Source organism: Pseudomonas sp. Leaf48 (assembly GCF_001421885.1).
Lineage (GTDB): Bacteria > Pseudomonadota > Gammaproteobacteria > Pseudomonadales > Pseudomonadaceae > Aquipseudomonas.
Window position 1 is genome coordinate 56,150 of sequence record NZ_LMLH01000003.1, and the last position, 57,671, is coordinate 113,820.

At 57.5% G+C, this 57,671-nt stretch carries 54 protein-coding genes and 2 pseudogenes (2 of these 56 running past the window's edge); 14 read left to right on the plus strand and 42 right to left on the minus strand.

From position 1 onward, the window contains the following. From ASE98_RS03180 to ASE98_RS03195, 4 genes are all read right to left on the minus strand, one after another. Positions 1–901, minus strand: the 5' portion of a protein-coding gene (locus ASE98_RS03180) for an ABC transporter ATP-binding protein (protein ID WP_060539954.1). The gene continues 182 nt to the left of window position 1, outside the view; 901 of the gene's 1,083 nt are visible here — the first part of the coding sequence; it begins with the start codon at positions 899–901; its stop codon lies off the left edge, out of view. Between the two features lie 97 nt (positions 902–998). After that, positions 999–2,033: an ABC transporter substrate-binding protein gene (locus tag ASE98_RS03185; RefSeq protein WP_060539955.1), complete on the minus strand. Its 1,035-nt coding sequence runs from the start codon at positions 2,031–2,033 to the stop codon at positions 999–1,001. A gap of 13 nt (positions 2,034–2,046) precedes the next feature. Then, on the minus strand, positions 2,047–3,078 hold the full coding sequence (locus ASE98_RS03190) for an ABC transporter substrate-binding protein (protein WP_060539956.1): 1,032 nt from the start codon (positions 3,076–3,078) through the stop codon (positions 2,047–2,049). A gap of 184 nt (positions 3,079–3,262) precedes the next feature. Continuing rightward, positions 3,263–4,600 carry an NAD(P)/FAD-dependent oxidoreductase gene (locus ASE98_RS03195; RefSeq protein WP_033866399.1) on the minus strand — a complete coding sequence of 446 codons (1,338 nt, stop codon included), beginning with the start codon at positions 4,598–4,600 and terminating at the stop codon, positions 3,263–3,265. A 162-nt stretch (positions 4,601–4,762) separates the two neighbouring features. Between ASE98_RS03195 and ASE98_RS25500 the strand changes: the two are divergent. The 3 genes and pseudogenes from ASE98_RS25500 to ASE98_RS03205 form a co-directional block, all read left to right on the plus strand. Beyond that, positions 4,763–5,300, plus strand: a pseudogene (locus ASE98_RS25500) (IS5/IS1182 family transposase); the annotation flags it as partial. 600 nt (positions 5,301–5,900) lie between these two features. After that, positions 5,901–6,689, plus strand: a complete 789-nt coding sequence (locus tag ASE98_RS03200) for an SDR family oxidoreductase (RefSeq protein ID WP_027620499.1) — start codon at positions 5,901–5,903, stop codon at positions 6,687–6,689. 198 nt (positions 6,690–6,887) lie between these two features. Beyond that, the gene (locus tag ASE98_RS03205; protein ID WP_224789372.1) at positions 6,888–7,580 is read left to right on the plus strand and encodes a GntR family transcriptional regulator; all 693 of its coding nucleotides are present in this window, start codon (positions 6,888–6,890) and stop codon (positions 7,578–7,580) included. 64 nt (positions 7,581–7,644) lie between these two features. Here ASE98_RS03205 and ASE98_RS03210 read toward each other — a convergent pair whose 3' ends face one another. The 6 genes from ASE98_RS03210 to ASE98_RS03235 form a co-directional block, all read right to left on the minus strand. Continuing rightward, entirely contained in the window at positions 7,645–9,171 is a 1,527-nt protein-coding gene (locus ASE98_RS03210) for a UxaA family hydrolase (RefSeq protein WP_060539957.1), read from the minus strand. Beyond that, complete coding sequence (locus tag ASE98_RS03215) at positions 9,168–10,538, minus strand: MFS transporter (protein WP_027620502.1); 1,371 nt, start codon at positions 10,536–10,538, stop codon at positions 9,168–9,170. The genes ASE98_RS03210 and ASE98_RS03215 overlap by 4 nt, the downstream gene beginning before the upstream one ends. 109 nt (positions 10,539–10,647) lie before the next feature. Beyond that, a complete protein-coding gene (locus tag ASE98_RS03220) occupies positions 10,648–11,574 on the minus strand; it encodes a 3-keto-5-aminohexanoate cleavage protein (protein WP_007913166.1) in 927 nt (308 codons plus the stop codon). Between the two features lie 50 nt (positions 11,575–11,624). After that, a complete protein-coding gene (locus ASE98_RS03225) occupies positions 11,625–12,587 on the minus strand; it encodes a 3-hydroxyacyl-CoA dehydrogenase (protein WP_027620503.1) in 963 nt (320 codons plus the stop codon). A 402-nt stretch (positions 12,588–12,989) separates the two neighbouring features. Continuing rightward, entirely contained in the window at positions 12,990–14,210 is a 1,221-nt protein-coding gene (locus ASE98_RS03230; RefSeq protein ID WP_027620504.1) for an alpha/beta fold hydrolase, read from the minus strand. 65 nt (positions 14,211–14,275) lie between these two features. Further along, positions 14,276–15,664, minus strand: coding sequence for an MFS transporter (locus tag ASE98_RS03235; protein ID WP_027620505.1), 1,389 nt, complete (start codon positions 15,662–15,664; stop codon positions 14,276–14,278). Between the two features lie 369 nt (positions 15,665–16,033). Between ASE98_RS03235 and ASE98_RS03240 the strand changes: the two genes are divergently transcribed. Continuing rightward, entirely contained in the window at positions 16,034–16,810 is a 777-nt protein-coding gene (locus ASE98_RS03240) for a DeoR/GlpR family DNA-binding transcription regulator (protein WP_027620506.1), read from the plus strand. A gap of 61 nt (positions 16,811–16,871) precedes the next feature. Here ASE98_RS03240 and ASE98_RS03245 read toward each other — a convergent pair whose 3' ends face one another. Both ASE98_RS03245 and ASE98_RS03250 read right to left on the minus strand, forming a co-directional pair. Further along, entirely contained in the window at positions 16,872–17,783 is a 912-nt protein-coding gene (locus tag ASE98_RS03245; protein ID WP_027620507.1) for a LysR family transcriptional regulator, read from the minus strand. Between the two features lie 84 nt (positions 17,784–17,867). Next, positions 17,868–18,404 (minus strand): 2,4'-dihydroxyacetophenone dioxygenase family protein, encoded by a 537-nt coding sequence (locus ASE98_RS03250; RefSeq protein WP_007913179.1) that lies wholly within the window; start codon positions 18,402–18,404, stop codon positions 17,868–17,870. Between the two features lie 351 nt (positions 18,405–18,755). Here ASE98_RS03250 and ASE98_RS03255 point away from each other — a divergent pair, with 351 nt between their 5' ends. Further along, positions 18,756–19,760 (plus strand): LLM class oxidoreductase, encoded by a 1,005-nt coding sequence (locus tag ASE98_RS03255; protein WP_027620508.1) that lies wholly within the window; start codon positions 18,756–18,758, stop codon positions 19,758–19,760. Next, the gene (locus ASE98_RS03260; protein ID WP_027620509.1) at positions 19,757–20,704 is read left to right on the plus strand and encodes a nuclear transport factor 2 family protein; all 948 of its coding nucleotides are present in this window, start codon (positions 19,757–19,759) and stop codon (positions 20,702–20,704) included. The genes ASE98_RS03255 and ASE98_RS03260 overlap by 4 nt, the downstream gene beginning before the upstream one ends. A gap of 18 nt (positions 20,705–20,722) precedes the next feature. On the opposite strand, the gene ASE98_RS03265 is transcribed toward ASE98_RS03260, so the two are convergent. From ASE98_RS03265 to ASE98_RS03285, 5 genes are all read right to left on the minus strand, one after another. Beyond that, positions 20,723–21,739, minus strand: coding sequence for a LacI family DNA-binding transcriptional regulator (locus ASE98_RS03265; protein ID WP_007913182.1), 1,017 nt, complete (start codon positions 21,737–21,739; stop codon positions 20,723–20,725). A 161-nt stretch (positions 21,740–21,900) separates the two neighbouring features. Continuing rightward, positions 21,901–22,863: a cyclase family protein gene (locus ASE98_RS03270; RefSeq protein ID WP_027620510.1), complete on the minus strand. Its 963-nt coding sequence runs from the start codon at positions 22,861–22,863 to the stop codon at positions 21,901–21,903. Positions 22,864–22,910: 47 nt separating this feature from the next. Next, positions 22,911–24,014 (minus strand): glycerol dehydrogenase, encoded by a 1,104-nt coding sequence (locus ASE98_RS03275; protein WP_060539958.1) that lies wholly within the window; start codon positions 24,012–24,014, stop codon positions 22,911–22,913. A gap of 63 nt (positions 24,015–24,077) precedes the next feature. Continuing rightward, entirely contained in the window at positions 24,078–24,848 is a 771-nt protein-coding gene (locus ASE98_RS03280; protein ID WP_060540165.1) for an SDR family oxidoreductase, read from the minus strand. 654 nt (positions 24,849–25,502) lie between these two features. Then, positions 25,503–26,441: a LysR family transcriptional regulator gene (locus ASE98_RS03285; RefSeq protein ID WP_060539959.1), complete on the minus strand. Its 939-nt coding sequence runs from the start codon at positions 26,439–26,441 to the stop codon at positions 25,503–25,505. A 121-nt stretch (positions 26,442–26,562) separates the two neighbouring features. Here ASE98_RS03285 and ASE98_RS03290 point away from each other — a divergent pair, with 121 nt between their 5' ends. From ASE98_RS03290 to ASE98_RS03315, 6 genes are all read left to right on the plus strand, one after another. Beyond that, on the plus strand, positions 26,563–27,489 hold the full coding sequence (locus tag ASE98_RS03290) for an alpha/beta hydrolase (RefSeq protein WP_027620514.1): 927 nt from the start codon (positions 26,563–26,565) through the stop codon (positions 27,487–27,489). 270 nt (positions 27,490–27,759) lie between these two features. Beyond that, complete coding sequence (locus tag ASE98_RS26885) at positions 27,760–28,302, plus strand: hypothetical protein (RefSeq protein ID WP_177327283.1); 543 nt, start codon at positions 27,760–27,762, stop codon at positions 28,300–28,302. Positions 28,303–29,175: 873 nt separating this feature from the next. Then, a complete protein-coding gene (locus ASE98_RS03300) occupies positions 29,176–29,385 on the plus strand; it encodes a hypothetical protein (RefSeq protein WP_060539960.1) in 210 nt (69 codons plus the stop codon). 780 nt (positions 29,386–30,165) lie between these two features. Next, positions 30,166–31,038 (plus strand): TauD/TfdA dioxygenase family protein, encoded by an 873-nt coding sequence (locus ASE98_RS03305; protein ID WP_201782589.1) that lies wholly within the window; start codon positions 30,166–30,168, stop codon positions 31,036–31,038. A 106-nt stretch (positions 31,039–31,144) separates the two neighbouring features. Then, complete coding sequence (locus ASE98_RS03310; RefSeq protein ID WP_060539962.1) at positions 31,145–31,624, plus strand: 2,4'-dihydroxyacetophenone dioxygenase family protein; 480 nt, start codon at positions 31,145–31,147, stop codon at positions 31,622–31,624. Positions 31,625–31,806: 182 nt separating this feature from the next. Continuing rightward, positions 31,807–33,456 (plus strand): 3-(methylthio)propionyl-CoA ligase, encoded by a 1,650-nt coding sequence (locus ASE98_RS03315; protein WP_060539963.1) that lies wholly within the window; start codon positions 31,807–31,809, stop codon positions 33,454–33,456. A 106-nt stretch (positions 33,457–33,562) separates the two neighbouring features. Here ASE98_RS03315 and ASE98_RS03320 read toward each other — a convergent pair whose 3' ends face one another. Beyond that, positions 33,563–34,636, minus strand: a complete 1,074-nt coding sequence (locus tag ASE98_RS03320; protein ID WP_201782587.1) for an alpha/beta hydrolase — start codon at positions 34,634–34,636, stop codon at positions 33,563–33,565. A 360-nt stretch (positions 34,637–34,996) separates the two neighbouring features. Here ASE98_RS03320 and ASE98_RS03325 point away from each other — a divergent pair, with 360 nt between their 5' ends. Further along, positions 34,997–36,040: an AraC family transcriptional regulator gene (locus ASE98_RS03325; protein ID WP_060539964.1), complete on the plus strand. Its 1,044-nt coding sequence runs from the start codon at positions 34,997–34,999 to the stop codon at positions 36,038–36,040. Positions 36,041–36,348: 308 nt separating this feature from the next. Here the strand turns inward: ASE98_RS03325 and ASE98_RS03330 are convergent, their stop codons facing one another. The 3 genes and pseudogenes from ASE98_RS03330 to ASE98_RS03340 form a co-directional block, all read right to left on the minus strand. Continuing rightward, entirely contained in the window at positions 36,349–37,359 is a 1,011-nt protein-coding gene (locus ASE98_RS03330) for a YeiH family protein (RefSeq protein WP_060539965.1), read from the minus strand. Between the two features lie 294 nt (positions 37,360–37,653). Then, positions 37,654–37,737, minus strand: a pseudogene (locus ASE98_RS27070) (DsbA family oxidoreductase); the annotation flags it as partial. Next, entirely contained in the window at positions 37,734–39,065 is a 1,332-nt protein-coding gene (locus ASE98_RS03340; protein WP_060539967.1) for an MFS transporter, read from the minus strand. The gene ASE98_RS03340 and the pseudogene ASE98_RS27070, both read right to left, overlap by 4 nt. Positions 39,066–39,320: 255 nt before the next feature. On the opposite strand from ASE98_RS03340, the gene ASE98_RS03345 reads away from it, so the two are divergent. Further along, positions 39,321–40,361: an AraC family transcriptional regulator gene (locus ASE98_RS03345; RefSeq protein WP_060539968.1), complete on the plus strand. Its 1,041-nt coding sequence runs from the start codon at positions 39,321–39,323 to the stop codon at positions 40,359–40,361. Between the two features lie 346 nt (positions 40,362–40,707). On the opposite strand, the gene ASE98_RS03350 is transcribed toward ASE98_RS03345, so the two are convergent. The 21 genes from ASE98_RS03350 to ASE98_RS03450 all read right to left on the minus strand — a co-directional run. Continuing rightward, complete coding sequence (locus ASE98_RS03350) at positions 40,708–41,502, minus strand: DNA adenine methylase (protein WP_060539969.1); 795 nt, start codon at positions 41,500–41,502, stop codon at positions 40,708–40,710. Positions 41,503–41,703: 201 nt separating this feature from the next. Next, the gene (locus ASE98_RS03355) at positions 41,704–42,738 is read right to left on the minus strand and encodes a phage late control D family protein (RefSeq protein WP_060539970.1); all 1,035 of its coding nucleotides are present in this window, start codon (positions 42,736–42,738) and stop codon (positions 41,704–41,706) included. 52 nt (positions 42,739–42,790) lie between these two features. After that, on the minus strand, positions 42,791–42,997 hold the full coding sequence (locus tag ASE98_RS03360; RefSeq protein WP_060539971.1) for a tail protein X: 207 nt from the start codon (positions 42,995–42,997) through the stop codon (positions 42,791–42,793). Continuing rightward, positions 42,972–43,829 (minus strand): phage tail protein, encoded by an 858-nt coding sequence (locus ASE98_RS03365; RefSeq protein WP_060539972.1) that lies wholly within the window; start codon positions 43,827–43,829, stop codon positions 42,972–42,974. Before ASE98_RS03365 ends, ASE98_RS03360 begins: the two co-directional genes overlap by 26 nt. Before the next feature lie 9 nt (positions 43,830–43,838). Then, positions 43,839–46,181, minus strand: coding sequence for a phage tail tape measure protein (locus tag ASE98_RS03370; RefSeq protein ID WP_060539973.1), 2,343 nt, complete (start codon positions 46,179–46,181; stop codon positions 43,839–43,841). 142 nt (positions 46,182–46,323) lie between these two features. Next, entirely contained in the window at positions 46,324–46,632 is a 309-nt protein-coding gene (locus ASE98_RS03375) for a phage tail assembly protein (RefSeq protein ID WP_060539974.1), read from the minus strand. 11 nt (positions 46,633–46,643) lie between these two features. After that, entirely contained in the window at positions 46,644–47,147 is a 504-nt protein-coding gene (locus ASE98_RS03380; protein ID WP_060539975.1) for a phage major tail tube protein, read from the minus strand. A 12-nt stretch (positions 47,148–47,159) separates the two neighbouring features. After that, a complete protein-coding gene (locus ASE98_RS03385) occupies positions 47,160–48,323 on the minus strand; it encodes a phage tail sheath subtilisin-like domain-containing protein (RefSeq protein ID WP_060539976.1) in 1,164 nt (387 codons plus the stop codon). Positions 48,324–48,425: 102 nt separating this feature from the next. Next, on the minus strand, positions 48,426–49,013 hold the full coding sequence (locus ASE98_RS03390) for a hypothetical protein (RefSeq protein WP_060539977.1): 588 nt from the start codon (positions 49,011–49,013) through the stop codon (positions 48,426–48,428). Further along, a complete protein-coding gene (locus tag ASE98_RS27645) occupies positions 49,013–51,373 on the minus strand; it encodes a phage tail protein (protein WP_162237377.1) in 2,361 nt (786 codons plus the stop codon). The genes ASE98_RS03390 and ASE98_RS27645 overlap by 1 nt, the downstream gene beginning before the upstream one ends. Continuing rightward, positions 51,315–51,926, minus strand: coding sequence for a phage tail protein I (locus ASE98_RS03400; protein WP_060539979.1), 612 nt, complete (start codon positions 51,924–51,926; stop codon positions 51,315–51,317). Before ASE98_RS03400 ends, ASE98_RS27645 begins: the two co-directional genes overlap by 59 nt. 1 nt (position 51,927) lies before the next feature. After that, positions 51,928–52,806, minus strand: a complete 879-nt coding sequence (locus ASE98_RS03405) for a baseplate assembly protein (protein ID WP_060539980.1) — start codon at positions 52,804–52,806, stop codon at positions 51,928–51,930. After that, positions 52,803–53,129 carry a GPW/gp25 family protein gene (locus ASE98_RS03410; RefSeq protein WP_043302559.1) on the minus strand — a complete coding sequence of 109 codons (327 nt, stop codon included), beginning with the start codon at positions 53,127–53,129 and terminating at the stop codon, positions 52,803–52,805. The genes ASE98_RS03405 and ASE98_RS03410 overlap by 4 nt, the downstream gene beginning before the upstream one ends. Positions 53,130–53,142: 13 nt before the next feature. Next, on the minus strand, positions 53,143–53,373 hold the full coding sequence (locus ASE98_RS03415; protein ID WP_236707771.1) for a hypothetical protein: 231 nt from the start codon (positions 53,371–53,373) through the stop codon (positions 53,143–53,145). 57 nt (positions 53,374–53,430) lie between these two features. Beyond that, positions 53,431–53,991, minus strand: coding sequence for a phage baseplate assembly protein V (locus tag ASE98_RS03420; protein WP_060539981.1), 561 nt, complete (start codon positions 53,989–53,991; stop codon positions 53,431–53,433). Then, positions 53,958–54,521 carry a hypothetical protein gene (locus ASE98_RS03425; protein ID WP_060539982.1) on the minus strand — a complete coding sequence of 188 codons (564 nt, stop codon included), beginning with the start codon at positions 54,519–54,521 and terminating at the stop codon, positions 53,958–53,960. The genes ASE98_RS03420 and ASE98_RS03425 overlap by 34 nt, the downstream gene beginning before the upstream one ends. Then, positions 54,514–55,149: a hypothetical protein gene (locus ASE98_RS03430; protein WP_060539983.1), complete on the minus strand. Its 636-nt coding sequence runs from the start codon at positions 55,147–55,149 to the stop codon at positions 54,514–54,516. Before ASE98_RS03430 ends, ASE98_RS03425 begins: the two co-directional genes overlap by 8 nt. Continuing rightward, entirely contained in the window at positions 55,146–55,460 is a 315-nt protein-coding gene (locus tag ASE98_RS03435; RefSeq protein ID WP_060539984.1) for a head-tail joining protein, read from the minus strand. Before ASE98_RS03435 ends, ASE98_RS03430 begins: the two co-directional genes overlap by 4 nt. Before the next feature lie 2 nt (positions 55,461–55,462). Further along, positions 55,463–56,458, minus strand: coding sequence for a major capsid protein (locus ASE98_RS03440; protein WP_060539985.1), 996 nt, complete (start codon positions 56,456–56,458; stop codon positions 55,463–55,465). Between the two features lie 63 nt (positions 56,459–56,521). After that, on the minus strand, positions 56,522–56,866 hold the full coding sequence (locus ASE98_RS03445) for a head decoration protein (RefSeq protein ID WP_060539986.1): 345 nt from the start codon (positions 56,864–56,866) through the stop codon (positions 56,522–56,524). Beyond that, positions 56,863–57,671, minus strand: partial view of a head maturation protease, ClpP-related gene (locus tag ASE98_RS03450; protein WP_060539987.1) — the 3' portion only. 340 nt of this gene lie beyond the right edge of the window; only the last 809 of its 1,149 coding nucleotides appear in the window; its start codon lies beyond the right edge, outside the window; its stop codon occupies positions 56,863–56,865. Before ASE98_RS03450 ends, ASE98_RS03445 begins: the two co-directional genes overlap by 4 nt.

A 57,671-nucleotide genomic window follows, 5' to 3' on the forward strand; every position in this document is an offset into this window, starting at 1 on the left:
CATGACCGTGCAACAGGTTGCAATCGCTGGCATCGGCCGTCACGAACTGCAGTTTTTCCGGACGCACCACCAGGCTCGGGTTTTTCAACCCGGCGGTGGCGCTGGAAGCGCGCAACGGGCGCCCCTGAAACTGCACCTGGCCATCCTGCAGCGTGACAGGCAGGCACGAAGACTCGCCGACGAACTCGGCGACAAACCGGTTCGACGGGCGCTCGTAAAGATTGATCGGCGTGTCGACCTGGCGAATCCGCCCCTTGCTCATCACCGCGATGCGGTCCGACATGGTCAGGGCTTCACGCTGATCATGGGTCACGTAGACCACGGTCATCCCCAGGCGCTCGTGCAGGCGGCGCAGTTCCAGCTGCATGGTTTCGCGCAAGCGCTTGTCGAGGGCCGACAGTGGCTCATCCATCAGCAGGATCTTGGGTTCGAACACGATGGCGCGAGCCAGGGCGATACGTTGACGCTGGCCACCGGACATTTCGGTGATGCCGCGCTCGATCAGGTGATCCAGCTCCACGGTGGCCAGCGCCTGTTCGACCCGCTGGCGAATGTCGGCACGGCTGTAGCCGCGCAGCTTCAGCGGATAGGCCACGTTCTGGAACACGTTCATGTGGGGGAACAGCGCATAGCTCTGGAACATCATGCCGACGTCGCGCTTGTGCGGAGGCTCGAAGATCATCTCGCGGCCGCCAAAGCGAATACTGCCGGCATCGGGGCGAACGAACCCGGCCAACGCCATCAACAGCGTGGTCTTGCCAGAGCCGGAGGAGCCGAGCAAGGACAGGAACTCGCCGCTCTTGATCGACAGCGAGACATCATCCAGCGCAGCAAAGTTATCGTAGGTCTTGGTCAGGTTTTCGATGTCGATGGACATCGAAAGTTTAGGGTCTTCGGACATGCTCACACTCGGCACAAATCGGACGCTTCGCGTCCTTTTTATCGTAGATCGGGCGCCATGGGCGCCCCACCCCACTTCACAACTTGCTCGCAACGGATCAGTTGGCCAGGAACAAGGCGAATCGCTGGCGAACGGCTTCCTGATTCTTGACCCACCATTCAGGCGACACCGCGACCACCTTGTCGATGTTCTGCGGTGACGTCGGCAGGCGCGCAGCCAGTTGCTCGGTAATGATCGGCAGCTCGTAGGCTTTGGCGTTCACTGGCGAGTACGGAATCAGCGTGGCCAGTGCCGCCTGGCTTTCAGGCTTCATGATCTGGGCAATCAACTTCATCGCCAGCGCCTTGTTCGGCGCCCCCTTGGGAACGATCAAGCAATCGTGGCTCAACAGCGCTCCGTCGAAGCTGTAGTCGACTGGCTCGCCACTGGCCTTGACCTCACTGACCCGGCCGTTCCAGATCGCCAGGAAGTCCACTTCACGACTGCGCAGCAACTGGGCCGAGTCGGCACCGGCGCTCCACCAGTTGACCACCTGAGGCTTGATGCGCGTCAGCACCTTGATTGCGCGCTCGACATCCAGCGGATACAGGTCCTTGGGCGCCACACCGTCACCCAACAAGGCCGCTTCCATGGTTAACCAGGGCTGGCGGTACAGTGCTCGCGCGCCCTTGACCTGCGGGTCGAAGAACTGCTGCCAGCTCTTCGCCACGGGGGCTCCGCTGTCTTCAGCCCAAGCCACCACGGTGGCGTAGGCGTGACTGGCGATCCAGTGGCTGCTGACCACATTCTTGTCGACATGCGTGGCATCGATCACCGAGTAGTCCAGTGGCTCGACCAGCCCTTCTTGCTGGGCCTGGGCGCACTCGGTACTGCCCAGTTCCACCACATCCCACTTCGGCTTGCCCGACATCACTTGTGCACGAACGGCGGCCAGGCCGTCCATGTTGTCTTCCTTGATGGTGACACCCAGCGCCTTCGCGGCGGGCTCGAGATACGCCTTGCGTTCGGCGTCCTGCAAGGCTCCGCCCCAACCGGAGAAGGTCAGGCTGTCCGCCAGCACCGAGGCGCTGGCACCCATGGCCAGTACCGCTGCAACGGCACCCTGCAGCAGGTTTTTCTTGATGAAATTCATAGGGACGTCCTTATCAATTCTGGATGAACAGGTCGAATCGACGCTGGACTTCAGCCTGGTGCGCCTGCCACCAGACCGGGTCGAAGAATACAACCTTGTCGATGTTCGCCGGCGCCGTCGGCAACGTGGCAGCCATCGCGGCGGGAATGATACCGGTATCGTAGGCCTTGACGTTGATGGGCGGATTCGGGATCAGGGTCACCAGGGTCGCCTGGCTGTGAGGCTTCATGATTTCAGCCACCAGTTTCATCGCCAACTCCTTGTTCGGTGCACCTTTTGGCACGACCACACAGTCGTAGTCGACCAGGGCATGGTCGTAGGTGTAGTCGACGGCATCACCGGACTGCTTCAGCTCATCAACCCGGGACGCCCAGATCGCCAGCGCGTCCACTTCACGGCTGCGCAGCAACTGTGCCGAGTCGGTGCCGCTGCGCCACCAGTTGACCACTTGCGGCTTGATGCGCTCCAACACCTTGAAGGCACGATCGACGTCCAGCGGGTACAGCGCCTTGGGCGATACGCCATCGGCAATCAATGCCAGTTCGAGCGTGGTGTAGGGCTGCCGGTACATGGAGCGCGAGGCTTTCACTTCGGGATCAAAGAAGGCTTTCCAGGTTTTCGGCGTGGTCTCGCCGGCATCCTTCGCCCAGGCCAGCACGGTGGAATAGGCATTGCTGGCAATCCAGTTCTTGCCGTAGAAATTCGCCGCCACGCCCTCGGTACTGATCACCGAGTAATCCAGCGGCTCGGTCAGCCCCTGCTCCTGCGCCATCACGCAATCGTTGGAGGCCAGTTCGACCACGTCCCACTTCGGCTTGCCCGACATCACTTGGGCGCGCACCGCCGCCAGGCCATCCATGTTGTCTTCCTGAATCTTGATCCCCAACGCAGCTTCCGCAGGCTTGAGATAGGCCTTGCGTTCAGCATCCTGCAATGCCCCTCCCCAGCCGGCAAAGGTCACCGTACCCGCCGCCTGCACCTGGGCAACGGAACACAAGGACATGGCAAACACCAGGCCCGCTATTCGTTTATTGATTGATCGCATTTTCAACTCCTGAGCTTATTGTAATTAGACAGTTGAATCGAACGCCGGGCGTTGCTGCCCACTGGGTTGTTGTTATATCGGGAGACGTTGTTCGTCATCCTCTCTTGCCGCTTTTTACCACCCGGTCCTTGCCCCCACGCGGGTGCTCGACCGCTCTACCGCTTGCCATCCCTCGTGCATCGGGTTACTGCGCATCCTTGAAGCGATACCAGGCGTAGGCCATCCGCTGCCCCACGCGCAGGAACGGTTGAAACGGAAAACGCTTGGGACACTGGTGCAGAAAACCGATAGAAGTGGGCTGTGAATCACCGGCCACCATTTGCGCCAGGCGCTTGCCAGCCTGCACGGAAAACGACACGCCGCTACCGGCATAACCGCCGCCGGAAAACACATTGTCCAGGCCCGGGACCTTGCAAATGAACGGCAAGGAATTTTCACTCACCGCGACCCAGCCGCCCCAGTTGTAATCCACCGCAATGCCCTGCAAGGCTGGAAACTTGCGACACAGTGCGTCGTGCAGGTTTTGTCGGTGCTGGGGGTTTTCCGCGTCGCGACCGGTGATGGCGCTGCGCCCGCCAAACAGAATGCGGTCGTCGGGCAAGCGGCGGTAATACGAGAGCAGGTTGCGGGTATCGAACATGCATTCGCTGCCGACCAGGCTCTGTCGTTTCTCTTCGGCACTCAAAGGCCGCGTCACGATGATTTGCGAGTGGACCGGGAGCACCCGTCCGGCTGTGGCCTTGTTCAGCGCCCCGGAGGTATAGCCATTGGTGGCGACCACCACCCGGCGAGCCGTCACCACCCCGCCCGGGGTGACCAGGCGATGACGGCCCTTGTCGCTGTGCCAGTCGGTCACGGGCGAACCCACATGCACCTTGACCCCGGCTGCCCGGACCATGCGGTGGATCCCCCAGGCCAGCTTCAGTGGATGCATCGAAAAACCGTCGGGCATGTACAGCGCACCGAATGACTCCGCACCGCCATGCACGGCATGGGCTTGCGCGTCACTGACGAACTTCGCGCCGTAGTTCAATACATCGTTATAGAGGCCCACCTCACGCTTGAGCCCGTCGACATGACTGGCGTGGCTGGCGACCTTGTAAACACCATCGGGCTGCACGTCGCAATCGATCTGGCCTTCGCGAATCAACCCGCGCACGGTGTTCAGCCCCGCCGACATTTCATCGAAATAGGCTTTTGCCTCTGTGGCGCCATAGCGCTGGATCAGCTCCGCCAGCGGAACGCGACCACCGGAGATACGGGCAAAGCTGCCGTTGCGACCACTGCAACCCCAGGCGACCTGGTTCGCTTCCAGAACCACTGCGCGAACGCCGTGCTCACGGGCCAGGTGCAAGGCACAGCTCAGTCCCGTATAGCCGGCACCAATGATCGCCACCTCGACATCCATGTCCCTGCTGACCGGACCGTCATCCTGAGGCGCGATACCTGCGGTATCCACCCAATAGGAAGCGGTATGTGGCGTTCCGACGCCTGGATGAGGATTGACCAGAGGATCGTACAATTTAATCTCCGTATCGCTGTGCGATTTACAAATATCACTTAAATGAAATATTCATACAGTTATTGATTCATGTCAATATAATATCTCACTCAATAGATCGATTTTAGAATTCTCAGAGATTGGGAGTGAGGAAGAAGGTACTGGTGTGCGGGGTCGGTGCCAAAAATGAAGCGGCGAATGGAAGAAATTGAGCATCAACCGTTACCTGACGGCACTCGATGCTGCTGATCGGCAAGAACCCAATAGCTTCCCTGTCCAGCGCCGTGTTGCTGGAAGAGAAAATCGCCAAAGAAAATTCAAATAAAGCAGCTTTAAGCGATTGAAATCCAAGTCGACGAACCGCCGGGTAAACAGGTCTCACTGACCGACCCAGACACCAACTTCATGATGACGCGTGGCACGGGAATCATTGGCTATGAAGCAGACAGCGGTCGATACTCAGCACTATTTGATCATTGCGCAGGAGGGTGACCAATGTGGGTTCCGGGCGCTCAACTCAGCTCAATAACCTAGCTGGCCCGCGAGGCGATAGCGTCAGATACGTTGTCGGTGGTAGCTAAACGAGTCGCCTTCAAAAACGAACAAATCCAGACTTGTCACGATGTGTCCCCAAGCCGATGACCTCTGAAGCCAAGGCTGAGGGGGCTTTCAATAACCATGCCTCATCTATGATGCGGCAAAAAACGATTACATTTGCCCGACTGTAGGCGCCGATGTCGAATTGACCCACGTACTGACAAAAGACTGCCCCACCACCAGTCGGCACAAAACCAGCACAGGCAATGGTTCGCGAAAGAATCAGGTTGGATCAGTGATATCTCGCCACTGGTTCAATTTGGCCTCGGCGCCAACAGGCTATGACGCGGGACGCGCAGAAACGTCCCTCAGAGAAGGAAATGCTGATCTGGTGTCCTTTGGCACTGCGTTCCTGGCAACCCGGATCTGGTAGAGCGATTCGAACAGGGTGTCGCATTGAATGACGCAGACCCCACTACCTTCTACCAGGGTGAGGAGCGCGGTTACACGGATTACCCGACCATGGCCCAGATCCGATAACGATGTAGTGCTGAGGTAAGCGCAGTCGCCGCCGGCTGCCACTCGCAGATTAATCGGGCCGTAGGTAGCAATGCTGAGCCGGAGTAGGAGTCTGCACCCTCTCCGGTAATCACCTGCAAATCTGCGGCAAACCTGTCTTGACAAACAAACTGTGATCACATATCACTTAATGAGGTTTTCTTGTCTACGCACGCCGTAGCCACGAAAGAACTCATGAACAAAAATAAGACAGGACGCATTAGCTATGAACGTGATGAAGCGGCTGACACCCTATACCGGATTGAGAGTTTTGATTTCCGGTGGGGCAGCAGGCATCGGCGAATCGATCGCGGCTGCATATCTCGAAATTGGGGCAAGAGTCCATGTATGTGATGTAAGTGAGCAGGCGATCGCACAATTTCGTGATCGCTATCCAGAGGCTTTGGCCACATTGGCTGACGTCTCCGACTCTGCTCAAATTAAGCGAGTCTTCGAGATACAACAGGAGTGGGTGGATGGGCTCGATGTACTGATCAACAATGCAGGCATCGCAGGGCCAACGGGCGGAATCGACAAGATTACCGATGCCGAATGGGAACAGACAATAGACATCAATCTCAATGCGCAGTATCGCTTCGCTCATCATGCTGTCCCCCTCCTAACGAAGTCAGAACACGCACACATCATTCATATTTCATCGGTCGCGGGGCGCTTAGGCTATGCCTGGCGGACTCCATACGCCGCGACCAAGTGGGCCATCGTTGGTCTTATGAAGTCATTGGCAGCCGAGTTGGGCGAAAAAGACATTCGAGTCAACGCACTGCTGCCTGGCATCGTCGAGGGCCCGCGCCAGGATCGCGTCATCAGTGATCGCGCCAAACAGTTAGGCATTTCAGAGCCGGAGATGCGCCAACAAACATTGAAGAAAATCTCATTGCGCCGGATGACTCCACCCGAAGACGTGGCAGCAATGGCCTTATTTCTATGCTCTCCTGCTGCTAACAATGTGACAGGACAAGCGATCAGCATCGACGGCAATGTCGAGTATCTTTGATTAGTCAGACCCACACGTCTCGCCACCGACCTTGGTAGCGAGACGCTTATTGGGCGTGTGCTAGAGAACTCGTTTCTCCCGAATCCCGTCACTTTCTATACCGGCACATCCGTGATCACAGTTGTCTCAATTTCCTATGCCGGCTGATCGAACCTGCCTATAATTCTCGCCATGAACCTATCCACACTCGTAACCCCCATGATCCGCCAGACTCTCAGTGCGGACGTTTATGCCCAGCTGCGTGATCTGCTGATAAGCGGACGCGTTATGCCTGGGGAAAAGCTCTCGCTCAGATCTATAGCGGACGCTCTTGGTGTTAGCGTCATGCCAGTGCGAGAAGCGGTTCACAGGTTGGTCGCTGAGCAAGCGCTTGAAATGGCGGCTAATCGATATATTCGCGTTCCTGTACTGACGGTCAGCCAATTCCGGGAAATCACCAGTATCCGGTTGAATCTGGAGGGGCAAGCTGCAGCTCGTGCTGCGGAGCTTGTTGATTCGCAGGCGCTGGCTGAGATTGAAAAGATACACGAGGCATTTTGCGCAGAGTTTGCAAAAGGCGCTCCCGATGAGTCACGGCTGATTACGCTGAACAAAGAATTGCATTTCGCAATTTATAATCAGGCGGACATGCCCATCCTGCTCCAGATAGTTGAGTCCCTGTGGCTGAGAATAGGGCCTATCATCAACTATGACCTACGATCTGGCACTGAGCGTGTGGTTCAGCGAGTGCAAGCCAGTCATCACGCAGCGATGGTTGATGCTTTAAAGAAGGGTGACTCCGTTGCCGCCTGTGAATCACTGCAAGATGACATCAAAAGTGCTGCCGAGTTTATCCTGAATACAGGGGCGCTGATCGTTGCCGATGCGCACAAGCCTGTCGAAGCTGATTAATTCCACCAACATGTTTTAAAAAGAGGCGCCTGGTATCAGGGCGCCTCTTTTTTTCACTCGCTTATTACATTTGAGCGCCGATCATCCAAGGCACTGTTTCTTCATTGCCGACGCCCAACGCCTCGCTTTTAGATTTTTCTCCAGAAGCCACTCGTATGAGCATGTCGAAAATCTCTTTACCCTTCGATTCAAGGGTGGCGTCGCCATCCATGACATCCCCGCAGTTGATGTCCATATCATCCTTCATGCGAGTGTACATTTTGGTATTCGTCGCAAGCTTGATCGAAGGAGCAGGTTTGGCGCCAAAGCACGAGCCGCGTCCGGTGGTGAACGCAACGAGATTTGCGCCGCTGGCGATTTGGCCAGTGGCTCCCATCGGGTCATAGCCAGGCGCATCCATGAACACCAAGCCTCGGACTGTAATGGGCTCGGCGTAACGATAAACGCCCATGAGTGCTGAGGAGCCACTTTTGGCAACTGCACCTAGAGACTTTTCGAGAATGGTCGTCAGGCCGCCGGCCTTGTTACCAGGCGTGGGGTTGTTATCAATACTGCCTTTTTCGCGGTCTGCGTAGCTTTCCCACCATTTGATAAGGTCGACGATACCCTGGCCGACCTCACGGGTTGCAGCGCGACGAGTCAGCAGGTGTTCAGCGCCGTAGATCTCCGGCGTTTCGCTAAGGATGGCAGTTCCACCTTGCGCTACGAGCATATCGACAGCCACACCGAGGGCGGGGTTGGCCGTGATGCCCGAGTATCCGTCTGAACCGCCGCACTGGAGCGCCACGGTCAGGTGCCGCGCCGAGACCGGCTCGCGTCGGCACTCGTTGGCAACCGGCAGCATCGATTCCACGGCGGCAATGGCGGCATCCGCTGCGTTGCGGGTTCCGCCAACGTCTTGGATGACCACGGGAGCGATAAGCTTGCCGGTCTCGATGCCCTGGGCCATGAACAGCGCACCCATTTGATTGGCTTCACAGCCAAGGCCGATGACGACCACGCCAGCGAAGTTGGCGTGCTTGATGAAACCGCCTAGCGTGCGCCGCAGTTGGTTCACCCCCTCGCCATTGTGCTCTATGCAGCAACCGAAGCTGTGGGTGATCGGCACCACACCGTCCACGTTTGGGTAAGCATCCAGCACACCGTTTCGCGAGAAGTGTTCAACCACCATTTTGGTAACAGTGGAGGAGCAGTTCACAGTGCTCACTACACCAATGTAGTTTCGAGTTGCTACTCGCCCGTCAGCGCGGACGAAACCTTGGAATGTCACAGGAGAGGCTGCAGGCGACGCGACTTTGGCATCCTCGCCGAACGCGTAGTCTCGCTCGAACGTCGCCATCTCCAGATTGTGCGTATGCACGTAATCGCCTGGCTCAATGGGTTTAGTAGCAAAGCCAATGATCTGGCCATAACGCAGAACAGGTTCACCTGGGTTTACGTGTGCAAGGGCAATTTTGTGCGCTGCGGGCACATCGGCGAGCACCACGATATTACCGAACTCCGCAACCACGGTTCCTTGAGGTATCGAAGCGCGTGCAATTGCAACATTATCGTCGGGATGTAGTTTAAGTGCCAGGGATGTACTCTTCATTTTGTCCTCGCATTATCAGTAATACACGGCGCAGCCTGGGGCAATACAATGTTGTCCCGCGTTTTTTTAGTAATCGTTTCTTGTGCCTGACGTAGTTTCAAACTCAGGAATGCCGCGAGCGTTAAAAGAGCCGCTACAATAATGAGTCCATTCTTCGTACTCCCAGTAGTTTGTTCAACGAATCCCAGAAGTGAAGGGCCGAAGAAACCACCAGTAATACCAAAGGTATTCACTAACGCCAGACCCGCCGCCATACCTGCTCCCGCCAGTCTTGAACTGGCAAAGAGGAATATCACAGGCTGAACAACGAAAAACATCGATGCCGTAAGAGTGAATCCTATTAGAGCTATCAGTGGAGTGGTAAAGGCCGCGATGGTCAATCCAGCCGACATCAGGAGCAGCCCACCGAACATTATTTTGCGTGAAATTTTCGGAGTAGTTGCATACTTTGGAAGAAACGCTGCCCCGAGTGCTGCTGCGATCCATGGGATTGAGTTTAACAATCCTATTTGTAACGATGACAAGCCTCCATACGTGCCAATGATGCCCGGCAAGAAGAAAATTACCGAATACACACTAACTTGGTGGAGGAAGTACACCGCGATCGCAAGCCAAATCTGAGGGATTTTAAGAACGCCCTTAAAAGAATGACCTACATTGCCGGAGGCGATTTCTTCATCATGTTCTTTCTTCAGAACTTGCTCTACTTCAGTGACTTGTTCCTTTGATAGCCAACTTGCCGTAGATGGGCCGTCCGGAAGCTTTCGCCAAATCACGACGGAGAATAGAACAGCTGGAATTCCCTCCAAGAAGAACAGCCACTGCCAGCCGTGCCAACCCCAGATTCCATCCATCTCTAACAGCAGCCCGCCAACCGGCCCGCTGATGATATTCGCGAGACAGACCCCGATTAGAAAATAGCCACTGGCTCGTGCCCTTTGCTCACGACCAAACCAATAGGTTAAATAGAGCATTACACCTGGGAACAATCCGGCTTCAGCTGCGCCCAGTAGCGCGCGGGCAATGTAAAACGTAGTCTCATCGGTGATGAAGGCCATACCGGCAGACAACAACCCCCAGGTGATCATGATCCTGGTGATCCAGAGTCGGGCACCTACCCGGTGCATGATCAGGTTACTGGGTACCTCCATGAGTGCATAGGTAAGGAAGAAGAGCCCTGCACCAAAACCGTAGGCGGCAGCGGAAATACCCAGGTCTACTGCCATGTGTGTTTTGGCAAGTGAAATGTTAGTTCTGTCTAGAAAGCTTATAACGTAAGCAAAGATCAACATCGGCATTAGTTTGCGAAACATTAAAGCGTTCAGCGACTGTCCCTTTTGTGTTTTTGTATGGGTCGTAGCTAACATGGTTCATTTTCTCCTCATGAGGATAAGTTGCTGAGACGCGGGTGTTGTGCCGCGATCTTTAGTTATCAAAATATCCTCTATATAGGCTTTACGGGAATGAAACCCGCGCTTAGAAATTGACGTTATCGCCACCTTTGAGCTTCAGGATTTCCCTGGCGTCAGCAGGTGTCGCCACTTCAAGTGAAAGCCCTTCGAGAATTTTGCGCATGCGCGAGACTTGATCGGCGTTGCTTTTTGCCAATTGGCCCGGCCCGTCCCAAAGCGAGTCTTCAAGACCTACACGCACGTGTCCTCCAAGCGTGGCTGATTGAGCACCAATGCTCATCTGCTGCTTTCCTGCTGGAAGAACCGACCACTGATAGTCATCTCCAAAGAGACGATCAGCTGTGCGCCGCATATGAAGTACGTCCTCAGGGTGACCGCCGATACCGCCCAAAATGCCGAAAACCGATTGGATCAAAAATGGGGGTTTGATGAGGCCGCGATCAATGAAATGTGCAGCGGTATAGAGATGCCCAATGTCATAGCATTCGATTTCGAAACGGGTACCGTTCTCACTACATGACTCGAGGATGTGGGCTATATCGGTAAATGTGTTTTTGAAAATGCGGTCATGGCTGCCAGCGAGGTATGGTTCCTCCCAAGCGTGTTTGAACTCCTTAAACCGATTGAGCATTGGGTAAAGACCCATGTTCATCGTGCCCATGTTCAGTGAGGCCACTTCCGGTTTGAACTGATGTGCTGGACGAAGTCGATCTTCAAGCGACATTGTCGGTGCGCCACCTGTAGTCAGGTTTATCACCACATCGCTAGCCTCTTTAATAGCCGGCAGAAACTGCTTAAACAGTTCCGGATCCTGAGAGGGGCTGCCATCAATTGGATTACGAGCATGTAGGTGAACAATTGAGGCGCCAGCCTCAGCGGCACCAATCGCCGCTTCGGCAATTTGACCTGGTGTTACCGGCAGGTAACGGGACATGGAAGGTGTATGAATTGCGCCGGTGACCGCGCAAGTGATGATGACTTTACGAGCCATGGTGACCTCCTGGTTACTTTTATTTTGGTGTTCAGGATGAAGTGATGCCGTCAGGAATTTGGTGCTTGACGCTTGTGCGCAGCGAGAGCCATAAGGCGGCGGTCACGCCAGGCGGATCGCAACGCAATTCCTTCGAGTTCAAGTTTTTGGCGGCGCTCGTCATGTACTCGGGCGACTGCTGATTCCGACCAATCAAAAGCATTTTCGGAATTGATCGTTTCGCGATTTTGCTGACCGTAGCGTTTGGCATAGTCAGATACGCCGGCAGGGGCGTTGAGATCGATGGTTTCGAAGGGGCCCATAAATGACCAGCGGAGGGCGAGTCCATCTTTGAGCACCCGATCAATATCCTCAGAGCTAGCAAAGCCTTCCTCATGCAATTTGAAGCATTCGTTGAGGACTGCTGCTTGGACTCGGTTCAACAAGAAGCCGTGGATCTCTCGAGATAGAACGACAGAGCTCTGCCCTGCTGCGGTGTAGATCTCATGCGCTCGAATCATCACTTCAGATTCTGTCCACGGCGCAGGGCAAAGCTCCACAAGAGGAACTAAGTAAGGTGGGTTGGTAGGGTGTGCAACTACGCAGCGCCCCCGACCTGGTAGATCTTTAGTGAACTCGGAGGCCGGTAACCATGAAGTTGAACTGGCAAGAATCGCGGCCTTGGGCGCCAACGCATCCATTCGACTGAAGATATCGATTTTCGCCTCCACCGTTTCCCGAACGTTTTCCTGTACGAGCACCACGTCACGTAGCGCATCAGCCAAGTCGGGAACGCAAGTAATGCGTGCCAGCACGGTGAGGGGGGCGTCATTAAGAAGATCGAATTCTGCGAGCTCATTAAGTCTCGCTTCGATGTAGGCATGGCTGTTCTGCATTGTCTGCAGATCCATGTCGTGTAAACGCACCGGATGTCCCGCCCGAGCAAAAACAATCGCCCAAGCTCTCCCAATCAGGCCTGCGCCAACGATTGCAATGGGGCCACGCTCGGTCGCAGATGGAGTTGTACTTCGCATGATGTTCTCCAAATTTTGTATTTATGTTTAGGAGTAATCGTTTGAGCGGTTGGTGAACAATGCTGACGCTCAGATGTTCGCTCTGAGACAGATGCTATCCACTGTGATCACAGATCACAAGAAAATAATTCTGATTGTCTGACGATCGGCTATGGAAGGGATTCGAGGGTCGAGATAGCTCCCGCAACGGCCTGAGCCTCGGTTGCTCGGTGGCTCGGTGGCTCGGTGGCTCGGCGGCTCGGCGGCTCGGCGGCTCGGCGGCTCGGCGGCTCGGCGGCTCGGCGGCTCGGCGCGCTTTAGGTTTTTGTGCGGGAATAGAAAAGGTTTTTTTCGGGATTGAACCTTCGCGTTAAATAAACGCAGAAAAGCCCGCCTGACGAGCGGGCTCCTCAATCAGATCTTTCAGCCTGCGTGGCCGTGACCCGCTTCACGAAGGAAAGCGCGTACCGTGTCACAGAACTCCAATGGGTTCTCAGTCATTGGATAGTGGCCAGTACCTGCGAGCACGGCGATCTTACTGCCGGGAATGCGTGATGCTGTCTCCTCAACCTTCTCTTGGTACACCAACCAATCCGCGTCACCGCGCAGAAGTAAAACAGGCGCTTTGATCTTTCCAACTTGTTGCCGCTGATCAAAGTTCGCATAGCCTGTGAGGTCACCTTTCATCACCTGCGGCGTGGTTCGCGAGATCTGCCACACCACCTCCCTCGCACGATCTGGTGGAGTGCGATTGCCCGTCATCGAACGAGACCAGGCACCGATGATCTCTGGCCCATTCATGAGCAACATATCGAGGAAGAACTCGGAAACCGTCGGGGTAAAATCTGCCCCTTCAGCTGAAATGATCGCGCTGTACGCATCGGGCCGACGCGCCCCCAATTCCAGCACCAGATTGCCACCCATCGAGCATCCCATGATGGCGGGTTTCTCAAGTCCCAAGGCCTCCATAAGGTGCTCATTGAACTCCGCATGGCGAGTGAGGCTGTGGAATGGGCCTGATTCGGGTAGCTCTGATTTGCTGTGCCCGGGGGCGTCAATTGCGATGACGCGGAACTCATCTGAGAGACCGTCCAGTACGTGCCTGTACATCAGAGAATCTTGTGATGCTGCGTGGAAGCAAACGAGTGGACGCCCCTCCCCTGATTCTTCGTAGTAAACGCGAATTCCATCAACAGTAATGTACCGTCCTACCGTCTCTTTCCCCGACGGCTTAGGCCCGGGAGAGTACGAGACTGGTGGGTTATTATTGGCTTTCCCTACACGCTTCATTGCGTCGAACGCGCGGGCCATCACATCTACGTACTGCCATGCAGCGACCACGTTGCCCTCAATCTCAAGTTTTCCCAATCCAGGGGACAACGCTTCAAACCAGTCGATCTTTCCGTCAAGAACGCGCTGCCACTCATCATCAGCACCAGACACTATGATATCAGCGCCCAACGGGCTTCCTTCCGGGTAAACCGCAACGACTTTACCGGCGAGAACCGCAAGCGTTGAGAAACCTGTGCTGTGCTTGAATTGAATGCGCCCATCAAAATAGCGAGCAGCGGCAGTCCAATCAGCATCACCGTTTAACTCGTCGGCGAATTGGCTCAACCATTTGACATCATTAATAAGGGTCATGACTTTCTCCTAGCTTTAGCTATCCCCAAGGGGATTTTCTTGTAAGTGCAGATACGATCGGTTCGTTACAAACCCATGTTGCAAGAGGACTTCGATACCAGCGCCTTGTCGTACTTAAGGAACCAGCCGGTAGTTTCTCGGGTGAAGAAAATGGTGATGATGGCCGCCAGTACCATGAGACCGGAGATAAAGTAGAGCGCGTAGTTGTAGCCCGCAGCCTGCTCAAAGCCACCACCTGCGCCGATGAACATCCCGATCACGAATGGCCCAAAACCACCGGCGTAAATACCGACGTTGACGATTGAGCCCGCCAGGCCAGTCGTGCCTTGCTTCGCAGAGTCAAACGCAATGGCATACAGCAACGTGTAGGGCGCGTTCATCGCGAACCCAGCAAACAACTGAATCGCGATAAGCCAAGTCAGGCTGACGGATGAGTATTTGAAGAGGTACATGCCCACCGCAAGCCACGCGAAAACAAGCACTAGGCAAAGTTTTCGGCCTGCACGGTCTGAAATCCATCCCCAAACGATCTGGCCGATACCACCGGTGATCGTGAAGAGCACCGAGTAAGCAGCTGCCTCTGCGAAGTTGTAATGGGCAACAAAGGCCAGGTACTGAGGTAGCCAGAAGCTGATGCCGAAGTAGCCAACGATTGCAAACATCGAGATTAGAGCGATAGCGGAGATGTTCGGATTTTTCATTGCCGACTTGAACGCGCCTTTGGGCACTTCCACCACACCCTGTACCGCTTCCATTGATGGAGGGGTCTCACCGACGGCTTGAGCGTGTTCAACAAAGGACTCGTAACGCTTCTTCGTACTGAACCACCAGTAGACCGAAAAGATGATGATCATCGGTACAGGGAACAGCAGGAATGCCAAGCGCCAATTTTCCGGACCGTAAGCGTGGAGTAGAGCACTGATCGCTAAGCCGCCGATCAATGTGCCCCAAGGGTATCCGGTGTGATGAAGTCCTAGGGCGAAACCACGGCGTTCCTTCGACCACCACTCAGACAAGGAGGTGACTTCGATGGCTTCGCCAGCACCGCCAAATGCGTGAGACATCACTTGCAGCGCGACAAGCACTCCAAGCGAGCCAGTCAAGAAATTGAGGCCGGTCAGAAAGGTGAATAGCGTGTAAGCAATCACGATTGGCAGGTGGCGGTATTTTCGCATCCATCCCTGACCGCCTTTATCAGCCCAAATCATGCAAGGCACGGCTATCAAAGATGTAGCGATCGTGATGAAAGCGGCAAGCAGTCCAGTCAGCTCAGCGCTTGTCTTGAACTCGCTGGTGATGGAGGGCAATACCATAAAGAACATCTGGCGGGAGTTGGCATCCATGGCATATACGAGCCACAAAAGAGCCATCGCGCCCCACGAGGCTGCACCTGCTCCTCTCGGCACACGATTGACCGCAGGTAATGCTTCGATTTTGTCTTGAGCAAATCCCATGGGGATATCTCCGGGTGTTTATTTTTATTCTCCGGCTGAGGATCGGTGTTTTGCACACATACGCCTCAACATCCGAGATGATTCAGCACTTGTCGTACTGCTCACCATGGACAGAGGTTATGGCTCAAATTCAGGGCTGAATATAGCTGGCAAAGCACACCTGCTGTGACCGCCAGGAACAGGTCAGTGGCATAGAACCAAGGGATTACCAGTTGCAGCACCATCGCCCTTGAGCATGCAGGCGACGACGTCAATGCATTAGGGAAAAGACACCTACGCCGACATAGCTTCGTTTGACGGCACAACCAAAAACCACCATATTAATGCTCGGTTTAGCTCGATTATGATCGTTTAAGCAGGATTTTAAGCATGACCTCGACACTTGAAACGTTTCCTGGAGAACGCCAGCAACTTATTCAAGACCGCCTGGGAAGGTATGGACGTGTGATTGCAACTGATCTGGCGAGTGAGTTCGGTGTATCCGAACACTCTATACGACGCGATCTAAGTGCCTTAGCGGCTGCTGGGCTTTGTAAGCGCGTCTACGGCGGGGCAATCCTGATGCGTGAATCGGAGGATCCTATGAACATCCGGGTACTTCAGGACTCGTCGCGCAAGGATAGACTTGGTAAGACTGCTGCCTCATTTTTGACCTCAGGGCAACATGTGTTCATTGATGCGGGCTCAACAAATATGGCGATCGCCAGTGCGATTGATCCACAGTTGCAACTGACCGTTACCACCAACTCGCCATTAATTGCAGTGCAATTGATGAGACTGCCATGCGCCGAGGTCATTCTGTTGGGGGGCCGTCTGAATCCGATGACGGGAGGTGTGACGGGGTTAAGATCAGTCCAGCAATTACAGCATTTTAACTTTGACTGTTGCTTTATCGGAGCCTGCGCTATCGACCCTGACAATGGCGTGACGGCATTCGAATTGGAGGACGCCGACTTCAAACGCGCGGTCATCGCTTCGAGCGGCCAGCTGGTTGTCGCTGCGACCAATGAGAAGCTTTCTAGCGTCGCGCATTATCAAGTGGCGGAGTGTGGTGAGGTCGCAGCCCTAGTGGTTGAACATGATGCTCCACGAGAAAGGCTGGAGCCTTTCTTTACACAGATTTCCAATGTCGTCATGGCACGCTGAGATTGCCAGCTACCAGCACAATGCAGCGTCGGTGCCGAACTGACTGTAAAAGCTTAAAGGCTCAAGGCCTTACTACCTTCCATGGATGCTTAATCCATTTTTCCTGAAAAAACTCGATGAACACTCGGATGCGAGGACTCAGATGCTTACGGTCTGAATAAAGGAGGTAAATAGGCTCCAAGATCTCTGCTTTATACTCGTCAAGCAGAAGCACCAGCGAACCATCTTGAATGTCTTTTCCAATGTGGAAATCTGCAAGGCGGACTATACCCGCGCCTGATTTGGCCATGTCCCTCAGCAGTTCGCCTTGGGTAAACGATCCTCGGGGCTTCACAGGGGTCGTCACACCCAGACCATCCTGGATAAAGGCCCATTTGTTCCAAGGGCTGGCAAAACTGAAGTTAAAGCATCGATGATTCATCAGGTCTTGTGGCTGCTGCGGTGTTCCATACTTTTCCAAGTAGTCAGGTGAAGCACACAGCAACCATTCACATTCGCCTATCTTCTTTGCGATTCTGGAAGAGCTCGGAAGAATCCCGCTGTGGATGGCTATGTCCAATCCCTGCTCGAACTGGTCAACGAACTGAGCGCCTAACTGAATCTCGACATCAAGACCGGGATAAGTGTCGAGGAATTCCGGCAACCAAGGCACGATCTGCTGCTTCGCAAAAGAGGTCATCGTGTGGATGCGAAGCGTGCCACTGACCCTTGAAGGAAGCCCTTCTGCCAGAGAGTCAGCTTCACTCATCGCCTCAACCACAGCTTTCGCACTGCGCAAATAAGCAGCTCCCTCCTCCGTCAGAGTGAGGACTCGGGAACCCCTCTGGAACAGTCGAACCCGAAGCCGATCCTCTAGCCGCGCTATCAATTTACTGATGGCCGACGGAGTCATCTCATGCGCCCTGGCGGCAGCAGAAAAACTTCCGCACTCTGTTGACCAGATGAAGGCTAGCATTTGGGAGTATTGATCCATTTCGGTACGCTCCTTACGCGACTGAATCTACCTGTTTATCTACACAAAAAAACGCGCCGTAGCGCGTTCTTTTTTGAACCAAAATCAGCGAATGAACTGCTCGATATAATCGTCCGGCAAGCCCAAATTTTTGTAATGGCTGCGGGCAGCTTCCAGCTTGGTGAAAACGTCTTCATAGCCAACCGCGACACCCTGTGGGTCGACGTAAGTGTAGCCACCCTGAACGTGGAACCAAGTAATCATTTCTTCGACATCTTCAGGGACGAACAGAGTGTGAGTCTCCCCTGGCGGCTCGAATGCAAAGGAGCCTTCATCAGCAACCCAATCGTGTTCGAGGTAGTACCAACGCCCCTTCAACACGATCGCATGCACTGCACCTGAGTGGCGGTGACGTGACAAAACCCCGCTCTGCCGCACTCGGAGCAAGTTGATGTAGTACCCACCGCTAACGCTCAGCAGCAGTGGTTTGAAAGATACTGACTTGGTGACAGGCACCCAGAGATTATCGTCTTCGAGCCAAGTGGTCATAACGCCTGGATGCACCATGTCTGGAGACATGAAAGGCACCTGCGGCAAAGCATAAGGAATGGCAAGTTCATCAGGTTTAACGGGCGTATTCATTATAATTTCTCTCAACGTGTGACTGGCGAGCGAGCCAGGATTTCAATCGCTGAGTGAGAGTAGGTGATGCTCTCGCACAGGAGAATACTCAGAAATTCACACCATCTGTGACCACTCGTCACAGCGCGTAGACTCATCCCGTTGAAGGCCGCGACTCATCTAAGACGCCTACTGCGGACGAGTTCAAGCGATTGACCCAGCAGATTTTTCATTGAGCGGATAGCGGCCACCAGTGGATCGCGCCCCATCAGAGGGGACACATTTTCCCCAATACCTTCACTACCATGCAGACCTGTTCATCTGAAAGCCGCTTACACAGTAGTAATCGGCTTGAAATAATGAGGTTTAGCAATGACTTCTCTCAGCCCTTCCCTTGAGCTCAGTCCCGAGCTTGCAGCTCATCCGGCCTATTCGCGAGTGTTCCAGCCCGAAGGCCTCACCTTCGGATACATCATGCCCTTGGAGGGCTATCCGAATTCGCCGTTTCCCACGCTGCAGGATCATCAACGCCTTGCTCGCATCGCGGACGAGGCTGGATTCGCAAGTCTGTGGATGAGAGATGTGCCCTTCTATGACCCGAGCTTTGGTGATACTGGTCAAATGATCGACCCGTTTGTATATCTGGGATATCTGGCTGCTGTTACCAAAAACATTGCCTTGGGCACAACGGGCATCGTTCTTCCGTTACGTGAACCACTGATCGTCGCTAAGCAGTCCGTTTCGGTCGACCAGCTAACCGGCGGTCGTTTCTTGCTAGGGCTATCCAGCGGAGATCGCCCGATTGAATATCCAGCATTCGGGATTGATTTCGAAGCGAGAGAAGAACGATACCGGGAAGGCTTCGAGCTGATTAAGACAGTCACTGAAAACAGCTTCCCAAGCGTCTCAACCAAACTTTTCGGCCAGCTGGAAGGCTTGCTAGACATGGTACCCAAGCCAGTTGGCCCTCGACTCCCCATGATTGTCGTGGGCCGGGCCCGTCAGACGCTTGAGTGGATAGCCAATAATGCCGATGCCTGGATTTGGCATCTGAGCGACTTCAATCGTTTGCCCGGTCTCATCCGCGAGTTCCGTTCTGCCAGCCAGACCGGCAATGCAAAACCATACGGCTACGCGACATTTTTCGATCTGGCGAAGGATCCGAACACACCGCTGGAACGCGGCTACAACGGAATAAGGATCGGGCGTAATGCTCTCGTGGAGCTCTGGAAACGGCAACAGGATGAAGGTGTTTCACACGTCGCACTGAATATCAAACCTTTGCAGCGACCAGCCGCTGATGTCCTGGAGGAGATGGCTGAGTATGTCCTGCCACACTTTCCCATAGGCCAACCTGCCTCGCAGGTGACCCAGTGACCGGCTCAAGTGATCGCACCGACATTAAGGGCGTTATAGCCACCTTTCTGGAAGCCTGGGAGAACGGTAATTGGGAATCTGCTGGGGATATATTCACTGACAATTGCCAGTTGGTGACAAGCCACATGTCCGCTCATGAGGGTGGACGCAAGATTGTCAGAGCTTTCCAGCAAGACCGTGCCAAGGCTGATGGCTTTTCAGTGAAGGCAACCAATCACTATGTGGGAGGTGGAGAAACCGACGCCACTTTCAGTTTCTACGTCTATGGCCATATCAGCAAAGCCACAAAGTCGGCCAAGCTCGGATTTGGAATGACTGTCACGGGCTCTCTGAAAAAGACAGCAGGCACCTGGCACCTCGACAGCGTGCTGATTGCCTTGAATTGGGTAACCGGGGACTACTCGCTTGCAACTCACTGGCAGCTTCCACCAGGTGACGACGGATGGAGAATTGGCGATCTCGCTCCGACCATCGTGAGCGAACTGAACGCGCCATGGCTTGCTTTCCCAAGCTCAACGCCTTCGGTACCCAGCGAGGAGTGTATTGCTGAAACCTACGCTCGTTACTCATGGGCGCTGGATCAGGCTGACATGCAGCTACTTGCCCATTGCTTTGCCAACGACGCCGCTGGTGATTTCCAACCGATGGGCCTTATTGAAGGGCGCCACGCGATCATCGGCTCCTTCAAAGAGTTTCGCAGGCCCTGGCCGTGGATGCAGCATTTCGCGGACGTGCTGGAGATCAAGTCCGACGAGGAAAAGGGTGTAGCGGAAATGATTGTCGGCAGAGTCATTCCTGGAAACTCACACACGCAAGATGGCACGCCTCTCTATGGCGCGCATTACCGGATGCGGCTTCGTCGCAAGCATGAGGGCTTCTGGCAACTGACCTGGAGCGAGTACCGCCCAGGCTGGTTCAATGCCAAAGAAGCACCAAGAGTTTAGTCCCTTCCTGGAAACGCTCTAGGGCCGTGGCGCCGTACTATCTCGGACGACGAGTTCGATTTGTATGCGCTCGCGGCGTGCAAGTGGGCGCCCCTCGATCAGCGCAACGATGTTGTTGGCGCTGCTGATACCAATTTTCGAAGTCGGCACCCTGACGGTCGTCAGGGCTGGCACGTAGGCAGCCGCGAACTCGATATCATCGAACCCGCTGACTGATAGTTCTTTGGGGACGTCGATCCCATTGGAGCGCGCTTCCGCCAACGCTCCGATACAGGTGAGGTCAGTGCTGCAGACAATGGCCGTAGGCTTGGGGTTAAGCTCCATAGCAATCCGCAGCCCGGCGCGCCCTCCCTCAATCGTGAATGGCTGCTCAATAATCCGTTCACTTGAAAGCTCTATCCCTGACTCGAGTAGCTGAGCGGTGATTCCTTTCAGACGGTATTTTGCCCGTTCGTTGTTAGAAACAACTCCACTGATCATGGCGATACTTTGATGACCAAGGCTAAGCAAGTGCTTGGCAATCAATCGACCACCCTCCTCATTGCTGAATCCCACGCAGTGATGGTCGTGAGCACCATCTAGCGACCACATGAGAATGAATGGGCATTGGGCGGCAGTTAGTGCTTCATAAATTTCAGGACTATGTTCAGTACCCACTAACAGTAGGCCTTCAACGCCCCGCTCAATCATGTTCCTTACGTTTACCAGTTCCTGCGCCTGGTCGTATTCATGGGAAGAAATGATTAAGTGATACCCAAGCTCCGTTAGCCTTAACTGGAGGGCCTGGACAGCTTCAGCGAACGCAGGGTTGTTAAAAGTAGGAAAAACGGCTCCGATGCTGTGCGTGCGCCTGGATGCCAAAGCACGGGCGGCCCCGTCTCGCACGTACCCGAGCTCTTGAACAGCTGCTTGTACTTTGGCCAGCGTGGCAGGTTTCACTAAGTGCGGGACAGCCAATGCTCTTGAAGCACTCCCCATCGAGACGCCCGCCAATTCAGCCACATCCTTGAGCTTCGGTTTCTCGATTTTTTTCATTGGAGATTCAGCATCCTCGATCGTAGTGCGGAGACAGGACGATCAGAAGAACGCCCTCGATTTGCGCAGAGGATGATAAGCCAACAGCCTGCCGTTCGGGAGCCGTTAATTGGAGGGAAAAACCTGAGAACAGCGTTTCTGCTGCCCCCAGGCAAAAACACTTATTTAATGACGATCGGATTCACAGGAGCTCCGGTTCCGCCAACGACCTTTAGAGGGGCTGCGGTATAGAGAAACGTCCACTGACCGTCCTCAGCGCAGTCCTCAGCGAGAGGATCAAGCTGAGCGATCTCAGTGAGAGTGATGCCCAAGTTCCTCATGAGTGCGTTGTGCAACGGCAACGCAACCCCTGACACGGGATCGACGGTGACTTCGTTAGCAATGGTGTCGGTGACGATGTTCGGAATTTCCATCTCCTGAAACCACTTCACCAGCTCAGGGCTGTAGGTCAGGCCTGGCTCGATAAAGTCTTTGTAGAACTCTTCCGGGTCGCGTTTATAAAACGAGCCGATCCATCCAGTGCGGATGATGAGAATGTCGCGCTTGTTGATAGAGACGCCTTGAGCCCGGGCCGCAGCCATTAAATCCTCATGGTTGAACGTTTCACCTGCATCCAGCACGTCTTTACCACGGTGGCGCGCTATGTCGATCAGAATGCCTCGGCCAACGATGCCTTTTTCACCCAATGGAGCAACGCTCGCCTTGGCCAGGGAACCGATAGTGGTATCGGCGCTGTAGCCATTCCAAATCTGATCGTCGTACCAGACATGCCCAAGGGCGTCGTACTGAGTTGACCCTTGAAGATGAAAAAACATCACGTCGTCGGCGAACTCGTAAGAGCCCGGAAAATGTGGGCCTTTGCCACAGTTGTAGTGACCACGATCCATGATATTCATGCGTTTTGACTGGGAGCGACCAGGCCAGACCGGGTCACCAGCAGGATCTGCCATCCGTACCTGCAAAGTAAATGTCTTGCCTTGCTTGACCTCTTTGACCCCTTGGAGAACTTCGATACCTGTAAGGTAGTTGAGTGAGCCTACCTCATCATCCGGGCCCCACTTACCCCAGTTCTTAGGGGAGTCTTTGAGCAAGTCATGAATATGCGGAACGGTCTTGTCTGTCATTTTCTGAGCCTCTTTTATTCTTGGATTAGCTGTGCTGCATTTAGCGGTTAGTTGTAACGTTCAAATCGTTGTCCCAGCTCGTCAGCACGAGCGAGTCCTCGGATGAGTCGTTCAGCCGTAAGGGCTGGCGCCATATTTTTTGCGTACACCGCACCCAGTGTTGCCTGGACGACAATGTCCAATTCCTCAGAGGTAAACGGAGACGTCTGGCCAAGGCCGTCGAGGGTGACGGGAAGATTCACATCATTCAGAAGCTGAGCGACCTCTAGGATCTCTGAGTCTGGGCGCTCTTCGACGGACATCTGCACCAGCGTCCCGAATGCGACAAGCTCACCATGCAGCATGGAAGTAATCGCAGGAATTGCCGTAAGACCTCGCACAAGCGCATGAGCTAGCGACAAGCCGCCACTCTCGAACCCAACGCCACTGATAAGGACGGTTCCTTCAACAACCCGCTCGACATCATCATTAACCTCGTGCCGGCCTACTGCTTGGTAAGCGCTGTACCCGTAGGTCATAAGCGTCTTAAACACTGCCTCTGTTAGCAGCAATGCAGTGTTCAACGCTGGAGTACCAAATGAGTTATTGCCTCCGGCAGACTGACATTGTTGCGCCTCAAACTTTTTACTGATGGCGTCGCCGATACCTGCGGCGAAAAACCTTGCAGGCGCACGGACAATCACTTCGGTGTCCACGACTACTGCAGAGGGGTTCATGTTCAGGTACTCGACACCAACGACCTTGTGCGCTTCGTCGTAAAGCACAATCAAACGGCTGGTTGGGGCGTCGCTGGAAGCAATGGTCGGGCATACGACAATGGGGACGTTAAGCTGAGCAGCCATCCCTTTAGCCGTGTCAATTGTCTTACCCCCGCCCAAAGCGATGATGGTGTCTGGCCTGTAATCTGCTGATCGCTCACAGAGAGACGCAATTGCAGCTTTAGTGCATTCACCAGGAAAAACGATACTGTTCGCCTCGAAGCCATGCTCTGACAATGCATTCCCTACCTCAGGCCACAGATGCCTCGAGACGAACTCGTCGCATAAGACCAAAGGGCGCGATTGCCCCATATCGGAAAGGATTCTGCCAAGCTGCTTTAGCGCGCCTGGCCCTTGCTCGTATCGGCCAGGAAAACCCATTGTTCGAACCATGCCACCACCCGCTGCTGAAAAACTGTGAGATAAATCGTTACGTTGAATACGAGCCCGGATGGATCAGCGCATCAACCAGCCACCCGCCACATCCACAACTTGGCCCGTGATGAAGTCGCTGTCGTTTGAAGTCAAAAAGCATGCTGCTTTAGCTACCTCAAGTGGCGTTCCAAGACGGCCCAACGGAGTCTCATCAACGACTGCCTGGTTCGCTTGCGCAGAAACGGTTTTTAGAAGCGGCGTTTCGATGCGTCCCGGAGCCAGTGCGTTTGCCGTAATGCCATAGGGCCCGAGCTCACCTGCCAGGTGACGGGTAAAACCGATAACTGCGGCTTTAGTGGCGCTGTAATGCGCCGCGACGATAGGGAGGTAAGCGCTGCCAGCAACGGAAGACATATTCACTATTCTTCCAAAACGGCGTTCGACCATCACTGGTGCGAGAGCTCTGACCAAGTTGAATGAGCCTGTCAGGTTGATGCCAACGACGCGATCCCATTCCTGAGGATCCATTTCCCAAATCGGCGCTGGTGCGCCCTCATGTTTGGGTGAAATACCTGCATTGTTAATCAAGGTGTCGATCGGGCCGAGTTGCTCACTAAGCTCAAGACAGGCTCGACTGCATTGAGCGAAATCTGACACGTCAGCTTTAGCCCAAGCCACCAAATGTCCGGCAGCACTAAGTTGCCGGGAAAGCTCGAAAACTGACTGTTCGTCGAAATCTACCAAGGCAACCCGCGCGCCCTCCTCGCAGTACAGCCGGGCAATTGAGGCACCGATGCCCCCTCCTGCCCCGGTAATGAGAACTGTGCGTCCTGAATGTCGAAGATTCGTCATGCCAAATTCCCCGCGCTGAAAAAACATAAACAAGACGCGGTGATGCTCACGCGCGTCCGATGCCGCGTTGGCTCACCGAAAATTTCGGGCTCATGTAAGCGGATGGTGTTAGGAGATTTGCGTGGCGAAGCCAGTGCCCCCGTGCCGGAGCGGTCGGTGACTTTAGATAAGAGAGTGACAAGGGCTGCCGGCGTGGTTGACCGAGCGAAGGCTAATGATGCAGCGACCATTATGATCTCCAGACTTGCCTAGAAAAACGGCAAATATGAATCGTTTCATTATCACAGTTTGCGGCCATGAGCCAACAAAATCCATGATCTATTCACGACTCTACTTTTTGTATTTATTCTCGAAAGAGATATTTATGAAGCGCTTCATTTTTATTCGGATATTTGACCGCTGTCAAGCGTCTGCACGGTCACTGCCCCCGCAAGGAGCGCCAGTAGCTCCTACGAAACGCAGTCATGAGCATCTGGGCCAATCATATTGAGGATGTGGAAAACACCGGCGCACTAAGCCTCTGAGGCACTGGCTCCTTTGGCTGATGCACGGAATACGGGCGCAGTGCCCACGCCTGGAAGTCGATGATCAAGTGAGATGAATACGCGATGCATATGCTAGGTATCGACTAGCCGCGCGGGCTTCGCTCACGGGTCAGGCAGAGTGAATGCCTTCCGCAGAATGCTGTTCCCATGGTGGGCATGGTGACCAAGCCTCCACGAGCTTATCGATGAAGAGTCGAATTTTTGGAGATAGGTGCCGCTTGCTAGGGTAAATCACCCGAATAGGCTCTGCGGCCTCCGCGTACTCCGCGAGCAGTTGGACGAGCTTTCCGCTGCGCAAGTCGTCGTTAACCACGTAGGAAGGCAGGGTCGCTATACCCAAACCAGCGACAGCTGACTGGTGCAGTGACTCAGCACTGTCCATCTGCAGCCTTCCGCCATGAGTAACGGACAAAGAGCTACCATTCACGCGAAAATTCCAAGGAAGCAACCTCCCACCGCTCACGAAATGCAGGCACTGGTGCTCGGATAAATCCTCCGGCGTTTTAGGCTCGGCATGCTCAGCCAAATATTTGGGGGAAGCGCAGGTAATCATTTGTTGGTAGGCCACAGTGCGCGTTAACAACCGAGAATCTTCCTTCGGTGGCCCGATGCGCATGGCCAAATCAAATCCCTCATCGATCAGATCGACCAGCCTGTCAGAAAAGGTGATATCCACGCTCAGGGAGGGCCAATCCTTAAGGCAGCACTCAATGTGCTGAAGGACATGAAGTCTGCCCAGCGCAACCGGCAGACTCATCCGCAGTCGCCCACTAGGTGTCGAACGACGAAACGCAAGGGCATCCTCCACGTCGTCCAGATCCTGAAGAACGCCCACACAGCGCTCATACAGAACCTGGCCGTCATCCGTCATGCTTAAACTGCGCGTAGTGCGATTCAGTAAACGTACCTGTAAACGAGCCTCGAGCCTGACTATCGACTTTCCCACTGCAGAGCGCGTAAGGCCAAGCTGTTTTGCCGCCGCAGTGAAGCTTCCAGCGTTTACCGAGCTCACAAACGCGGCAATATCATTCAGGTTATGGAGTTCCATACGGCCTCGGTGGTCTCAACGTTCGGGCGGCTTAGCACCTGTTATGGGGAACCCTATTCCCCAATACTAAGCATAGTATCTCAATTAGCTAATCCACTCCCAACGATCAATTGAGGTCATTATGAACACTAAAGTCCAAGCAGCCGTCCAAACCTGGGCCAACAGCCTGAGCGATCTGGTACCCGTTCTTAAGGGAATCGATACCACTACAAAAATGAGCGACATCCGCGACTCCTACGCAAAAATGCTCGCGCAAAATCCTGCGCCTGCTGGCGTCAAATTCGAAGCAGTCGACATGGGTGGCGTACCCGGCACACTGGTTACTCCGGACGAGATCAAAACCGACGCGGTCGTGATGTACATCCACGGCGGCGCCTACATTGTAGGACGTCCAGACGGCTACCACGGTATCGGCGGCAACTACGCGAAAATGCTCGGTGCTCGTGTGTACATGCCGGACTACCGCCTTGCCCCTGAGCACAAGTTCCCAGCCTCTATTGACGACACACTGCGCGCCTACGAGTGGCTGCTTGAGCAGAAGATCCCAGCTAACAAGATCGCATTCTCTGGCGAGTCAGCCGGCGGCGCGATGGTTGTCAGCGTGATGGTGGCTGCGAAATCCAAAGGGCTTCCACTGCCTGCAGTTGGTTCGTCCATCTCGCCATGGGCAAACCTTGAACACACCGGTGCCTCCATGAGCAATCGTGAAGGTCTGGATCCTCTGAACTCCAAGCCTGTCTTGGACATCCTCGCCAGAGCATTCCTGGGCGACACATTGGCCAATCATCCTCTGGCCTCACCTGTGTTCGCGGACGTCACCGGTCTTCCACCAATCTTGGTGCAGATCGGCGAGAACGAGCTGATGTTGAGTGATGCAATGCGCCTTGCAACTCACTTGGCTGATAACCGAGTTCGCGTGAACCTGGAAGTTTGGCCAGCAATGTTCCACGCCTGGCACTTCTACGCCACCATGCTGCCAGAAGGTCAGCAGGCGATGGAGAGCTCCGTGCGCTTCATTGAGGCTGGCTTGGCCGACGCTAACCGCTAAAACGCAGAACAACCGCGATGGCTTTTCCTGCTGTCGCGGTTTTACTAATGCTGTTCCACAAAAGCTTCATCAGGCTAATAAAAAACCTGAGCAAGCGCCCTGCCCAACTCTTGTCACTTACCCCCCCCTTCTTGGCAGGTCATGTCCACTGAACTCAGAACATGGTTTTTCCGATGACACGAGACCGCAGCACGATCAATCCCCGAGTCTACCCCGTCGTGCGCTACCTTAGAGCATCATCCGCATCACGGCGCGACCAGGAACCATGGAATGAATCGCAAGCAGTTTCTCGAGCAACCGGACGTGCTCGGCCTCATCGAGTGGCTAATCGAAAACCTCCCCACTCTGCCAGTGCATCTGAAGGTCGCGCGCAGCAGGTTTGTGCGCAAAGCAATCGACTGCAAGGTTCAAGGTATCGAAGCGGTTCAGGCGGAATACCAGTGGGGCGGGAATTGGGAGACGGTCAAGGCGGAGCTGCGCCGGCTGCGCATTCGCTTACGTTTGGCGGTTCGGGCCCGCGATGAGTTCGCCACGCATGGAGCCTGCGAAGCGATCCTAGCGTGGGGAAAAGTCGATGGCGCCGTCGGATTTCTCAAGAATCAAATGCACGACAAGAACTTGATGAATTACCTAAAGCAGTGCCAGGCGCTTCTCGCGCTGGACCGCAAGCAGCAGCTCAACCCCCTCACCAAGCAGAACATCCTAAGATTCGACTCGGGCATGACTAAGATCCATGCCCTGCTCGACACCACTGGCTCTCCAATCTATGACGGCCGGGTCGGTGCCGCCATCGCGCTGCTCTACTGCCTGTAACGCCAAGGCACCGGCACCACTGCGCCGCAGGTAGTGGACTTCGCCTGGGGGCCAGGGATCGGCGACCAGATTCGAAACCCAAAACACTTAAAGCCTGGGTACAACGGTACACCGCAACTCTCCACCACCAGTCGGCACCTTTGGGCACGGCGTCAGCTCCAATTAGGTTGGATCATCCGCGCGGTACTAGAAGGGTCCGAATTATTCGCCAAGCAGCCTCAGCTGGTAGACCGCTGCCACGCCTTTGAAGCTGGATTGTTCATGATTGGCTATGACCTACGCAGTCTAGTCCCCGACGGCTATACGATCCCAGTGCCGCCCAAGCCTAACTACCGGGTACGTAGGATGACCCGAGCGACCTGAGATAAACAAGCTGATGGTTGACCTGTATGTAGTTCTCAATACACAGGAAAATAGTCTTAAACACTCAAAAACGTCAGGACCTGAAGAGAAAGACTAATCAACATTGATAAAGAGACCACGCGTGAGCGCCAAAGCCTGCGTCCGCCCACGCGGAAGCCATGAGGATTCCACCCAGAGCCAGTCGTTTTGTGGGGGTAAAAACGACCAAACATAAAAAAGGGTAGCAAGATAAAATCTCGCAACCCTTTGAATTATATGGTCGGGACGGAGTGATTCGAACACTCGACCCCTAGCACCCCATGCTGGGGACTAAACAACCATAACATATTGTTTTTAAACGAATATTTATCCTATTCAGGGTGGCAAAACATCCGTTTTTTTGTGCTTATGCAAACGGTAAACCGTGGCCTGTAGCGGTGGTTTTGCGCATAGCCCTGCTCCGGCGTCCTGCCAACCAAACATCACTCCTCATCCCCACTGCTACGCTGAAAACTCCACGGAGGATTCGCGATGCCAAACTCTGACCTGCTCCCTTCCCTGCTGTTCAAGATCAACGAAAACCAGCTTGCCCTTGAAGCCGCTATCCTGGAGCTTTCGAGCTGGGTCGAGCAGCGCGGATCGGCCGATGTCGCCGACAATGTGCGCGGCGCCCTTGAAGCTATCGACAAGAATGAGGAATTTATCAAGATGACGCTCGCGGTGATGATGGCGCCGGAGTGACCGCTACCGGCCGATTCTGTTGAAATAGTCGGTTTTCTCAACCGCTCGAATATTGACGGGTAAAAACACATTTTTTGCCCGCTGCTACGTAAAATCCGAGTCTGGACACCTCTGCTGAAAGCAAGAAATTCAATCTCAGACGCGTACTTTTCTGTCGTGAGAACCAAGCCGTACTTTTTCAACAGAATCGGCCAGAAGCTGACGTTCGATTTTTTTGGGAACCTCAAAGTCCTTTGATGAAAACACTAGATGTCGCAGTGGTTCCGCGGCCAGTTTGACCAATCACTTTCGGATTGAGCCTTTTACAACTGGAGAACTAGGCAGCCCCCAAGGCCTCTCGCATAAAAGCGAAGCCCGGCGACCGCTCACGTGCTTTTTAGTGCTCCTGATCAGCCATATTGCGTGGATTTTCGACGTCCTCGATGCTCCTCACGATATGCACTCCTCCGTCCATCTCTAGAAATTCCGTCCCAGCAGGCAAAACTGCGCCGGTGCGTGGACATTAATCAGCTAATGTCCGTGGTCCCGACGCACCGTCCCAATATGCTAATAAACTGTCCCGCCGCGCCCATAGTCTCGTGCCCGAGATATCTACTATAGGACCAGTACCTCTGCCATCAGCGGGGGCCTGTTACCTATACCGGATGCACATCTTGCGCATCGCCGTACAAGCACGGATTGGAGACAACAATGACAAAAATCGCCGACATCCAAAACACCCCTTCACCAGCATCGCCCTCGGCACCGGCCATCATCCGGTCGTCGGTGCGACAGCATTCGATCAAGGTAGAGCTTTGCACACCCGCCATCGGCGCCGAGCTCAGCAACGTCAGCCTTGTCGACGCTGCCCAAGATCCAGAACTGATCGCGCAAATCCGGGAGCTGTGGCTCAAGCACAAAGTGTTGTTCTTTCGCGACCAGAACATCACCCCAATGGAGCAACAGCACTTCGCCGCGCAATTCAGCGAACTGGAAGCCCATCCCTTGGCGCCGAGCCATCCGGAGGCGGACAAGCTGCTGATGCTGTACCGCAATCTCGATCCGAGCAAGCCCAAGAGCTATGTGGAAAAGGCTAGTCGCGAAAACCTCTGGCATGCCGATGTCACCTACAAGCAGGCGCCGCCCCGCGGTGCGGTATTGCGCTGCGAACTGGGTCCGGAGACCGGCGGCGATACGCTGTTTTCCAACATGGTGATGGCCTACGAAAAGCTGCCCGAAGGCATCAAGCAACGGATCGATGGCTTGTATGCCAAACACGGTGCCGAGCAGACCTTTGGCGCCCAGTTGCCACGCGAAGAACGTCACGCGATGGCCCTGAAGACCCCCGGCGCCGAGCATCCGGTAGTGCTTGTGCATCCCGAGACCGGCGAGAAGGTGCTGTTCGTCAATTCCGCATTCACCACCCATTTCTCGAACTTCTTCAACTTCGAGGACATCCGCTACGGCCAGGACTTCATGCCCGAGGCTCATCACCTGATGAACTACCTGATCTCCCAGGCCGCCATCCCGGAATACCAGGTTCGCCTGAAGTGGCGCACCAACACCGTTGCCATGTGGGACAACCTGCAAATCCAGCACTACGCCGTGGCTGACTACGGCAACGCGCCACGGAAGATGCTGCGCGCAACCTTGGCGGGAACCCCGCTGACCTGACCCTGACTGCAAGACAGACAGCCCGGGCACCCGACCATCCGTGATGGTCGGACGATCCCGGTCGCCGAAAAATTCCCGATCACAACAACAATCAACGGAGATACCTATGCTCTACGAACACGTCGACACCGCCGTCATCGATGGCGAATCCCTGCCCTGGATTCCGTTTACCCCTTATGCCGATAACGTCCTGCTCAAGTACTTCAAGCTCGACCCGATCCGTGGCGAATGGATCGTCATGATGAAGGCGCCGCTGGACATGCAACTGCCCAAGCACCACCACACCGGCACGGTCATGGTCTACACGATCGAAGGTCAGTGGAAATACAAGGAGCATGACTGGATCGCCGGCCCCGGCAGCATCGTCTACGAGACGGCCGCGTCGACTCACACACCTGAAGTCGTCAGCACGGGAAGCGCGGACGGGTATTCGCTCATGCTGGTTCAAGTGACGGGCGATCTCGCGTTCTTGGACGGCAACGACAACATCGTCGCGCTGGAAAACTGGAAGACCGGGTTGCAACGCTATCTAGCTTATTGCGAGCAGCATGACATCGCGCCGAAAGACCTGACGGCATTCAACTGACCCGGATTTCACGGGAAAACCCGGCGCCTCTGGTTCAAGGGGCGACCGGGCCAGTTACCGGTTAGCAATCATTCAGGGGAGGGAAACAGGCTGTGTCGGGTCGCGGTCTTGACGCGAAATCTGACCCGGGCCTGGCCGCCTGCTCGCTCCCCCGATCACAGACAAGCGAACGGAGCGATGCCATGAAAGGCCTGATGATGCAAAAGCAGCTTTTGATTTCCTCACTCATTGAACATGCCGACCGCCATCACGGTGATACGCAGATCGTATCCCGTCGGGTGGAGGGCGATATCCATCGCTACACCTTCCGAGACTGCCACCATCGCGCGCGCCAGTTGGCCAGCGCACTCACCCGCCTGGGCGTCAAGCCTTCCGAACGGATCGGCACACTGGCCTGGAATGGCTATCGGCACCTGGAGTTGTACTACGGCGTTGCCGGCATGGGTGCCATTGTGCATACCATCAACCCTCGCCTGCATGAAGACCAGGTCGCCTACATCGCCAATCACGCCGAAGACCAGTACATCTTCTTCGACTTGACCTTCTTGCCACTGATCAAGGCCATCGCCGGGCGCTGCAATGGGGTCAAGGCGTTCATCGCCATGACTGATCAGGCGCACATGCCCAAGGATGCCGGTATCGACAACTTGCTGTGCTATGAAGACCTGCTTCAACAGGGAGCCTGCGACTACGCCTGGCCGGTTTTCGACGAGGATGCCGCCAGTACGCTCTGCTACACCTCTGGTACGACGGGCAACCCTAAAGGGGTTTTGTACAGTCATCGCTCGTCGGTGCTGCACACCTATGCAGCCGCGCTCCCTGACGCCCTGAATTGTTCGGCGCACGACGTGATCCTGCCCGTTGTGCCGATGTTCCATATCAACGCCTGGGGACTTCCCTACATCGCGTGCATGGTCGGGGCCAAGCTGGTATTTCCCGGACCGGCCCTGGATGGAGCATCGCTGTTCGAACTGCTCGAAGCCGAGCAGGTGACACTGTCCGCGGGTGTCCCTACCGTGTGGCAAGGCCTGCTTGGTCATCTGGAAAAAACCGGCCGGCAATTCTCCAGCATGAAACGCAGCATCATTGGTGGCGCGACCTGCCCCCCGTCCATGCTGCACACCTTTCAGCAAACCTACGGCGTAGCGGTATTGCACGTCTGGGGGATGACGGAACTGAGCCCTATCGGAACCGTCGGCGCCCTGAAGGCCAGGCACCTCGAAATGTCTCCGGCAGAGCGTTATGCCATGCAATCCAAGCAAGGCCGGGCGGTGTTTGGCGTCGACATGAAGATCGTTGACGCGGACGGCCTGGAGCTGCCTTGGGACGGCGCGACCTCGGGTGACCTGATAGTGCGTGGCCCCTGGGTCGTGCGCGACTATTTCAGAAATGAAAGCGACTGTTCGCCGCTGCTCGAACACGCCGGCCAGACCTGGTTCCCCACCGGCGATGTGGCGACCATCGATGGCGACGGCTTCATGCAGATCACCGATCGCAGCAAGGATGTGATCAAGTCGGGTGGGGAGTGGATCGGCTCGATCGATCTGGAGAACATTGCCCTGAGCCATCCCTCTGTCGCCCAGGCGGCCTGCATCGCCGCGAAACACGCGAAGTGGGATGAACGGCCCTTGCTGATCATCGTCAGGAAAGCGCAGGCAGCCCTGACCCGGGAAGATCTGCTGACCTTTTATGACGGCAAGATTGCCAAGTGGTGGACGCCGGATGATGTGGTCTTCGTCGACACGATACCACTGGGTGCTACGGGCAAGGTGTTGAAGAACCGCCTGCGCGAGCAGTTCGGCGATCATCTGCTGGTCAAGGCTGCCAGCTGAGTAACAAGGAACAAATCCAGCCCTGTCCATGTGCAAAGGCAGGGCGGACGTTACGGCAGATGCCGGTAGCGTTCGCCCTGCCTTTGCATTACCGCTATCAAGGGGTTTAGCCAGCCGCTGGCTCAGAGGCCGGGTCGCCGGACATCAACTGCTCGAGAAACTCCAGCAGCAATTCGTTGACCTGAGCCGGGCTTTCCTCTGCTGCGCTATGGCCTACACCGGGTAGCAGCACCTTTTTGCGCAGAGCGGGTAGGTAGGCGTCCATCTGGTCGTAGAGGCTGCGGATCTCCACCGGCTCCAGGGAAGGGTCGGCAGCACCACCGATGAACAGGCTTGGCTGGCTGACCTTCGCGCCGTCGAGAAACGCGGTGATTTCCCAGTTGCGGTCGCGACAGCGGTAGTAGTTCAGGGCACCGGTAAACCCCGTGCGCGTGTACTCGGCGACGTAGTAGTCGAGCGACCGAGGGCTCAGCCAGTACGGGAACGCTCCCTTCGGCTCGGTAAAGGCGTTGAGAATCGGCTCACCGGCCTCGACAAACAGACGCCAGCGTTCGGCTCCCACGGCGCTGCCGGAGATCGAGTAGAAGACGCTGCTCAAGGTCTTGCGCGGATCAGCGGCCAGCTCGCGATCCGGCTTGGTGAGCTGCTGGAAATACAGGTGGTGGTAGACCCGGCCTTTCGCCATGGCCTGCAAGCCCACGGTTGGCTTGACCTTGCCCCGCGGCGGTACCGGGGTATTGAGCATCACCAGGCCACTGAACAGATCCGGGCGCAACATGGCGGCCGCCTGGGCCACCCAGGCGCCCAGGTCGTGGCCGATGATCACCGCAGAGGTTTCGCCCAGGGCCGCCATCAAACCCACCATGTCGCCGACGGACTGGCTCATGTCATAGGCTTCGATGGCATCGGGGCGGTCCGATTGCCCGAACCCGCGTTGATCGGGCACCACAACCCGATAGCCAGCCTCGGCCAATGCCACGATCTGGCGCCGCCACATGTACCAGAGGTAGGGGAAGCCGTGCAGCAGGATGACGAGCGGGCCCTGGCCCTCGTCGATGTAGTGCATGCGGATGCCGTTGACGTCGGCAAAGCAGTGGTTGAATGCATCAGGATCGTCGGCATCCACCTGCGCCATTGCAGCGAGCGGCTGACCGATACACATTGAAGTGCGCGTATCCATTATCTACCTCCATCTTATTAGTTGTGGGCTTGAAGGTAGCTCTGAGAGGGTGCCCTGCACTGAGCTTAGCAGGACACAATATTGTGAAATTGGGACAGATCGAAAGACTATAGAGCTGCTTCTGCCGCCGCCATTCTTGGCTCGCCGGTAGTGTCCCAATATGCAAAGAAATTATCCCGCCATGCCCATAACGCCGCGCTCGTGTTCCCTACAATGGGACCGCGCTTCCTGCTCTGCAATACGCCAGACCAAGGTTGAAGATCGCTAGCGCTATCAGTAATTCCACAAGCGCCGTCTTCTCGCTCAATACATATTCGATGAAAAAAGAAACGCCGCCATCGGCCGAGGGAGATCCTATACATGCCCAAGCTTGTTCGCGCCGCCGTCTTGACCAAATACCTGGAAGTCACCCAGGACCTAGGGTTCAACCCGCGTGACGTGCTGGCAGTTGCCGGCCTGAACAAGGCTCAGCTGCAAGCCCCTGAATACCGCATTCCCATCGATGCCGCCGTACGTCTGCTGGAAGATTCGGCCGCCGCCAGCGATTGCCAGACCTTCGGCCTGCGCATGGCCGAGTCACGCCAGCTTTCGGACCTCGGTGTAGTCAGCCTGCTGCTCAGCCAACAGCGCACCCTGCGCGACGCCTTGCAGGTGATGGAGCGCTACCGTCATCTGATGAACGATTCCCTGGGAATCTTCGTTGAAGAGGCCGGCAGGATGGTGATCATTCGTGCAGTGATGGTCACCGAGACACTGCTGCCCAATCGCCAAGCCACGGAGCTGGTCATTGGCGTGCTGTTCCGCTTGTGCTCGACACTGCTCGGCTCGAAGTGGCGCCCCTACAGCGTCAACTTCATGCACCAGCCGCCAGACAGCCTGCACTTGCATCAGCGCCTGTTCGGCTGCAATCTGGAATTCGGCAGCGAGTTCAACGGCATCGTTTGCTCCGAAGCCAGTCTCGATATGATCAATCCCAATGCCGACCCGTCCATGGCCCGTTATGCCCAAGACTACATCGATTCGTTGCAGGGCGATGAAAGCACCTCGATGCTGTTCGAGGTGCGCAAGGCCATCTACCTGTTGTTGCCCATGGGGCGCGCCACCCTAGAGCAGATCGCCCTGTCACAGGGCATGAACGTGCGTACCTTTCAACGCCGTCTGCAGGACGACGGCTGTGCCTTCAACGACCTGATCAATGACGTGCGCCGCGACCTGGCTCTGCGTTATCTGGAGAACCCGAACAACTCGATGAGCCGCATCGCCGACATGTTCGGCTTCTCCATGGCCAGCTCCTTTACCCGCTGGTTCATCAACCAGTTCGGCATGCCACCGGCGGCGTGGCGCAGCGCGCAGAAACAGTCCGGTCTCTGCGCAGAGAGTGCCGCAGTCCCTAAATCCTTCTGAGTACAAGGCAAAAAAGGTTTTTCACGCAATTGCGGGAAACTCAGAAACAACAGCGCCGATTTGACTGATGATGTTCGTGCGAGCAAACACATCTGACAAATCGGCGTTCTTGTGCGTGGTATGAGTATTGCGAATTCTTTTTCAAGTAGATCGCGTCTTTCCCGACCATTCGTGATGAGCAAAAAAAAACGGCGACTGCTGGTACAGTCGCCGCAAAAAACCGATGTTTGTGGCACCGGTGGTGAGCTTCACTGTAACGAGGAGCCAGCCCAGTGAAGCCATACCATAAACCTGAGTGAAGCCTGTTTTCAGAGACCCCAGTGCAGCAACAGCAGTACCAGCACGACCAAGAACACCGTCTCACCGACCATCAGCAGGATCGGTTTGATCCCGACCGCCGCCAGCTCCTTGAGCCGAGTCTTCATGCCCAGGGCACTGATGGAAATCACCAGGCACCAGCGCGACAACTCATTGACCCCGCCTTGCACCGCCGGAGCGATCCAGCCGGTGCTGTTGATGCAGGCCAGAATCAGAAAACCCACGGCGAACCATGGCAGCAGCGGTGGGCGCTTGCCGGTCGGGTCAGCGCTTTGCATGCGGGTGATCATGGCCGCGGTGACGATCACCGGCAGGAGCATGGCAACGCGCATCAGCTTGACCACCGTGGCCGTGTCACCGGTCTCGGTTGACATGCCGTACCCAGCACCGACCACTTGGGCGACGTCGTGGATGGTGGCGCCGAGGAACACCCCGGCGATCTGTGGCGACAACGAGAACCAGTTGGCAATCATTGGATAGACGATCATCGCCAGGGTGGACAACGCCGACACGCCGATCACCGTGAACAGGGTCGCGCGCTCTTTCTGCGGATGGTTCGGCAACGCCGCCGCCAGTGCCAAGGCTGCCGATGCGCCGCAGATGGCCGTGGCGCCACCGGTGAGCATGCCAAACAGCCGCGAGAAACCCAGAAACTTCGCGGCGATCACCGAGGCAGCGATGGTCAACACCACCAGGATCACCACCAGTACCATCGGCTTCCAGCCCAGTGCCGCCATTTGTTCCAGGGTGATGCGCATGCCCAGCAGAGCGACGCCGATGCGCAGTACCGTGCGGGCGGTGAACTCGACGCCGATTTTGCAGGGACCGTCGTCGGCAAGAAAATTCAAGGCCATGCCCAGCAACAAGGCGAACAACATGACCGGCGCGCCGTAGTGCTCGGACAAAAACGAGGCGGCGGCGGCCACGATCAGGCTGACTATAAAGCCCGGTACCAATTCGCGTGTGCGGGTTTGGATGTGGGTTAGAGCAATAGCGCTCATGGCGCGGACTCCTCGAAAAAGGTGGCAATGAACGCCTGGCCGTCGATGATCGTGGCCGGGTGGTTATTGACTTTGAGTTGGGTGGAAATGAACAGATAGCCGCTCTTTGTATGGCCCCCGGCCGGCGGGCTTTTGTCAGCAGGTACAGGAATGAGCCGGGCATGCCAGTTACCGCTCGCGATCACTTTCGCGCAGCGCTTCGCTCATGGAGGCCAGCAGCGCATCGGGGGTCGTGAACCCACCACCGTCCTCTGCCGGCCGAACTGCACACTAGGCACGTCGAAACTGTACCTACGAGTGTTCCAGTTGGCGCTCGCCGATCAGGCACCAGGCGCAAAAGAAATCGAAAAACACATCAATACGTAAACGACGACTCACAACCTCACCTCTAACCCGGCTTCACTGACAGGGTCAGGCACGCTCTGCCCCTGAAGCCGGGCGATATCTCTGTGGTAATGACACTTGGCATAAAAGAACACCGCCGCTGCCGCGAGGCTGACCAGCGGCACCAGTTGAAACGCGGCATGCAAACCGATGAGGTCGGACACCCGACCGGTGATGAACGGCCCCGGTGCCAACCCCAGCAGGTTGTTGGCCAGGGTCAGCGTGGCGAAGGCCGTGCCGTGCACCGAGTAATGGGTCAGGTTGGCAACCATCGCGCCGCTAGGGCCGGTGGTACCGGTGGCAATCAGCATGCCCAGGCAGATCAGTAGCAGTTGCACCGGCCCCGCCTGCAAGGCAAAGGCTGCCGACAGAAACAGACAACTGCCCAGACAAAAGGCGATGGCCAGGCTGACCTTGCGCTCCGGTGAGTGGCGACACAGGCGATCGCTGAGCATGCCGCACAGAATCATCCCCACACCGCTGCACAACACGATGAGCGCCGCCATGCCGCCGGCCTTGTCGGTGGGCATGTCGTAGTAGCGGTTGAGGTAGCTGGGAATCCACACCATCACCGTACCGCCGACGAATAGCTGCAAACCGCTACCCACGTACGTGGCGATCACCGAATGGCTGGACCACAAAGTGCGCAGCGGACGCTTGACCGCGGCAGCCGTCTTGTTCGCAATCTGCGCGGCACGTTGTGGCGCAATGCGTGCTTCCTTGACGATCAGCGGATAGAGCACCGCCAGCACCAGGCCAAACAGAGCCATGCCGGCGAACGACCAGCGCCAGCCCAGCTTGGCCGCGATAGCACCGCCCAACGCCATGCCCAGCACGGCACCAAACAAGCCACCGGCCATGAAAGCACTGGCCAGGGTGGCGCGCATATGTTTGGGGAACACCGAGATCACCACGGCGATGCCGACGCTGCCGTAAGCCGCCTCACCGACACCGACCATAAATCGCGCGATGAACATCTGCTGGTAGTCCTGCGCCACCGCGCAGCCCAGGGTCGCCAGGCTCCAGAGCAGCGCCATCAACGCCAGGCTCTTGACCCGGCCGAAGCGGTCGGCCATCAACGACAGAGGGAACGTCAGCAGGCCAACCATCAGGGCAACGACGCCGCTGAGCAGACCGAGCTGGCCGTCGCTCAACGCCCACTCGCTCTTGAGCAGCGGGAACACCGCGTTGAGCACTTGGCGTGACATGTAATCGGAAATCAACAGGCCGAACGTCAGCGCGAAGACAATCCAGGCATATTTACGCGCAACGCCGACTCCACCGGAGTCGTCATCGTCGGCGGCGATTGGGTGAAAGGCCATGCAGCCTCCTCAATGTGGTTGTTTTATTGTTGTTATCAAGCGTGTAGCCGCTACGGCTTACGAAAGTGACTTCAATGCCCACACGCGTGAGCATCCCCATGACCAAGGGCCGTGCTGTTGAACCGCAGTAGGTTCTAGCGCGTATCCATTACCTTCCGCTCTCTATTTTCGGAAGCCTGAAGGTAGCTTTGACGGGGCATCCTGCACTAAGCTTCGCAGGACTCAATCTTGCGAAATTGGGACACGAGGGAAATCATGTATACCCTGACGCGGAGTGCCAGCCTTACCAACTATGAACAGGTTGCCCGTTCAGAGGGGCTCGATCCTTTTCGTATGCTGCGGATGGCCAAGCTGCCGGCCAGTGCCCTCGACGATCCGAATATCATGATCAGTAGCGATTCGGTCGGGTGGCTGCTAGAGGAGTCAGCCCGATTGTCCGGTCAGGAGGCTTTCGGTCTGCTGCTCGCCGAAAAGAGACACCTTTCCAACTTTGGCATGCTGGCGCTGCTTATCCGCGAAGAGCCAACACTGCGCGCCGCCTTGCAATCTTGCTTTCGCTATACGCGACTGCATAACGCCGGTGTGCAATTGTGGCTTGAGGATGTGGGCGATCTGACCCTGCTGCATGTGGGGGTGAACATGCAGGGCCATCATGGCGTCTGGCGCCAAGCGATTGAACAAGCAACCGGAATTATCCTGCGCACGTTGTGCATTCTGAGCGGTTATACCTTCCGGCCGGTAAGGGTCAGTTTTACTCACGCCCCCCCCTCCAGCCTTGAAGTACACCACCGTGTGTTGGGAACCGCGATCGAGTTCTCTCAGGAATTCAACGCCATCGTTTGCCGCGGGGGCGATTTGGATATGGCCATACCTGAGGCGGACCCCGCGCTGCATCGCGAAGTGAAGCGATCGCTGGACATGCAGTTGGCTAACCTGCGCGACGAGCCGACGCAGCGGGTACGTCAGATCGTCAAGATGCTGCTGCCAAGCGGACTGTGTTCTGTCGATGCGGTTGCCCAGCATCTTGGCATGCATCGACGCACCCTTAACCGCCACCTGGCAACTGAGGGTGAGAGTGTCACAACGATCATCAACGCTGTACGGGCTGAACTCGCCGAAGAGTATTTGGCCAACAGCAGACGCCGATTTTATGAGGTGGCCGAACTGCTCGGCTTTTCCACGGCCGGTGATTTTTCACGCTGGTTCCGCAGCCAGTTTGGCAAGACACCTTCGAATTGGGTTGCTTCCTATCGAGAGAGCAAGGCGCCCCCCGAGCCCCGCCGCCTGAAAAAATAGAAGGAGAGATTCAAGGGCGACAGACAAGCCTGTTGGCCGACCAACCTGCCTGAAACTGTCATTTCTTCGACGCGGCCATTATCGGCGACAAGTCCTACATAAGTGAAACTCCCCAGAACCCAGAGACGCTTCTGAGCGTCTCCTTTGGGTCGATTCTGTTGAAAAAGTCGGCCATGGTTTGCGCATCGGAAAAGTACGCGTCCGAGATTGAAATCTTTACTTTTGGCAGAGGCTTCCGGACTCGAATTTCACGTAGCCGCGTGCAAAAAAGGCGTTTTCACCAGCCAATGAGCAGGCAGTTTGGGCGGACCGACTTTTTCAACAGAGTCGGTCGATAGCTGTCACGTCAAAACAGTCCTCCCAATGCCGCTGGCTCCCAGTTCATGATCACCAGTTCTCCACTGACCTCGGCCTTACCCTGCCGCTGGTTAGTCGTGGTGTAGCGGATGTCCAGCGTCTCAAAATGAAAGCCCTCGAACACCCGGCGGATGTCCGGGTGGTCGTTAATGCTGACCATCACCCTGCCCTTACAGCGGCGCATAAAATCGGCCATGCGTTCGTAATTTTCAAACGGAAAATCCACCCCATACCCTGCGGTCTGCCAGTACGGCGGGTCCATGTAGTGGAAGGTGTGTGCCCGATCGTAGCGTTCGGCGCATTCCAGCCAAGGCAGGTTCTCCACGTAGGTACCGGACAGGCGTTGCCACGCGGCTGAGAGGTTTTCCTCGATACGGAGCAGATTGATGGCCGGACCGGTGGTCGCGGTGCCGAACGTCTGCCTGGACACCTTGCCGGCGAAGGCATGGTGCTGCAGGTAGAAGAATCGCGCGGCGCGCTGGATGTCGGTGAGGGTTTCCGGGCGGGTCATCTTCTGCCACTCGAATACCTGACGCGAACTGAGCGCCCATTTGAACTGACGCACGAACTCTTCGAGGTGATTTTGCACCACACGATACAACGTCACCAGGTCACCGTTGATGTCGTTGAGGACTTCCACGGGCGCCGCCTGGGGTCGCATAAAGTACAGCGCGGCGCCGCCGGCAAAGACTTCGACGTAGCATTCGTGGGGAGGAAACAGCGGAATAAGGCGATCGGCCAGACGGCGTTTGCCGCCCATCCAAGGGATGATGGGTGAAGACATAGATAGCAAGACCTTTACTGTATAAATAAACAGGTGCTAGGCTCGCTGTGCTTTGTGCACAGAGCAGGAGCCTTGGCGGGACTTGCAGGGACAATCTGCGGGGACGGTGGCCAAGCTGGATGTTGACGCATCCAGCTTGGCCGCTCCTTTTACTTTGATTTTTGAAACTTCTGACTCGGGCCGACTCATGCGCCCGGGCGATCAATCCGGCACTTCAAGTACGACCTTCTGCGGTTTCCCTGACGCCTTGGCCTTGCCCTCCTTGCCGCCGTTGCACTCCACCGACACCGTCCACCCGGACGGGGTAAAAGTGTGATCCACCGACTCCGCCAAATACTCACCATCGAGCCCACGCTTGAAGCCCTGCGCCTCGATCATGATTTCGGCAAACAGGTCAGTTCGCCCAGGCAGGTCCAGACGCACCGAGGCCGTCGAGCGGTTGAACGCGGCCAGGCGTGCCTTCGCCGCTTCATCGGCCGCCGTGCGGTCCGGATACAGATGGCGGTCGGTATGCACCGGCGGCAGGCCTTCCGGCACGTTGGGGTTGTCCAAGTGCGAAATCAGCAGTTCGCCGCTGGCCGAGTCCTGGTACTGGGTGCTGACCCCTTGATGGGCGCTGCGGTCGCTCAAACGAAACTGCCAGCGGGTCACATCACTGCGTTGCAGGGTGATCACCGCCAAGGCCTTGCCACTGGCGCTCTGTCCGCCCTGTCGCGGCAAGACCAGCAGCTTGCCGTCGGCCACCTTGGCCGTGCAGTCGTGCTTCTTGGCCACCCGGGTGATGAAATTGAAGTCCGACTCATTGAGCTGATCCATGCGCGGCACCCGGGTATCGACCGGACACGACGGCTGCCAGCCATTGCGGGCCGCCACGTCACCGACGATCTCCGCCAGGCTGACATCCTCCCAACTGCCACTGCGGGTGGTTTTGCCGCTGCCGCGCATGTCGCTGGCCTTGCCGCTGATCACCAGCGTATCCGGTGGGCCGGAGACGGCCACTTCGTCCACGGTGTAGCGGCCCATGCGGGTCAGGTCGGCGCCGACATAACCCAGGTAGATTTCGATACTCGCGCCACGCACGGGCAGCGACACGGCGCCGTCACGGTCATCAATGCGCAGCTCAAACGAATCCGAGGCCATGCCGGGCCGATCGGATAGCTGTAGCGAGACCAGCCGATCATTGATCAAGGTGGTGATGTCGGCGCCGTCGGCAACGATGCGGAAAAGCGGTTGCATGTCGGTACTCCGAACAAGAAAAAGCCCGCACTCGGCGGGCTGGGTAACGGGATCAATCCCATAGCGAGATCTCGCTGTCAGTCTCGACCACCAGGTCCGGCAGCGTGATCAGTACGCCGGCCCGGAACGGCTGCGGCTCATCGGCCAGGCCCTGGTTGGCGGCCAGCACCGCCTCGACGCTGCGGTTCAGGTGGCCGTAATAGTGGTGACACAGGGTGTCGAGCAGATCCCCGTCAGCTGTTCTGCAGGTCATCGCCATAACGGACAAACTCCAATGAAAAGCCCTGCTTGCGCGGGATCGCCCCGGGCAATAAGGCGCTTTGCTCTTCTTCAATATTGGTCAAACACCAGTTGCCCAACACCTCGCCATAACCGGTGGTCAGGTTCAGTGGCAGCAACTTGGCGCCGATGCTGCGCAGCGTATCCAGCTGCTTCAGCCCGCCTTTGAAGCTCGGGTAGATCGTGCCCTTGATGGTGATTTTTTCCTCACCCAGACCCACCGCCTGCTGTGCCGGGCGCCGCGTCAGGCGTTCCTGCGCGGCCCAGCGAAACGACGTCTGCCGCCGGAGTTCGTCAAACGCGGCGGTGTCCAGGTTGAAGTAATACGGACGTTCATTGGCCTTGAGCGGGTAGAGAATCAGCAGGTGCGGGAACGGCTTCACCGCGTCGGCTATCGGCGTCATGTCGCCGGCAAACCATTCCGTGGGCAGGATGTTGCCCAACGCAGCATTGGCCTTGCCGGCCACCTTGCTGAACGCCGCGCCAAACCGGCCGATCTGTTCGGTCAGGGCGGAAAAGTGCTCATCAAACTGGGCCAGCGCGCGCTGGGTCTGGTTGTAGTAGCTGGCGACCTTGCCAATCTTGGCCTGCGCCGAGTTGATCGCATCCTGCAGACGCCGGGTCTTGTCGCTCAGGTCTTCGCTGATAAAGGGCAGACCTTCCAGCGCATCGGCCGCCCCACTGATCTCATTGAGCGCGCCATTCATGGGGCCGGTCATGGACTCCAGGTCAGTGCGCCCGGCCTCTCCGGCGTCGACCATGTACTTCAGCCCGCCTTGCAGGTGTTGCAGGTAAGTTTTTTCATCCGCCATTTCACGTCCTCAACCCACGTGGGGTGCATCAAACAACTGCCGGGAACGTGCTTCCCGGGCGAAATCTTCAAACTGACGGCGCAGGTATGGCATCAATTCCCGGACCAACTGCGCCGGGTCCTTCACATCGCCGTGCACCTGAAACACTGGGGCCGGAGCGAAGGTGAATTGCTGATCGACCTTCGGCCATTCGGATGTCTTTGCTGCGGTGCTCGACATCAATGCCACCGCCGTAACCGGCGCGGCGGAGGCACTGTCCATCGAGCGCACGACCGCGCCAACCTCCTGACCGGCGGGCATAGGAAAGAGTCCGAGCGGTGCTTTGGGTACGACCGGGGTGTCCGGCCCGCCAAACAACGCCTTGCCCATGGTCGCGCCCACGTCGCCGCCGCCCCACGCCCCGAGCCAGGCACCGATCATTCCGCCCACCGCGGTACCGAGCAACGGAATGACCGAACCGATAGCCGCGCCGGCCGCTGCACCCGCCAATCCACCGGCAAGCCCACCCGCCGCCTCGCCGTAGCCTTCGGCCTTTTCATCACGGGTGGTGGCGTTCTGGTAAGTGTCCAGCATCTGAACGCCGGCACCGACCACCGCCAGCGCCCCACCCACTTTCATGCCACGGGACGGCCGACTTGCAGGGCCTTTTCTCTTTCGACCTGAATCGTGATCCAGCCCGTCGTCATCGCCGTCATTCGCGTTGGTCACGAATACCCGCTGCACGATATTGGACCGGTCGCCGGCCGAACCGCGCGCGATGTTCACCAGCCCCCGACCGATCTTCAGTGCGGCCCAGGCCTTGCCCGCCAGCAAGGCTCCGGCACTCAGCGCCGCCAGGCCCAGCACCACGTTAGGCGTCTCCTCGGACAAGGCGGTCAAGCCACGCGCTGCTGCACCGATACCGCTGGCCAGCGCATCCGTCGCCGGACGCAGGGCATCACCGATCGCACGCAGCGAATCGTTGAATGCCTGACCGGTTTCGGCCCAACGTTGCGACGAGCTCTCGCGACGTTCGTTCAGGTTTTTGTCGAGAATGTCCTTGCGCGGGCCGTCGGGGTTCGAAGCGCCCTTTTTCAGCTCCGCGTAGAATTTTTTGTTCTGGGTGTACGCCATCAGCGCGGTCTTGACCTGCATGTCGGCAAACAGATCGCCGGTACGCAAAGTGGCGGCCAAGGCATCGGCCATCGCTTGCGCCTTGGCCGGGTCCGTCTCCTGGTTGATCTGGGTCAGGCCCTGATCCAGCTGTTTGGCCTTTTTCGGGTCGGTCTTTTCTACATACCGGCGCGCCAGTTCAAAACTGGCTTCAAAGGTCGACAGCCCCTTGGCAATGGCGGCGTTCATCGAGCCCTGATAGTCGATCCCGGCATCGGCATAACCTTTGACCGTTTCCCCCGAACCGATTTTCGCGATCCAGTTTTTCAGGTTGTTCGCCGCCTCATCGGCGCTGCCGGCGCTCTTGATCTGCACCTGCAACATGGCGCCCAGCTGCGTCACCGCCTCCTGGCCGCTGATGCCGCTGCTGGCCATCTGCGCCAACAACTCCGGAAACCACTTGGCCATGTCGGCCGCCTCGAAGCTGCCTTGCTGGCCCAGCAGGGCAACCGACGCCAGTGCCTGTTCCATTTTTTTTGGGTCGGTGATCTTGGCGTTGTTCTGCATTGCCAGAATCATCTTCGCCGTGTCGGTGCCCGAAGCGCCCTGCCCGACTGCAAACTTGGCAGCCACCGGGGCGTACCTCAGCGCTTCGGTCAACACCATGCCGCCACCGACCAACTGATTCACTAGGTCGGCCACTTGGGTGTTGGCCATGCCGGTGTCTTTTGAGGTCTGGACGATGTCGCGGGCGGTGTCCATTTCCTGTTGGGTGTTGGCGGTACCGGACTTGATTGCGATGTCCCGGATGATCGCCTGAAAATCCGCGCTGACCTTGGTCGGTACCGCGGCCAGTGTGGTACCGGCCACCGCCGTGCCAAATCCACTGCGCAGGCTCTCCCGCCCCTCTTCGACCTGCCCCATGCCTTTGGCTTTGAACTCGGCACTGCGCACCACCTTGCCCAGCGCCAAATACTCCTGACGTAGGCGCCCGACTTCGACACCCTGCTTGCGCAAGCTGTTGGTGTTGGTTTCCAGTTTGCGCAGCAAGGCGTCGGCATTGGCCGCCCCGCTGTCGTGGGCTTTTTTCCATTCATCGCGTAGACGCATGGTCTCGCCGATGACTTTCTGCAAACCTTTGGCGCGGGTGGTTTGCGCCTCGAGCTTTTTCATTTCGCCGCTGACATTCTTGAAGGCGGCGCCCAGGGATGAATCGACGGCGCCGCCAATTACCAGCCCGAGCGAGAGTTTGTTCGCCATGCGGAGTACCTATATGCAACGGGGATGGGCTCAGTCCGTGAGCCACCAGACCATCTCGGAAAACGACAGCCCCTGAATCTCGGCCGCCGAAAAATTCAACTCGACGGCCAAGCGTTTGGCCAGGGCCTTTTGCAGCCTGGGGTTAAACCCCGTCGTCTGCTCCCAAACGAAAATAGGCGGTCTGCAGACGACGATAATCACGCATCAGCAGCCCCTCCAGATCCGCGCGGCCGATGCTCGCCAGGCTGCAGAACAGGACCATCTCCTGCTCTTCTTCGTTGGTACCGCCCTGCAATGTCGCGGCGCGCATCTCGCGCACCGTCGGTTCGCGCAGGGACAGTTTGTCGACCTGAATGCCGTTGGCCTGACTCGGCCGGGACAGGGCCACGGTGGCAATGCCATCGCCCAGTTGCAGCCACTTGGGCAGAACGTTGTCTTTCACATTGCTCATGGTGTTGCTCCTTACATGCCCAGGGCAGACCGCACAGCGGCCAGTTGATCGGTGCCATCGATGACGCGGATCGAGTTGAGGGGATCGATTTCAAACATCACGCTGCCGTCGATTTCCAGCTTGTAATAGGTCACCGCGACGGCGTACTTGAACTCGCCTTTTTCACCCGGTTTCCAGTCCCCCGGATCGACTTCCTTGAGGCTGCCACGCAGGGTGGCGACCACCGACTTGACCGAACCTTTCTGGCCCTTGAAGGCACCGCGGAACGAGGCGTTGAACCCGGTCAGGTCGGACTGGCCGAAGAACTTCAGCACCTCGCGGCGCACACCGTTGGTGAGGAAGCTGGCTTCCAACTTCTCCATACCCATGTCGAGTTCGACCGCCGCGTCCATGCCGCCAGCGCGGTACTCGTCAGTCTTGAGGGTCAACTTGGGCAGGGTCAGGCTCGGCACATCGCCTTGCAGGCTGATGCCGTCCACGAACAGGTTGGTGTTGTAGAGCACTTCCGGAATCATAAAGCGGCCTCCTTAGGCGGCGGTGTCCAGCACTTCAGTGATCCACTGATCGGTCACCTCCACGCGAAAGTTCGGGTTTTCGGCCGGCGGTACGTCAGTGAACCGAATGTTCCAATACACCTTGCCGTCGCTGAGTTCGCTGGAGGTGTTCAACTCTTCGTCGGCATACACCTCGAAGTTGATGATCGCGCCCTGATTCTTCAGGTCGCGCATGAACGCCTGCAGGCCTTCGGTCACGTCCTTGACGTAGGTCGCGGTGATCGAACGGTCGACGGCCCACTTGTGCGCGTAAAGGATGGCGTCCATGACGATGTCCAGCGTGCGTACGCGGGTGACGAACTTCCATTTCGGGTCGCTGGACAGCGTACGGTTGCCCCACAGGCGGTAGCCGTCATCACGGATGATCGTGGTGATATTCGCGTTGTTGAGCAGGTTGGCCCGGCAGGACGCATCGCCGTCGAGAAACTCGATTGGCCGCGTGGTGCCGGTGATGCCGACAAACTCCTTGTTCGACGGCGAGGCCCAGAAGCCGTAGGTGGCATCGGTCCACGCAAACAAGCCGGCAGTCCAGGCCGAAGCCGGCGCGTTGACCGTGGCACTGGTCCCGGTGTCCCAGAACTGCACGCCGGGGTCGACCATGTAGGCGTGTTTGCTGCCGAAATTTTCGGCGTACTCAATGGCAGCTTCGTCGGTGGTGTTCGGCCCGTCGAGGATGGCCATGGCCCGCATCTTGTCGGCCAGTGCCACCAGCTCCGTGCCCACCGCCAGCGTCGACGAGTACCCCGGAGTCACCAACAACCGTGGCTGGGCGTTGAACTTGCTTTTGCCGTTGAGCAACGCCTGCATGCCAGTACGGCTGCCGTCGGCCCAAACGCCACCGATGATCGCGGACAACTGCTCGGCCGGGTCGTCCAGCAGCGGCACACCGACAGCGACAATCACTGCCTTCGACCGCTTGAAAATCGCTTTACAGTCCTGGGTGATGGCCGCGTCCGGCCCCCAGGCGGCCACCGCTTCGCTTTCGCGGGTGATCAGCAGCAATTCGTTGGCCGCTGCGGTTGCCGGCGGCCCCACGGTGAAGGTGTTGCACAGGCCGATGATCGACGCGGACGGGGTGGCGATATGCCGGGCGCCGGTGTCCACCAAGGTCACGGTGACGCCGTGAAAAAAACTCATAGAGTGATGCTCCAGAAACGAAAAAGCCCCGCATAAGCGAGGCCGTGGGGATGTGCGGTGACTTGCAGCATGGAAAAGAAAACGCCCCGGCAATGCGGGGCGTCAGGACGCGGTGCTGGTCAGTCCGTCCGGCTTTAACGGCCGTTTATCACTGGCTGGAAAGTCTGGCGAAAGAGGCCAGGCCCGCAGTTCATTGCGGTAGGTGCGCCAGGCGAGTTCGGTGTTCAGCGCAGCCGGATCAGCATCCAGATGCTTGTCGATCTCTCGGCCAGCCCAGTGCAGTTCATTTTCGATCCACGATCGTTCTCGACGGTTTTGCATCGCCAGATCGAGCGCGGCATCGAGCACCCAATCGAGACCGTCCCAGAGATGGGCCGCACTCGGTCGCGGCAACGCCGTCAGTTCGGCCGGTAACTCGCCCGGCATCGAATGCGTCACTTCGGCACCATCGGTGGTGCGGAAAGCCACGCCACGATAATCAGGCACCACGCCCCACGCATTCTGTTGCCTGACGACCACCTGCTGCTCCGGGGCTTCAGGCGGCACCTCCAGCGTTGCGCCAGCCGGTAGACCGCAGCCGCGACTCACATAGATGTCGTGCTGTCCGAGGTACTCACCGGTGGTTTCACTGAACGTGTAAACGTCAATCCAGCCACTCTCATCAAAAAAGCCATTCACTAAAGTAGTCATCAATACATCCTGCAGATGTAGTTGTAAGCGACGTTGCGCATTCGGGTTTCTGGACTCACACGGACGACGGCTGAAGGATTGAAAGTTACCGACATGTTGCCCGTTGTACTGACTCGTGGTGCAGCGGGTATATCACTCGTCATGTAACCCGTAGCCGTAAATACGCCGGTCGCGGTATTCACCAGCAACATTGAATCGTCATCTTGCAGCCTGAGTTCACCCGTCATGTTTTGTAGCGCGTCGAGTTGAAGGCTCAACACAGGGCGCCCATAGTCGGGATCGATTCCGCGCCCGCCATCCAGACCACGAATCGACTCACCGCGCAGATCTGGCAGCATTCCAGTGGGATACACGGCTGCCAATGCCGGGTACCACTCGACATTGAACGGCTGCCCCCCCATCAAAACGCATTTGTCGGGTGGCGTAGCGGTTGGCCATGGAAACGGCACTCCAACGGGAAGCGAAAATATGGAAGCAGGATCAAAATTACTTTCGGTCCAGATCTTCCCGAAGTCGGATGCATCAACCTGTAAACCCACGTCGCTCGAGGCGGGTCGATAACCAATGTAGACCTTGTTCGACGCCTGACCCGCACCACCGCCTTGCTGCACGGGAGTGAAACCCAGTGCCGCCTGATACGCAGCAGGGTCAAAGTTGCTAGTGTTCCAACCCGTTACCCACTCACTGAATTCATATCCCTCTGGGGTCTGAACTGCGCCTCGGGTATAGGTTGTACCGGAGTTATAGCTGGTGATTTGTTGCCAGAGGGTGTCTTGACTGACTGCAACCAGCATGGGGGAGAATTGACCGCCGGCAGGCATGTTCAGGCTGGTGTTCACCCGGTAAATGCCCACAGTAGTGATTGTGTTTAGATCAGTGCCGTCGGGAAGGACAATCCCCCCGTGACCGATACCATAAGCACCCGTGAGCAATACACGGCCTGGCGTGTCATCTTGGGGGTAGATTTGTTTAACCAGATTGGTTGAGTCCCATATGCTTTCCCATTCGCCCCAAACACCGGCAGTCAAGGCCCGGCGGTGTAGGGTGTGGTCGGCATTCCCATAAATCTCCTGGAAGGCGTATTGACCTGGTGTAATCGCCGAAACGCGAACCCAACCCTCATAGATCCCGCCACCTGGCCCTCCTATGCCATTGCTGATGAAATAGAGGGCCGTCTCCGCGTTCAAACCACCGATGTCAACGTCACTGACCGCATAGGCAGGCCCGCCCCAGCCGAACGCTCCGACCTTCATCAGCGCATCAGGCGTTTCATCGTGCAGATGGACCTGCACATCAGCGGTCGCAGCGGTGCCCAGCCCGAGGTTATTCCGAGCCTCGACCACATCCGCAACATCGCCCAAGTTTTCGGTCACTGCCAGGGCATCGGTGATGCCGTAGCCGTCCAGGGTGGTCGGGTTGGTACCGGCGACCACACGCCCGAGGGCATCGACGGTGACACTGCGAAAGGTGCCCACACCGACCCCACTGCCGCCTGCGATTATTTCAAACTGCAAACCGGTGGTGCCGAGGGTGATCGGCACGTCGGTGACCAACTGCCAGAGGCTGTCGCCGTTGGTCGTGCCCTGCTCGACGTGGATAAACAACCCCGGTGTCACTTCCAGGCTGTTGTCGGCATCGGCGGCCCGCGTCCAGCCTTCGGCGCTGACGACATACAGGCCATTCTCTTGGGGCAGCGCCTGGGCGGTCACCAACACCCGGTCACCGACGACCACGGCCACGTCATCGATGGTCTGTAGATTGCTCAGGGCAATGGCGGCGGTCGTCGCCACCCGCGCTGACTGTTTGTGATCCAGCTTGGCCAGCGCTTCGCTGATCGCGAGGTCCACGTATTCGCGGGTGGCCAGCACCACCGCCGGATCGATCTTCAGCACGATGTTCGCCGAGCTGCTGACGATGAAGTTCATCCGCACCACTTGGGTCTTGCCACTGCCTTGGTCCAGCAACGGTTTATAGCTCGGCGCGCAGTTGGCCACCGCCACCAGGTCGCCGTCAACGTCGTACAGGCCGATCTCGCGAATCCATTCGCCGCCGACTTCCGGCGGAATGATCTGTTCGGTGATGACGGTGTTGGGATTGGCCGGATCGACGCGGATCTGGTTGATCGGCGCCCGGCGCCATTCATTGATCAACTGGGTCTGCAGGCGATCGGGAATCGGGTCGGTGCCGTTGGCATCGCCCAGGCCCATCTCGGTGAACATCCAGTCCAGGCCCATGGCGATGGCATTGGCATGTTTGGCTTCACCGACCGCCGTGAGAATGGCAAAAAACTGACTGGTCTTATCAATCATAGGGATAAACGTCCAAAGTATCGGTTTCATCGACGCAAAGCGCCGGGCCAAAGCTGCCGGTCACGTCGATGTCTTGCGGAGCCGGTGGGTACACGTCGATCTCTTCGCCCTCTTGCACGCACACGGCAATGCCCAGCACCCCTTCGGTCTGCAGACTGAGCGCCAGGTTGGTCATGTGCCGGCTGACCGGACGGGCATCGTCGATCAACCACGCCAGTTCCTCGTACAGCTCCTCGGTGATGCCGGCGTCATTCAGGCCGACCTCCAGAGCGAAGGTGCCGGGCACGCCTTCCGGCACGGTGTCGTACCATTCCACGACGTCGATCAGGTAGCCCAAGGGCTCGACCACCCGCCGCAGCGAGCCGATGGTGCCTTTGCGTGCATGCACGTCGTACGCGGAGCGGATCGCCGTGCGCTTGGCCTCTTGGGTCCAGTTGTTGTTCCAGCGGTCCACCGACCAGGCCGAGGCCAGGTACGGCAACAGGTGTTCGGGGCAGCTGTCGGCGTTGTACAAACTGCGCAGCGGAATCAACGTGTTTTCGTAGTTGGCCGCTTCCACGGCCAATTCCAGCGGGGTGCTGTTAAGCGGTAACAGACTGCTCATGTCAGGCCCCCAGCGTCACGCTGTAACCGGTGCAATACGCCGCCTCGGCCTTAGTCGGCTTGATGTCGGTCCAGCCCAGCAGCTCTACCCGGGCGATGCCGGGAACGTGCAATTGCGCATCGATCCCCGAGCGCGCTACTTCCAGCCCCAGGCGACGACGCGGGTTGATCCACTCGCTCAGGCGTTTTTGGCTTTCGGCCAGGTAGGCTTCGTTCTCCGGGCCGGGTGCCTGCGGATACAACACCGCTTCAATGCGGTAATCGATGACCACGGCACTCTGCACCGTGAGGCGGTCCGCCACCGGCCGCACGTCTTCGTCATTGAGGTGCAGCCGGACCTCTTCCAGCAGTTCCGGCGAGGCGGCGCCACTGCCTTCGAGGCTGAGCACGGTGACCACCACCACGGCCGGCGATGGGCTTTCCGCCGTGGCATCGGCCACCAACCCGGAGGCGTTGCGCGCATGCAGGATGTAGCTGTTACGCGGCCCCGCCGTGGTCAGCCCCTCATACGACAGCTGCACCCGCTCACGCAGGGCATCGTCCTCTTCGAGCACCTGCGGCGTCGGCGGCACCGTGCTCGGATCTCCCGCCTGAATCACCAGGCGTTGCAGATTGACGTTGGCGGCCAGGTGATCGAGGTCGGCCCGCTCGGCATGGGCCAACAGCAAGGCCTTGCCCGCGTCGTTGACCCGCGCCCGGTTCTGCAAGGCACCATACGCCGCCTGCTCGATCAGCTTGAGTACCGGGTCACTTTCCAGCTCCGCGCTCCAATTGTCACCCATGCTCAGGCGGAAGGCTTCCAGTTTCTCCTGGTAAACCTCCTCAAAGTCGAGGTCCTCCAGCACTTGCGGCGGCGGCAGGGCCGCCAGTTCCATGGTCATGCGGACACCTCCAAAGTCACGTCGCTACCCAGGTACTGCCCGGTCAGCTCAAAGGTGATACGCCCGTCGAGAATGGCCACCGCGCGCACCCGCCCCAGCTTTAGACGTGGTTCCCAACGGCCCAACGTGCTGGCCACCTCGGCTTGCACGGCACTCTTCCAGCCGTCATTGACCGGCAGGTCGACAAAGCGCCGCAGCTTGCTGCCGTACTCCGGGCGCATGCGTCGGCTGCCCAAGGGCGTGGACAAGATGTCCTCGATGGACTGGCGCAGGTGATCGAGGCCGGAAATGAGTTGGCCGGTACGGCGGTCCAGTCCGATCATCCCGATCATGGGATCAGCCCTCGACCGCGACAAAATCCTTGCGGCCATGCAAATACTCGAGCGCGACCGTGTCATCCGAGGCCACCGCGACCTGGCCTTTTGCCACTTTCAAGGTGCGCCCGGCCTCCAGCAGGACCAGCACCCGCGAGGTATACAGCGTGTCGCGGAAGGTACAGAGCGCGGCCGGCGTGGCCGGGATCGGCTCATCGCTGACTACCGATACGTCCTTGGTTTTACTCGTCATGCTTTTTCTCCAGACATGAAAAAGCCCGCACGCGGCGGGCTAAAGATGAATATCTGTTCAGTGGGAATGGTTGCTGCTGTTGCCGCCGGCATCCATGATCGTGCCGGCGCCGCTGATATCACCGGACACGCTCAGCGCACCGTCGATGCTCACCTCACCCGACAGCGTGATCTGGCTGGCCGTCACCCGGATTTGCTCCGGCGTCACTTCAAACTGCGAGCCACCGACCGTGATCGTCGCGTGGCTGCCATTGGGTAACGCGATGCTGTAGCTGCCGGCTTGCCAGTCGTAGACCAGCGAGCCGCCATCATCGAAGTACCAGGCCTCGACGTGATCACGGTTGTCCGGCGGCGTCCCGGCGTTGCCATACAGCCCCGGGATAAAGGTGCCCATGGCCGGATCACCGCTGGGGCTGAACAGCGCGCCCTGCTCATTCAGACTTGGCGCGCGCCAATGACGGGCCTTGCCCGCCGCCAGGCTGTGCCAGCGCACCCAAGCACTGACCCAGGCACCGGCCTTGACCCGCACCCGCCCCGCGCTCAGATCGACGCCGACCACCACGCAGGGCATCAGCATCGCCGCGATCATCCGGTCATGTTCGGCGCTGGCGTATCCCATGCCAGATCCTCCGGTTGAAAGTAGTGATCTTCATTGCCGGTACCGGTGCAGCCATCGACATTCAGGTACAGGGTGCCCGGGGGCTCGACAGGCCACAGCCACTCAACCTCACCGAGGTAGATCTGCTGGGTCCACTCCACCGTCCACACGGTGTAGCCATCCAGTTCAGGTTTGGTCCAATCCTGACGCGACGCCACAAACTGCGCCTGTTCGACGTTGTCCAGCCCCCAGGTTTGTGCCCGCAACAGAATGGCAAGTTGTGCGGCCAACTGGGCACCGAGTTGCTGATGACGGGCCAACTCGGGCGCGACAATGACCCGCGCTTCAAAGCGCTGGACCAGCACCGTTTCACCGGTGCCGATGTCGGGCCCGGGCTCAAACTCAACCGGCTCGAGAAATACCGCCGGCAACGCTATCCGGTCCTGAATGTCCGGACAGGTCGCCACAAACCGCACCGAGGGCAGTGCCTGGCGGATGTGGTCCTCGATGGCGGCGTACAACGCATCCAGCGAAAAGGCAGGATCAGACACGGTTGCTCCCCTTCAGGTATTTGTGCAGTTCAAAGTTCATCTCTTGTCTGAACACGACCAGTAGACGCTCGTCGGCCTTGTTGGCCCAGGTGTAAAACGGACCTTCAACGTCTTCGAGCGAGACCTTGGCCTTGGCCAGTGGAAAGCGATTGTCGTTTTCCGCGATCCAGCCCGAACTTGTGCCTCCACCCGCGGACGCGCTGCTGCCGGGATAGTCATCCGGGTTGAAATGTTTGCTGGAGGTGCGGATCCAGATGTCCGCCTTGTTGCCATACACACGCTTGTAAAAGGCGCCCTGGTAGCGCCGCCCCGCCACCGAGACACCAGCCTTGCCCTGCCGGGGATTGCCTACCCGGCTGGCCTCCATCGGGTTGGTGCCAAACCAGAGTTTGCCCAACTGGCCCTGGCCTTTGATGGGATAGCTGCGCAGACGCTGACGCACCGCGCGGACGGCGATTCGTTCCTGCTTGCTGACATCCCGCGCCATGTGCGTGGCCAGCCAGCCCAAGGTCTTGTTGATTGCCCGCCGTTGCGCCGCGGCGGCCGCCTTGGGCATCACCTTGGCCAACTGTTTAAAAGCCTGCATATCGTCTGCGGAAAACTGCAGCGAAACCGGCACGGTACTCATGCTTTTAACCTCAACGACAAGGCCACCAGACCATCACCCGCCGGCTCCAGGTGAATCAGGGTGTACTCGCCACCACCGTCCAAAACCGGTAAGTCAATGAGCACTGTCTGCGCTTTTTCCACGCCCGCGGCGTCGGCCACGCGAATGTGAAAACACGGCTCGCGCAAGCCGGTGTTCAAGCGTCCGATTTTGGGCTGCAACCAAGGCGCCGAGAACATGCCCTGCACCCGCCGACCTTCAATGAAGCCAACATCGGCCAGGGTGTCGAACACTACGCTGTCGATCTCCGCGACCAGGTCTCGAAAGGCCATGGTCAGAGCGTCAGCAGGATCTGTGCCCGAGGACGGGTGCATAGGTGCAACGGGTTGGACTGGGCTTCACCGGCCATGCCCTTGTTGAACGGCAGTGGTTCCAGCTTGCTGTAGTACGGCAGGCCTTGGGTGTTGGCGGTTTCCATGTAGTCCGCTGGGGCAAAGCAGGAGATGTACAGTTCCGGCACGCCTTCGGGAATCAACAACGCCTGATCGTCGTGGATAAACGACACCCCGGCGATCCGCCCGCGGTAGCGCTCCCAGACGATGCCACCCAGCTCGAAGCTGTCCCGCGCATCACCACGCAATTCCGCGGCTTGGATCGTATTGAGGTAGGTTTCCTCAACCGATTTGTGCGTGACCAGCTTGTTCCAGAAATTCTTGCCACAGAAGGCCCGCGCGCCCGAGCTGGTGACGCTGCCCAGTTCATCGTCCTGCATGTCCAGCGCTTCGGCGCACTTGACCCGAACCTTGGTAGCCGGGTCGTTCAAGCCCATGGACAAGCTTTGTTGCTCCACACCAAACGCCTGATAGATGTTCAGCAGGACCGTCGAACCATCCGCGTCCAGCACCAGACCGTTCAGCGCGCCCATGCGCTGGAATTCATGGGTGGCATCGAGCTGACGTTTGGCCTTGCTCAGGCGCGTGTTGACCACGCCCTGCACGGCCTGCAACTCGGTGGTCGTACCAAAGGCGCGAATGCCCTGAATTTCGTCGGCCTTGATGGTGAAACGCTGCGGCAGGTGCACAGTGTTAAACGGAATCATCTGACGCTTGCTGGCACCCACGACCAGACCCGAGGTGCCGCGCTCACCCGCCGGCACCAGGGCCAGGGTGTTACCGTCCTTTTCAATCTGCACGGTCAGGGTGCTGATGCCTTCCTCGCGAAATAGGCCCAGGCTACTGATGCGACCCGGCAGGTATTCCTGCTCATTGATCGCCGCGGTCAGCGAAGACACGGAAAAAACATCGTCGGTAAAAATGCCAATGTCGGCCATGAAGGGACTCTCCAGAAAAGCAAAACCCCGCACAGGGCGGGGTTGGGGTAAGGGGGGGCTGACTTAGCGGGCTATCACAAACTGAGCCGCCAAGGCGGCCTCCGCCTCAGCATCGAAACCGGTCAAATGCACCTCGCTGACCTCGGCCAGCCGTACCACGGCACTCGCGCGACGCTCTTCGGTCGATTCACCCAGCGGCCCGTAGAGGATGCAGGCCGCGACTTCGGTGCCATCAACGGCGGCGGGATCGTAGGGGGCAAACTCATTGGTCGCCGTGACCAGCCCCAGCACCTGGCCGGCATTCAGCGCGACACCGGCGGCCACCAGAATGGATTCACGAGAGATTTTCCCGGCCCCTTCGGAGAGCAGAAACTCGCCAGCGTGTAGCGTTTCGTACTTTACGGTCATGCTCGTGCTCCTTTTGCACTGTTGGATTGCCCGGCATGGGCGGCCTGACGGGCCGCCCAGATCGAAGTAGGATTCGGTTGTTTCGCCTGCACCTTCGGCGCGGGGTCATCGTCGAGAGGCACGCTGTTGTCGATTTCGAAACCGTTGCCGCTGCTGACGATCTTGTCGAACAACCGCGCGCGTACCGCGGGCTCATCCAGCCCCGCGGCCACATACTCGTGGCTGAGTTCTGGCAGTCGTGCCGCGACACACAGGTCATGCACCGCCTTGGCCCGGGTCAACCCCGCCTGGACGACTTCTTCGCTTTCAAGCTGGGTCGAACTGAGCAATGGCGCGACCAGATTGCTGATCCCCGCCTCGGCGCAACGTTGAGTGATTAACAACGCCAGCTTGGCCGAGTCCGTCACCAGCTTGGGTGGGTCGTTTGGCGCCGGCTCCGAATCTGGCTCAGGCAACTCATCGAGCTGGGCCAGCAATTCAGCTGGGGTGTGCTGGTAACGCTGCATCACCCCGCCCTGCCCCAGACACGCTTTGACCTGCACCCCGTCGCCCACCTCATCGGCCAGCCCCAAGGCAACCGCCTCACTGGCGGTCAACCAGGTTTCGGCAGCCACCAAACCTCGCAGCTCCGCCTCATCGATGTCCGGTGCCTTGGCTTTGTAAGCCGCGATGATCGCTTCCATGGTTTGGTCGAGGACATCCGCCACCTTGCGAAAGCTGTCGGCATCGCCAGCTGCATAGGTCCATGGGTTGTGAATCATCAGCATGGCATTGGAGGCGATCACCACTTTATGGGCACCGCACA

Bases quoted from the DNA above. Each gene is read 5' to 3' on its own strand.
- ASE98_RS03185 (WP_060539955.1), bottom strand. From the start codon at position 2,033: ATGAATTTCATCAAGAAAAACCTGCTGCAGGGTGCCGTTGCAGCGGTA.
- ASE98_RS03190 (WP_060539956.1), bottom strand. From the start codon at position 3,078: ATGCGATCAATCAATAAACGAATAGCGGGCCTGGTGTTTGCCATGTCC.
- ASE98_RS03200 (WP_027620499.1), top strand. From the start codon at position 5,901: ATGAACGTGATGAAGCGGCTGACACCCTATACCGGATTGAGAGTTTTG.
- ASE98_RS03205 (WP_224789372.1), top strand. From the start codon at position 6,888: ATGATCCGCCAGACTCTCAGTGCGGACGTTTATGCCCAGCTGCGTGAT.
- ASE98_RS03210 (WP_060539957.1), bottom strand. From the start codon at position 9,171: ATGAAGAGTACATCCCTGGCACTTAAACTACATCCCGACGATAATGTT.
- ASE98_RS03215 (WP_027620502.1), bottom strand. From the start codon at position 10,538: ATGTTAGCTACGACCCATACAAAAACACAAAAGGGACAGTCGCTGAAC.
- ASE98_RS03220 (WP_007913166.1), bottom strand. From the start codon at position 11,574: ATGGCTCGTAAAGTCATCATCACTTGCGCGGTCACCGGCGCAATTCAT.
- ASE98_RS03225 (WP_027620503.1), bottom strand. From the start codon at position 12,587: ATGCGAAGTACAACTCCATCTGCGACCGAGCGTGGCCCCATTGCAATC.
- ASE98_RS03230 (WP_027620504.1), bottom strand. From the start codon at position 14,210: ATGACCCTTATTAATGATGTCAAATGGTTGAGCCAATTCGCCGACGAG.
- ASE98_RS03235 (WP_027620505.1), bottom strand. From the start codon at position 15,664: ATGGGATTTGCTCAAGACAAAATCGAAGCATTACCTGCGGTCAATCGT.
- ASE98_RS03240 (WP_027620506.1), top strand. From the start codon at position 16,034: ATGACCTCGACACTTGAAACGTTTCCTGGAGAACGCCAGCAACTTATT.
- ASE98_RS03245 (WP_027620507.1), bottom strand. From the start codon at position 17,783: ATGGATCAATACTCCCAAATGCTAGCCTTCATCTGGTCAACAGAGTGC.
- ASE98_RS03250 (WP_007913179.1), bottom strand. From the start codon at position 18,404: ATGAATACGCCCGTTAAACCTGATGAACTTGCCATTCCTTATGCTTTG.
- ASE98_RS03255 (WP_027620508.1), top strand. From the start codon at position 18,756: ATGACTTCTCTCAGCCCTTCCCTTGAGCTCAGTCCCGAGCTTGCAGCT.
- ASE98_RS03265 (WP_007913182.1), bottom strand. From the start codon at position 21,739: ATGAAAAAAATCGAGAAACCGAAGCTCAAGGATGTGGCTGAATTGGCG.
- ASE98_RS03270 (WP_027620510.1), bottom strand. From the start codon at position 22,863: ATGACAGACAAGACCGTTCCGCATATTCATGACTTGCTCAAAGACTCC.
- ASE98_RS03275 (WP_060539958.1), bottom strand. From the start codon at position 24,014: ATGGTTCGAACAATGGGTTTTCCTGGCCGATACGAGCAAGGGCCAGGC.
- ASE98_RS03280 (WP_060540165.1), bottom strand. From the start codon at position 24,848: ATGACGAATCTTCGACATTCAGGACGCACAGTTCTCATTACCGGGGCA.
- ASE98_RS03285 (WP_060539959.1), bottom strand. From the start codon at position 26,441: ATGGAACTCCATAACCTGAATGATATTGCCGCGTTTGTGAGCTCGGTA.
- ASE98_RS03290 (WP_027620514.1), top strand. From the start codon at position 26,563: ATGAACACTAAAGTCCAAGCAGCCGTCCAAACCTGGGCCAACAGCCTG.
- ASE98_RS26885 (WP_177327283.1), top strand. From the start codon at position 27,760: ATGAATCGCAAGCAGTTTCTCGAGCAACCGGACGTGCTCGGCCTCATC.
- ASE98_RS03300 (WP_060539960.1), top strand. From the start codon at position 29,176: ATGCCAAACTCTGACCTGCTCCCTTCCCTGCTGTTCAAGATCAACGAA.
- ASE98_RS03310 (WP_060539962.1), top strand. From the start codon at position 31,145: ATGCTCTACGAACACGTCGACACCGCCGTCATCGATGGCGAATCCCTG.
- ASE98_RS03315 (WP_060539963.1), top strand. From the start codon at position 31,807: ATGAAAGGCCTGATGATGCAAAAGCAGCTTTTGATTTCCTCACTCATT.
- ASE98_RS03320 (WP_201782587.1), bottom strand. From the start codon at position 34,636: ATGGATACGCGCACTTCAATGTGTATCGGTCAGCCGCTCGCTGCAATG.
- ASE98_RS03325 (WP_060539964.1), top strand. From the start codon at position 34,997: ATGCCCAAGCTTGTTCGCGCCGCCGTCTTGACCAAATACCTGGAAGTC.
- ASE98_RS03330 (WP_060539965.1), bottom strand. From the start codon at position 37,359: ATGAGCGCTATTGCTCTAACCCACATCCAAACCCGCACACGCGAATTG.
- ASE98_RS03340 (WP_060539967.1), bottom strand. From the start codon at position 39,065: ATGGCCTTTCACCCAATCGCCGCCGACGATGACGACTCCGGTGGAGTC.
- ASE98_RS03345 (WP_060539968.1), top strand. From the start codon at position 39,321: ATGTATACCCTGACGCGGAGTGCCAGCCTTACCAACTATGAACAGGTT.
- ASE98_RS03350 (WP_060539969.1), bottom strand. From the start codon at position 41,502: ATGTCTTCACCCATCATCCCTTGGATGGGCGGCAAACGCCGTCTGGCC.
- ASE98_RS03355 (WP_060539970.1), bottom strand. From the start codon at position 42,738: ATGCAACCGCTTTTCCGCATCGTTGCCGACGGCGCCGACATCACCACC.
- ASE98_RS03360 (WP_060539971.1), bottom strand. From the start codon at position 42,997: ATGGCGATGACCTGCAGAACAGCTGACGGGGATCTGCTCGACACCCTG.
- ASE98_RS03365 (WP_060539972.1), bottom strand. From the start codon at position 43,829: ATGGCGGATGAAAAAACTTACCTGCAACACCTGCAAGGCGGGCTGAAG.
- ASE98_RS03370 (WP_060539973.1), bottom strand. From the start codon at position 46,181: ATGGCGAACAAACTCTCGCTCGGGCTGGTAATTGGCGGCGCCGTCGAT.
- ASE98_RS03375 (WP_060539974.1), bottom strand. From the start codon at position 46,632: ATGAGCAATGTGAAAGACAACGTTCTGCCCAAGTGGCTGCAACTGGGC.
- ASE98_RS03380 (WP_060539975.1), bottom strand. From the start codon at position 47,147: ATGATTCCGGAAGTGCTCTACAACACCAACCTGTTCGTGGACGGCATC.
- ASE98_RS03385 (WP_060539976.1), bottom strand. From the start codon at position 48,323: ATGAGTTTTTTTCACGGCGTCACCGTGACCTTGGTGGACACCGGCGCC.
- ASE98_RS03390 (WP_060539977.1), bottom strand. From the start codon at position 49,013: ATGACTACTTTAGTGAATGGCTTTTTTGATGAGAGTGGCTGGATTGAC.
- ASE98_RS03400 (WP_060539979.1), bottom strand. From the start codon at position 51,926: ATGAGCAGTCTGTTACCGCTTAACAGCACCCCGCTGGAATTGGCCGTG.
- ASE98_RS03405 (WP_060539980.1), bottom strand. From the start codon at position 52,806: ATGACCATGGAACTGGCGGCCCTGCCGCCGCCGCAAGTGCTGGAGGAC.
- ASE98_RS03410 (WP_043302559.1), bottom strand. From the start codon at position 53,129: ATGATCGGACTGGACCGCCGTACCGGCCAACTCATTTCCGGCCTCGAT.
- ASE98_RS03415 (WP_236707771.1), bottom strand. From the start codon at position 53,373: ATGACGAGTAAAACCAAGGACGTATCGGTAGTCAGCGATGAGCCGATC.
- ASE98_RS03420 (WP_060539981.1), bottom strand. From the start codon at position 53,991: ATGGGATACGCCAGCGCCGAACATGACCGGATGATCGCGGCGATGCTG.
- ASE98_RS03430 (WP_060539983.1), bottom strand. From the start codon at position 55,149: ATGAGTACCGTGCCGGTTTCGCTGCAGTTTTCCGCAGACGATATGCAG.
- ASE98_RS03435 (WP_060539984.1), bottom strand. From the start codon at position 55,460: ATGGCCTTTCGAGACCTGGTCGCGGAGATCGACAGCGTAGTGTTCGAC.
- ASE98_RS03440 (WP_060539985.1), bottom strand. From the start codon at position 56,458: ATGGCCGACATTGGCATTTTTACCGACGATGTTTTTTCCGTGTCTTCG.
- ASE98_RS03445 (WP_060539986.1), bottom strand. From the start codon at position 56,866: ATGACCGTAAAGTACGAAACGCTACACGCTGGCGAGTTTCTGCTCTCC.